We start from the raw sequence: 57671 nt of genomic DNA on the forward strand, positions 1-57671 counted from the left end.
CTGGCGCAGGAGACGGCGAAGGCCACCGAGGACATCGCCCGCCGGGTCAACGCGATCCAGGGCGACACCAGCGCCGCCGTCGCCGCGATCGGCGAGATCAGCTCGATCGTCGCGCAGATCTCCGACCGGCAGACCACCATCGCCAGCGCCGTCGAGGAGCAGACGGCCACCACGAACGAGATGTCGCGGTCGGTGCAGGAGGCGGCGTCGGGCTCGGGCCAGATCGCGGAGAACATCACCAGCGTCTCCACCGCCGCCGACTCGACGACGCAGGCCCTCAGCCAGACCCGGGTGGCCGTCGACGAGCTGTCCCGGATGGCGGCCGACCTGCGCACCACCGTGGGGCGATTCACCTACTGACGGCGTGGCCGCATTCCCGGGGTCGACACGACGATTCCGGGAATGCGGTCACCACCCTTTCTCGGCGCACTCCGGCGACACGCGTGGTGCGGATGTGAAACGGACGTACCCGTGTCACATCCTGGGGCGAACGCATTCCGCGTCCCACCGAACCAAGCGGCGCAACGCATTCCGCCGCTGATGCGCACCGAGGAACACAACACATGTCGAAGGCACGAAGCGGACGCTCCCAGGAGGACGCGCCGGCCCGCCACTGGTACCGGGACCGCGGCATCTCCACCCGGATCGCGGCCATCAGCGCCGCGCTGATGCTGGGCATCCTGGCGGCCACCGCGGCCGGGATCCACGGCACGCAGCGCGTGGGCGACCTGCACGAGGAGGCGACCGCCGCGGTGGACGCGCAGCGGACCGTGGAGGACGCCCGCTACGACCTGCTCTGGGCGGCGAACTGGCAGAACATCACCGCCTGGAACGCGCGGGTGGTCGGTGGTGCCACCGCGGCCGCGCCCACGGGCGACAACGTCGCGAACTACCGCGACGGGGCGGAGGGCTTCGAGCGGCTGTTCTCGATCGACCGGGACCAGCTCGACGCCGACGCCGAAGCGAGCCTGGCCGTCATCCAGGACAACTGGACGGCGATGAGCGGCTACAACGAGCAGATCTTCGCACTCTGGGCGCAGGACCGGCTCGACGAGGGCGACGCGCTGTCCACCGGGGACAAGTGGGACGTCTTCTACGTGCTGGACCAGGCCATGACCGAGCTGGTGGACTCGGTCGACGCCCGAGTGGCGCAGACCGAGGCCGAGGTCGCGGACGCCCAGCGGGAGACGGTCGTGCTGGCGGTCGTCGTCACGCTGGTCGCGTTCCTGCTGGGCGGGACGCTGTCCTTCGTCGTCTCGCGCGGGATCGTCCACGGCGTGCGCGGGGTGCAGGGGGGTCTGGAGCGCCTGGCCGCCCGCGACCTGACGGTGCGGATGCCGGTGCGCGGCCGGGACGAGGTCGGCCAGATGACGGCGGCTCTCAACGCCGCGAACGACGCGATGACCGACACCATCGGCCGGATCGTGTCCGCAGCCGGTGCCGTGGCGGCGTCCTCGGAGGAGCTGTCGGCGTCGGCGGCGCAGATCTCGGCGTCCGCCGAGGAGACCAGCGCCCAGTCCGGCGTGGTCGCCGGTGCCGCGGAGGAGGTGTCCCGCAGCGTCCAGACCGTCGCCGCGGGTGCGGAGCAGATGGGCGCCTCGATCCGGGAGATCGCCGCGAACGCGGCCGAGGCCAGCGAGGTGGCCGCACGGGCGGTGACCGCCGCCGGGACGACGACGGCCACCGTGGCCAAGCTGGGCGAGTCCTCGGCCGAGATCGGCAACGTCGTCAAGGTCATCACCTCGATCGCGGAGCAGACCAACCTGCTGGCGCTCAACGCCACGATCGAGGCCGCCCGGGCCGGTGAGGCCGGCAAGGGCTTCGCCGTGGTCGCCAACGAGGTCAAGGAGCTGGCCCAGGAGACCGCCAAGGCGACCGAGGACATCGCCCGCCGGGTGCAGTCCATCCAGGGCGACACCACCGCGGCGGTCGCGGCGATCGAGGAGATCTCGAACATCGTCGCGCAGATCTCCGACCGGCAGACCACCATCGCCAGCGCCGTCGAGGAGCAGACCGCCACGACCAGCGAGATGTCGCGGTCGGTGCAGGAGGCCGCCTCGGGGTCCGGTCAGATCGCCGAGAACATCACCGGTGTCTCCACGGCCGCGGACTCCACCACCCAGGCGCTGACCCAGACGCGCACGGCGGTCGACGAGCTGTCGCGGATGGCGTCGGACCTGCGCACCACGGTGGGCCGTTTCACCTACTGAGCGCACTCCGGAGCGGGGCGGGGACCGGGTGACCGGTCCTCGCCCCGTCCTGCATTTCCGCCGCCCGGACAGCATCGCCTTGTCGACACCGGAAATGCGGTCGCCGACCATTCTCGACGGAACCGTTCCGACACGTTTGGAATTCGCTACCGCGCATTCCGCATCCCTCTAGATTCACGTTCGTCACAGAGGCACCACCCGATGCGCAGGCATCGTGCTCGGTCCATCGCGGCGCGACGAAGCCCGCCCGCCTCGCACCGCCCCTTCCCTGGAGAACGACCATGACCGCTCCCACCCCCCTCGCTCCCCCGGCACGGAAGGCGTGGTTCGGCGACCGCCCCATCGCCGCGAAGATCGGATCGGCCGTGGCCGTCCTCGCCGTGGTCGCGGTCGCCATGACCGTCCTCGCCGTGACCCGGCTGGGTGCCGTCGAGGCCGCTTCGGCCCGCATCAACGACAACGTCGTGACCCTGGCCGACCTGTCGAACATCCAGCGGTCCTGGCAGGGCGACCGTTCGCGGTACAACTCCTACGCGCTGGTCGACGCGCCGACCCGCGCCGCGCTCGACGCCGACCTGGCGGAGCGCAAGGCGACGCTCGAGGGCCAGCTGGACGCCTATGCCGAGGTGACGGTGAACCGGGAGGCGTTCGAGGTCTTCCGCGGGTACCTGGACGAGTACTACGCGATCGCCGACGAGCAGCTGGTCCCCGCGGCCACCGTCGGTGACCTGGCCTCTGCCGGGCAGGTCATCACCGGGCCGCTGCAGGCCTCCTCCGACCAGATCATGGACGAGTACAACGCCATGCAGGAGCGGCGGGTGGCCGCCGGCCAGGCGGACACCGACGACGCGTCGTCGATCGTGGACTCCGCCGTGATCACGCTGTGGACGGCGCTCGCCCTGGGCGTGCTGGTGGCCGGCGGTCTCACCCTCTTCATCGTGCGGCGGATCGTCTCCACGGTCCGCTCCGTTCAGCGGTCGGTCGAGGCGCTGGCCGACGGCGACCTGACGGTGACCCCCGAGGTGCGGTCCCAGGACGAGCTCGGCCGCATGGCCGCCGCCCTCGGCGCGGCGCAGGCCAGCCTGCGGACGGTGCTCGGCCAGGTGGCCGGCTCCGCCGACGCGGTCGCCGCAAGCTCCGAGGAGCTGTCGGCCTCCTCGGCCCAGATCTCGGCGTCGGCCGAGGAGACCAGCGCCCAGTCCGGTGTCGTGTCCAGCGCCGCCGAGGAGGTCTCGCGCAGCGTGCAGACCGTCGCCGCGGGTGCGGAGCAGATGGGCGCCTCCATCCGGGAGATCGCGTCGAACGCCGCCGAGGCCAGCGACGTCGCGGCTCGCGCGGTGACCGCCGCCGAGCGCACGACCGCCACGGTCAGCAAGCTCGGGGAGTCCTCGGCCGAGATCGGCAACGTCGTCAAGGTGATCACGAGCATCGCGGAGCAGACCAACCTGCTGGCCCTCAACGCCACCATCGAGGCGGCCCGCGCCGGTGAGGCCGGCAAGGGCTTCGCCGTCGTCGCCAACGAGGTCAAGGAGCTCGCGCAGGAGACGGCCAAGGCGACCGAGGACATCGCCCGGCGGGTGCAGTCCATCCAGGGCGACACGTCGGCGGCGGTCTCGGCCATCGAGGAGATCTCCACGATCGTCGCGCAGATCTCCGACCGGCAGACCACGATCGCCAGCGCCGTCGAGGAGCAGACCGCGACGACGAACGAGATGAGCCGCTCGGTGCAGGAGGCGGCCCAGGGCAGCGGTCAGATCGCCGAGAACATCACGGGCGTCTCCACCGCGGCCGACTCGACCACCCAGGCGCTCACCCAGACGCGCACCGCGGTCGACGAGCTGTCGCGGATGGCCTCGGACCTGCGCGCCACGGTGAGCCGCTTCACCTACTGACGGGGTCACCCGTCCCCCTCGGGGCGGCGGGTGCCGATAAGGGACCAGACGGCCTCGGCCGGTGGCGGGTTCGGCTCGATCCCGCCACCGGCCGCGCCGAGAAACCACCGGGGACGCGCGTCCCCGTCGCGAAGCAGAGAGAGAAGGACACCCCGTGGACGGTCTGGACGACATCGTCGAGGAGTTCCTGGTCGAGAGCCACGAGAACCTCGACCAGCTCGACTCCGACCTGGTGGCGCTGGAGCAGGAGCCGAACTCGCGGGAGCGGCTGTCCAGCATCTTCCGGACGATCCACACCATCAAGGGCACCAGCGGCTTCCTGGCCTTCAACCGGCTGGAGGAGGTCACGCACGTCGGCGAGAACATGCTGTCGCGGCTGCGGGACGGCGAGCTGGCCCTGACCCCGCACCGCACCAACGTGCTGCTGCAGATGGTGGACACCGTGCGGGCGCTGCTGACCTCGATCGAGGCCACCGGTGGCGAGGGGTCGGTGGACGTCTCCACCGCCGTCGCCGCCGTCACCGCCGCGATGGAGGACACCGCCGTGGCGGAGGAGCCGGCTCCGGCCGAGCTGGTCGAGGTCGCTGCCGCGACGACGGCGACGGAGCAGGCAGCGCCGGAGCCAGCGCCGGCCAAGGCCAAGGCGCCCGCCAAGCGCGCCTCCCGCGCCAAGGCCGCCGTCCCGGCCCCCGCTCCCGTGCCCGTCGAGGAGACCATCGCCGACGAGGCCGTCGAGGTCGCCCCCGTCGCGGAGGCCGTCGAGGCCGTCACCGAGGAGCCGGCCGAGAGCGCCGCCGCGGAGAGCACGGGCGGGCAGCCGCGCCGCGCGGTCGCCGACAGCACCATCCGGGTCGACGTCGACCTGCTCGACGAGCTCATGCTGCTGGTGGGCGAGCTCGTGCTCACCCGCAACCAGATCGTGCAGAACGTCGCCCGCCAGACCGACACCGACCTGATCCGCGCCTCCCAGCGGCTCAACCTCATCGCCAGCGAGCTGCAGGAGGGCGTCATGAAGACGCGCATGCAGCCCATCGACCACATCTGGTCCAAGCTCCCCCGCGTCGTCCGCGACCTGGGCGCGAGCCTGCAGAAGTCGATCCGCCTGGAGATGGAGGGCCGGGAGACCGAGCTGGACAAGACGCTGCTCGAGGCGGTCAAGGACCCGCTGACCCACCTGGTCCGCAACTCCGTCGACCACGGCATCGAGGCGCCGGCCGCCCGCAAGGCCGCCGGCAAGCCGGCCGAGGGCGTGCTCATGCTGCGTGCGCGGCACGAGAGCGGCCAGGTCGTCGTCGAGGTCGCCGACGACGGCGCCGGGATCGACCCGGTCAAGGTCGGCGCCAAGGCGGTCGAGCGCGGGGTCGTCACCCCCGACGCGCTGGCCCGCATGAGCGCGCAGGACATCCTGCAGATGATCTTCCTGCCGGGCTTCTCCACCGCCGCGGCGGTCACCAACGTCTCCGGCCGCGGCGTCGGCATGGACGTGGTCAAGACCAACATCGAGTCCATCGGCGGCACCATCGAGGTCGAGTCCGACCCGGGCATGGGCACCGTCTGCCGGCTGCGCATCCCGCTGACGCTGGCGATCGTCCCGGCGCTCACCGTCGAGTGCGCCAGCGACCGCTACGCCATCCCGCAGATCAGCCTGCAGGAGCTGGTCAGCCTGGACGCCGAGAAGGCCGCCAACGCCGTCGAGGAGGTCGGCGGCGCGCAGGTCTACCGGCTGCGCGGCGAGCTGCTGCCCCTGGTCCGGCTCACCGACGTCCTGGGCCTGACCTCCGAGCGGCACGACGGCCACGTCGTCATCGCCGTCCTCCGCTCCGAGGGCCGCCGCTTCGGCCTGGTGGTCGACCGGGTGATCAACACCGAGGAGATCGTCGTCAAGGCCGTCGGTGGCCAGCTCAAGCAGATCGGGCTCTACTCCGGCGCGACCGTGCTGGGCGACGGCACGGTCGCCCTCATCCTCGACGTGCAGGCCCTCGCCCGGAGGGCGCTGCGCACCGAGACCGCCGAGCGCCAGGAGTCCCGCGCCTCGGTCAGCTCGGCCGCCGCGGCCGCCGAGACCGAGCGCCAGCGCATGCTGCTCGCCTCGATCGGCGGCGGACGGCGCGTGGCGATCCCGCTGGACACCGTCACCCGGCTCGAGCAGGTGCGCGCCGACGCCGTCGAGAAGGTGGGCAACCGCGAGGTGGTCCAGTACCGCGGCGCGATCCTGCCGATCGTCCGGCTCGACCGGCACCTGGGCGCCTACGGCGAGACCGAGCGGGAGGTGCTCGAGGTGATCGTCTACGCCGACCACGGCCGCAGCGTGGCCATCGTCGTGGAGGAGATCCTCGACATCGTCGACGGCGAGTCGGCGGTCCGCAGCGACATCGACGACCTGGGCCTGCTGGGTTCCGCCGTCCTCGGTGACCGCGTCACCGAGCTGCTCGACGTCCGCGCCGCCATCCTCGCCGCCGACCCGGCGTTCTACGCGGGCCAGCCCGCAGCCCACCCGACGCCCGCCGGCGTCCCCGGCTCCTACCTGGAGGTCTGACGTGACCGCGATCGACCACGCTCCCGGCAACGGCACGGTGGCCCCGGCCACCAGCGGTCAGCTGGCCACCTTCCGGCTCGACGGCGACCTGTACGGCGTCGAGGTCGAGCACGTGCAGGAGGTGCTGCGCAGCCAGCAGCTCACCCGCGTGCCGCTGGCCCCCAAGGCCGTGGCCGGCCTGATCAACCTGCGCGGCCAGGTGGTCACGGCCATCGAGCTGCGCGAGCGGCTCGGCCGTCCCGCCCGGCCCGAGGGCACCGACGCGGTCGTCATCGTCGTCCGGCTCGACGGCGAGGCGGTCAGCCTGCTGGTCGACTCGATCGCCGACGTCGTCGACGTGGACGCCGCCGACTTCGAGGCCCCGCCGGACACGCTCGAGGGCCAGGCCCGCGACCTGATCCGCGGCGCCTACAAGCTGGACGGCCAGCTCCTCCTGGCGCTGGACGTCCACAAGGCCGTCAGCGCATAACGCTGTGCGACCGCCCGGTGACGGAGATTCACCGGACACGCGGCCGTCATCCCGGCAGGGTCCTGCCATGGGGTGACGGCCGCGTGGCGTTCCGCGGTCGCCGGGGCCAGCATGGGAGGACCTGTCCCCCTGCTCCGGAGGCGCTGCCGTGCCGTACACGCTGGTCAGTGCCGCCACGCTCGGGTTCGACCTCGTCCGCATCCCGGCCGGCCGCGCCGTCGCCGACGTGCTCCTGACGGGCCTGCAGGCCGACGGCGTCGCGCTGGCCGCCCTCGGCGCCGCCCACCCCGCCCGCGGGCTGGAGCGCGACCAGCGGCTCACCCTCGCCGTCCGGTCCCGCCGGGCCCGCGAGATGGCCGTCGCCGTGCCGAGCGTGCGCAGCGCGGCCGCCGGCGCCCGTGCCGCGGGGGACCGCGCCGCCGTCCTGGTCGAGCAGCTCGAGCAGGGCACGATCGGCGACGCCCCCACCCTGGAGCGGCTGGTCCGCGAGGACGTGCTCGGGGTCGAGCACCCCGCGGCCGAGCTGCTCGACCCCGACCTGGTCGCCGAGGCCGCCGACGTCCTCGCCGACGCGGCCATCGGCTACTGGGCCGCGGGGGTGCTCCCGCCGCTGGTGCGCCGCGAGCTGACCGCCTCCTTCGACCGCGTCGCCGACACCACCCCGACCGCCGGGCCGGAGAGCCTGGCGCTCGGCACGGCCGGCGCCGAGCTGGTCGCCTTCCTCGACGGGCTGCGCGGACTGGACGACGCCGGCCGGGCGCGCTGGCGGGCCGCCGTCGACGAGGGCCGCACCGAGCGGCGCCCGTGGGCCACGGCCATGCACGAGGCCTCCTGGGCCGCCCACGTGTCGGGCCGCACCCGCGTGCTCGCCACCGCCCAGCTGCACGCCGTGCAGGCCTTCCTCGACGGCGGCTTCGACCGGCACGACGGCGCGGCCGGGGCGTGGAACGCGATCGCCGGCTGCGTGCAGGGCATCGCCATGGGCGATCTGCTCGACGAGGGCGCGCTGACCGTCCTCCGCGCGCCGCTCAGCCGCGCCGCCTGAGCGCTCCCTGACGCCCGCCGGCGGCGGGCGCTCGCCTTCCCGCGGCCGGAAAGCGCTGGTCGGGGCGGTGCGCCGGAATGGCCCACGCCCACCGTTCCGGCATTGTCGACATGGCACCGTGGTGCTATTTCTCCTGCCATTCGCGTGGTCACCGCGAATTGCGTAACGGTTGCGTCCGTCCCCTTTTCCCGAGGCCTGATGATGCCGATGCTGGTGGTGCGGATGAGGCGACGGCGACGAGCCCGGAACGGTTCGCACGTGCCCGACCGATCCCGCTCAAGGAGCCGGGAACCGGTGCCGAAAGAGCAGTGACCAACCTGTCGGCTGGACAGCGGCAGGAACCAGGAGGACGCACGTGAACCCGATCCGGGTGATGGTGGTCGACGACTCGGTCGTCGTCCGCAAGATCGTGACCGACGTGCTGTCCGAGGACCCCGACATCGAGGTCGTGGGCACCGCCGTCAACGGCAAGGTGGCGCTCTCCAAGCTGACCCAGCTGGAGCCCGACCTGATCACGATGGACATCGAGATGCCGGAGATGAACGGCATCGAGGCCGTGCGCGCGATCCGCGGCGGCCGCAACCGCGTCCCGATCATCATGTTCAGCACGCTCACCGAGCGCGGGGCGACCGCGACCCTCGACGCCCTGTCCGCCGGCGCCAACGACTACGTCACCAAGCCGGCCAACGTCGGCAGCGTGGCGCAGTCGATGGGCAGCGTCCGCGAGCAGCTCATCCCCAAGATCAAGGCGCTCACCGGGCGCGTGGTCGCGGCCGCCGCGCCGCGGCCTGCCCTCCCCGTGCCCCCGCCCCGCTCCCCCGCGCCGCGCAGCGCGCCGGCCGCGAAGCCCGCCGTGCTGGTCATCGGCTCCTCGACCGGCGGCCCCGAGGCCCTGGCCAAGCTCCTCCCCCAGCTGCCGGCGTCGCTGCCCGTGCCGATCCTGGTCGTCCAGCACATGCCCCCGGTCTTCACCCGGCAGTTCGCCCAGCGCCTCGACCGGCTCAGCGCGCTGCGCGTCGTCGAGGCCACCGACGGCGTCCCGCTCCTGCCCGGCACCGTGCACCTGGCCCCCGGCGACCACCACCTCGTCGTCCGCCCGGGGCGGGGCACGCACACCACGGGCCTGCACCAGGGCCCGCCGGAGAACTTCTGCCGCCCGGCCGTGGACCCGCTGTTCCGCTCGGCCGTCGCCGCCTACGCCGGGGCCGTCCTCGGGGTCGTCCTGACCGGGATGGGTTCCGACGGGCGCAACGGTGCCGGTGACATCCGCAGCGCGGGTGGCACCGTGCTCGCGCAGGACCAGGCCAGCTCCGTCGTCTGGGGCATGCCCGGCGCGGTGGCCCAGGCCGGCTTCGCCGACGAGGTCCTGCCCCTCGACCGCGTCGCGGAGTCCATCCAGCGGCACCTCACCGGGGTCGTCCCCACGCGCGCCTCCGCCGTCCTCACCGGGGTGAACCGATGACCCTCACCACGACCAGCTTCGACTGGGTGCGCCAGCTGGTGCACCGGGAGAGCGCGATCGTCCTGCAGCCCGGCAAGGAGTACCTGGTCGAGGCGCGGCTGCTGCCCATCGCGCGCCAGGCCGGCCTGACCGACGTGTCCTCGTTCGTGGAGACCGTCCGCAGCCGTCCCGACGCGGACAGCACCCGGCGGATCGTCGAGGCGCTCACCACCAACGAGACCTCGTGGTTCCGCGACGGTGACCCGTTCACCGCGCTCACCTCGACCGTGCTGCCCTCGCTGCTGGCGGCGCGCGGCCCCAACGAGCGGCTCCAGATCTGGTCGGCCGCCTGCTCCAGCGGGCAGGAGGCCTACACGATCGGCATGCTGCTCGAGGACGCGCTGCCCGGGGCGGCGTCCCGGGTCTCCATCACCGCGACCGACATCTCGCGGGAGATGGTGGAGCGCACGCGTGCCGGGCGGTTCACCCAGCTCGAGGTCAACCGCGGACTGCCCGCGCCCATGCTGGTCCGCCACTTCACGCGGGCCGGCAACGAGTGGGAGGTCGCTCCCGCGCTGCGGCGCATGGTGACCGCCAGCCAGTGCAACCTCGCGGCGCCGCTGCCGCGGATGGGGCCGTTCGACGTGGTCTACCTGCGCAACGTCCTCATCTACTTCGACCTGGCCACCAAACAGGCCATCCTCCGCCGGGTCCGCGAGCTCATGCGCCCCGACGGCTGGCTCTTCCTCGGCGCGGCGGAGACCACGCTCGGGGTGGACGACTCATGGGAGCGGGTCGTCGTCGGCCGCAGCTCCGCCTACCGCCCGCTGAAGGGGAAGTGATGCGTGCTCTGGTGATCGACGACTCCCGCGCGATGCGCCGGATCGTCTCGGGGATCCTGGAGGGTCTCGGCTACGAGACCCAGCAGGCCGGCCACGGCCGGGAGGGGCTCGACGTCCTCGAGGCGGCCGACCGCGACCAGCTGCCCGACCTCGTCTGCGTCGACTGGAACATGCCGGTCATGGACGGGCTGCAGTTCGTCTCCGCCGTCCGGTCCAACCCGGCCTGGCGCTCGATGACGATCATGATGGTGACCTCGGAGAGCGAGCACACGCAGATCGTGCGGGCCCTGGCCGCCGGCGCCCACGAGTACGTGATCAAGCCGTTCACCGCCGACGCCATCCGCGACAAGCTCGCGCTGCTCGGCCTGCTCCCCCAGGAGGTCGCGCTGTGACCATGGCCGACACCGGCGAGCGCCGGCGGGGTGCCGACACCCGGCCGGTCATCACCGACCTGATCGACGAGGCGACCGTGGAGTCCATCGCCCAGGAGGCGTGGATCTCCCTCGTGGGCGAGGACGAGGTGCTCGTCCCGCTGCCCGGCGGGTCCGTCGACGACCCCGTCTCCAGCTGGGTGGACGTCGTCGGCCCCTGGACCGGCAGCGTCGTCCTCACCACGGGGCGGCGCACCGCCGAGGAGCTCACCCGGGCGCTGCTCCGGGAGCACGCGCCCGACGTGCTCGAGGACGAGGACGTCGCCGACGCCTTCGGCGAGATCGCCAACGTCGTCGGCGGCAACGTCAAGGCCGCGCTGCCGGGCCCCTCCGGGCTGAGCCTGCCGGACGTCGGGCACGCCCCGGCGGTCCGCAACCCGGCTGACGCCTGCCGGATCGACGTGCTCTGGCGCGGGGAGCCCGTGTCCGTCTCCGTCCAGGGGGCGCTGCCCGCGCTCCCCACCCACCGCTGACCTGCACCTGCTGGCCGGAAGAACGAGGTACCGCTGTGAAGATCCTGATCGCCGACGACAGCCGCGTCATGCGGCAGATCGTCATCCGCACCCTGCGGCAGGCCGGGTTCGACGACCACGACATCGTCGAGGCCGAGGACGGCGCCGACGCGCTGGCCAAGGTCGGCGCCGAGAAGCCCGACCTGGTGCTGTCGGACTGGAACATGCCCAACATGACCGGCATCGAGTGCCTGCAGGCGTTGCGCTCGTCCGGCTCGAGCGTGCCCTTCGGGTTCGTCACCTCGGAGGGCTCCCCGGAGATGCGCGAGAAGGCCGCCGACGCCGGCGCCCTGTTCCTCATCGCCAAGCCGTTCAACGAGGAGACCTTCGCCGACGCGCTGACCGGGGTGATCAAGTGACCGCCGCCGGCACCATCCCGCTGCCGGCCGCCAAGGACGTCCGCGACATGCTCACCGGCCTGGTGGGCAAGCCGGTGACGGTCGAGCCCGGAGCGCCGGTCACCCCGACGCCCGAGAAGCCGGTCGCCGTGGCCGTCTACGTCGACCCGGGCATGGCCGTCAACGCGCTGTGCGTGATGGACCTGGGTGCGGCCGCCTACACCGGCGGTGCGCTGGCCCTGCTGCCCCCCGGCGGCTGCCAGGACGCCGTCGAGGAGGACGGCGAGCTGACCGGCATGCAGGCCGAGGCCCTGCACGAGGTCGTCAACGTGCTCGCGGCGCTGTTCAACGCCCAGGGCGCGCCGCACTCGAAGCTGCACAAGCTCTACGCCCCCGGCGACGAGCTGCCCGGCGACCTGGCCGGCATGCTCGCGGCCTTCAACCGGGTGGACCTCACCATCGAGGTCCCCACCTACGGCAAGGGAGCCCTCAGCCTGGTCCTGCCGTAACACCGTCGTCCTCCGGACGACACCGCGACCACGAGCGGCTCCTGCTGAGCGGAGCCCATCCGTCGCCCCTGCGCGGACCCCTCCGGGGCCCACTCGGGACGACAGCTCCTCCGTCGCGGCACAAGTCGCCCCGGGGCGGCGCAGGAACGCGAGTTCCCGCCGCCCCGGGCGCTGTGCTGCTCGGGCCGGGCGTCGCTCAGGCCGGGACCGGCGCCCAGCGGTCCTCGAGCGCGCTGCCCAGGCAGGCCCAGACGTGCTTCGCGCCGGCGTCGACGTACCAGCCGTGCGCCACCGCCAGCCGAGCCACCAGCTGCAGGCCCATCCCGCCCTGCGCGGGGTCGCGGTCCACCGCGGGGGTCGGCATCACGTGGGGGGCGCGGTCGCTGACGTCCAGCAGCCAGCCGCCCGACCCCGCGATCACCGTCGCGACCACCGGCGACGTGCCGTGGCGCAGCGCGTTGGAAGCCAGCTCGTCGAAGGCGAGGACCAGCTCCTCGGTCGTCCCCTCGCCCTCGTCCGCGGGGGCATCCGCGCTCTCCAGCCGGGTCCGCAGGCCGGCGCGCGCCGCGGGGAGCTCGCCGAGGGTGGCGAGGTCCCAGCGCCACACCTCACCGCGACCGTCCGGCAACGGCCGTCGCGGCCATGACAGACGACGAGACATCTCTCCCCCTCGGTTGCCCTCTGCTGGACGGCAGGGGGATGCCCCGGACGGGCCCGTGGTAACCGCCGTCCGCGGTGTTCCTCCCCGCGGAACTGGTCAGGAGGGGTGAATTCAGCGACCCCGTCCACGGCGGCGTGGCGGCGCGGGCGCGGGCATGGGGCACAGTGGGCACCGTGATCCCGGACGAGCCGCGCGCGCTGCCGGGCGACCTGCTCCTGCAGGCCGTCGAGGGCATGCACCGGCCGATGTTCGTCCTGGACGAGGACTGGCGGTTCCGCTACGTCAACCCGGCCGGCGCCGCGGTGCTCGACCGCACCGTCGAGGGCCTGGTCGGCCGCGGCATCTGGGAAGAGTTCCCCGAGGCCGTCGGCGGCCCCTTCGAGGAGCTCTACCGGACGGTCCGGCGCACCGGCGGGACCGGCGGGACCGAGGCCTGGTTCGGCCCGCTGGGCAAGTGGTTCCGGGCCGACGCCTTCCTCACCCCGGCCGGGCTGGTCGTCACCTACGACGACGTCACCGAGCAGCACCGGGTCGCCGACGAGCGGGCCGCCGCCGTCGAGGCCCGGGAGCAGGCCGCGGCCGCGGCGGCCGCCGCCGCGCACGAGGCGGAGCTCGCCGGCCGGCACCTGATGCTCCTGGGCGACATCAACCTGGCGATGACCTCGACGACCGACACCGACGAGGCCGTGCAGCGCTTCGCCGAGCTGGTCGTGCCGCAGCTGGCCGACTGGTGCATCGTCAGCGTCGTCGACCGGGACGGCACCCGCCGCGACGTCGGACGCGCCCACAGCGACCCGGCGATGGTGCCGCACATGCACCGCTACGCGGACCTGCGCGTGGCCACGAACGACCCCACCGCCCCGGTACCGGCGGTGCTGCGCGACCCGCGACCGGTGGTCCTCCCGCAGCTCACCGACGAGATCGTGCGTGCCATGGTGCCGGTCGAGGCGGCCCGGGAGGCCCTGGCCCCCCTCGCCCCGGCCTCTGCAGCCGGCTACCCGCTGATCGCCCGCGGGGAGGTCATCGGCGTCATCACCCTGGTGAACGGCCGCGAGCGCGGTCCGCACACCGCGGGCGAGCTCCGGACGGCGGAGATCGCCTGCCGCCGCGCGGCGCTGGCCCTCGACAACGCCCGGCTCGCCGCCGCGCAGCAGCAGGTGGCCGAGCGGCTCCAGCTGAGCCTGCTCTCACCGCCCGTGCAGCCGGACTCGCTGGAGCTGGCCGTCCGGTACCGCCCGGCCACGCAGGGGATTGCGATCGGCGGCGACTGGTACGACGCCTACCTGCAGCCCGACGGCGACACGGTGCTGGTCATCGGTGACGTGATGGGCCACGACATCGAGGCCGCGGCGGCCATGGGGCAGGTCAAGACGCTGGTGCGGGGCATCGGCTACGACCGGCTCGACGCCCCCGCCGGGCTGCTGCGCCGCGTGGACCACGCACTGGTGGGGCTCGAGGTGCCGGCGATGGCCACGGCGCTGGTCGCCCGCATCGAGCTCGGGGTGGATCCCGACGGCCGGCCCGCCCGGCGGCTCCGCTGGGCGACCGCCGGGCACCCGGATCCCCTGCTGCTGCTCGACGACGGCACGGTGCTCGACCTCTCCGCGCCCGTCGGACCGCCGGTCGGCATCGGCTGGCTGGGCCCCCGCTCCGACGAGGTGAGCCCGCTGCCCGACGGCAGCACCCTGCTGCTGTTCACCGACGGGCTCTTCGAGCGGCGCAGCATGCTGCTGGACGACGGTCGCGACCTGCTGCGCGACCTCGTGGCGCGCTCCGGCGGGCTGCCGCTGGACGCGCTGTGCGACCGGTTGCTGGTCGAGATGCTCGGACCCGACGTGGAGGACGACGTCGCCGTCCTGGCGGTGCGGATGCACCCGCTGGGCGCCGGGCGGCCGGCCGTGGCCGGCCCCGAGGTCGTGCCCGGCGTGCTGCCCCGTCCCTGATCCGCCCGTCCTGATCAGGCCGCGCTGATCGCGAACGCGGTGAGGAACCCGGCCGCGGTGATCAGCCCGGTCCACGCGTGGGTGTCCTCGAACGCCTCGGGGATCATCGTGTCGGCGATCATCGTGAGGATCGCCCCGGCGGCGACCGCCGTGATCACCGCCTCCACCTCCGGCGAGGTGTCGCCGAGCAGCGCGTAGCCCAGCAGCGCGGCCAGCCCGCTGGCCAGCGCGATGCCGCCCCACACCCCGAAGACGTAGCGGGCCGAGCGCCCGCCGCGCTTCATGCCCGCGGCGCTGGACAGACCCTCCGGGACGTTGGAGATGACGACGGCGGCCAGCACCGACAGGCTCACCGTGCCGCCGCCCACGAGGCCCAGGCCGAGCACCACCGACTCGGGGACGCCGTCCAGCAGCGCCCCGACCGCGATGGCCGCGCCGCTGCCCGACTGCTCCTCCTCCGAGGGCTGCTGGCCCCCGGACCGCTTGCGGTGCCGGGCGCCCCGGCGGCTCAGCGCGAGGTTCGCCGCCAGGTAGACGACGGCGCCGCCGACGAAGCCGGTCGCCGTCGCGGTCAGCCCGCCGGAGTCGAACGCCTCCTCCACCAGGTCGAAGGCGACGGCGGAGATGAGGACCCCGGAGCCGAAGGCCATGACCGACGCGACGACCTTCTGCGGCACGGGGGTGAGCCAGGCGATCAGCGCGCCGACGACCAGCGCGCCCCCGCCGAGCAGGCCCCACAACCCGGCTTCCACCCACGTCGGCACGGTCCCGGCGGTGCCCGGTAGGGCCGGGCGCCAACCCCGGTGCTACTCGGGGTGGCGGAGCAGGTAGCGGCCGAAGTGCGGGACGGTGAAGGCGATCTGGCCGCGCTCGGCCGAGTAGACCAGGCCCTTCTTGATCAGCGAGTCGCGGGCGGGGGAGAGGGACGCGGGCTTGCGGCCCAGCGAGACAGCGACCTCCGACGTCGCCACCGGGGCGCCGCCGGGTCCGCCGAGCTCGGCCATCGCGTGCATGTACTCGCGCTCGGCGGGCGTGGCGCGGTCGTACCGCGAGCCGAAGAAGCCGACGGCCAGCTCGGCCTCGGCGACCGGCGCAGCCATGGCGACGTCCTCGGGGGTGATGGGGGAGGCGGCGGCGACGTCCCAGGTGACCTTGCCGTAGGCCTGCACGAAGTAGGGGTAGCCGTCGGCGGCCTCGTACAGCGCGTCCAGCGCGCCGGCGGCGAACTCGACGCCCTCGCGTTCGGCCGGCGCGATCAGCGCGCGGTCGGCGGCGGCGCGCTCCAGCCGGTCGATGCGCAGGTAGCGGAAGAGCCGCTCGGAGTAGCTCTTGGACGCGCTGAGCACGGCCGGCAGGTGGGGGAGGCCCGCGCCGACGACGATCAGCGGCGCGCCCTGCTGGGACAGCTCGTGGCAGGCGGCGCAGATGGCCGAGACGTCGTCGGGCTGCACGTCCTGCATCTCGTCGATGAACAGCGCGATGCCGCTGCCGATGTCCGCGGCCACCCCGGCGGCGTCGCTGAGCAGCTCGACCAGGTCGATCTCCATGTCCCCGGAGTCGGCCCGCCCGGTGGCGGCGGGGACGTCGATGCCCGGCTGCCAGCGGTCCCGCACCTTGGCGTCGGCCGGCACCGCCCGCTGGGCGAAGGCCTTGACCACGCCGAGCACCTCGGCCACCGACTCCTGGTCGCCGTGCCGCGGGCCGAGCTCGCGCAGCGCCATGTGCAGGGCGGAGGAGACCGGCCTGCGCAGGGACTGGTCGGGGCGCGCCTCGATCTTGCCGGTGCCCCAGCCCCGGGAGATGGCCGCGGACCGCAGCTGGTTGAGCAGCACGGTCTTGCCGACGCCGCGCAGCCCGGTGAGCACCAACGACCGCTCGGGCCGCCCGTGCGCGATCCGTTCCAGCACCACGTCGAAGGCCGAGAGCTCGGTGTCCCGCCCGGCCAGCTCGGGCGGCCGCTGGCCGGCGCCAGGGGCGTAGGGGTTCCGGACGGGGTCCATGTCGAGCACGGTATGCCGTCGTCTAGCGGAGGGCCTAGACATCGGTAGAGCCGCCTAGCGCGTGTCGCGGAGCGATCGAGGTCCGTCTGGAGCTCTCTAGCGGCGACGCTAGAGAGAGCAAGAGGTCCTCAGATCCCCGACCGACCCGCTGCCGACCGCTAGCGTCGAGTCGTGATCAAGTTCCTGCTCAAGGTGGTCATCCTCGGGGCGGCCTTCTACGTGCTGACCTACTTCGACGTGCTGCCCGGGCTCGAGGTGTTCCCGAACGAGGACGGCCCGCTCGGCGAGTACGGCACGTACCTGTGGATCGGGCTGATCTTCGGCGTGGTCAACGCGATCGTCGGGCCGGTGCTGCGGCTGCTCTCGCTGCCGTTCGTCGTCCTGACGCTGGGCCTGTTCCTGCTGGTCGTCAACGCGGCGCTGCTCGGCCTGACCGCCGCGATCACCGACCGGCTCAGCGTCGACGGCTTCGGCACCGCGGTGCTGGGCGGCCTGATCCTCGCGCTCGTGGGCTGGGCCGCCGACCGGGTGCTGGACCGCTGATCCGGCAGTAGCGTCCGCAGCATGGCGAGCACTCCTGGCTCCCTGACCGAGCTGGCCGCCCTGGAGGCCGCCCGCGACGAGAAGCGACGGCTGCTCGAGCAGGCCGCGCGGACGGCGGTGGCGGAGCTCGGCCCGGACGCCGAGTACCCGGCCGGTTGCACCGCCGACGACGTCCCGGCGCTGCTGCGCCGCTACTACTGGAGCGAGCCGGCCGCCGCCGTCCTCGAGCGGGAACCCCGCGAGCTGGCGGCCCTCGCGCTCGGGCACGTGGCCGCGGCCCGCACCCGGCCGCCCGGCGCCGCGCTGGTCGACGTGCTCCGCACCCCCGGCGGCGAGGCGGTCCTGCGCCTGGCCATCGACGACATGCCCTTCCTCGTGGACTCCGTCACCGCCGAGGTCGTCCGGCAGGGCGTCGACATCGCGCACGTCGTGCACCCCGTCCTCGTCGTCCGCCGCGACCTGCGCGGGCGGCTGCTGGCCTTCTGCGACAGCGCGACGCCCGAGGGCTGCGGTGCCGACGCCGTCGCCGAGTCGTGGATGGCGGTCGTCCTCGACGGCCCGATCGACGACGAGGCCGCCACCGACCTGGTCACCGGCCTGCGCACCGTCCTGGACGACGTGCGCGCCGTGGACGAGGACGCCCCGCGGCTGCGCGCCCGGCTGCTCGAGCTGGCCGGGACGCTGGCGGCGACGGCGGGCCCCGCCGACGTCCCCGACCCCGCCGACGACCCGGCCGAGGCCGCCGCGCTGCTGCGCTGGCTGGCCGACGGGAACGTCGTGCTGCTCGGAGCCCGGGACGTCGACCTGGCGCCCGGCAGGGTCCGGCCGGTGCCCGGCAGCGGGCTGGGCGTGCTGCGCAGCGACACCGACCACAACGCCGCCGACGCCTCCCCGCCCACGCCCGAGGCGGCCCAGGTGCCCGGCCGGCACCTGGTGAGCGTCACCAAGGCCGACGTCCGCTCGTCGGTGCACCGCCGCGGCTGGCTGGACCTGATCGCGCTGACCGTCCCCTCGGGCGACGGCAGCGGCGCGCGGCAGCACCGCTTCGTCGGGCTGTTCCCGTCGTCGGCGTACACGGCGAGCGTGCTCGACGTCCCGTTGGTGCGCCGCCGGGTCGGCGAGGTCATCGCCCGCTCGGGCGTGCCGGCCGACAGCCACACCGGCAAGGAGCTGCTCGAGGTCCTGGAGACCTACCCGCGCGACGAGCTGCTGCAGCTGAGCGCCGACGAGCTGCTCCCGGTGGCCGACGCCGTCCTGCACCTGCAGGAGCGCCGGCAGACCCGGCTGTTCCTGCGCCAGGACCCGACCGGCCGGTTCTGGTCGGCGGTCGTCTACCTGCCCCGCGACCGGTACACGACCGAGGTCCGGCTGGCGATGCAGCAGCTGCTGCTGGAGCGGCTGGGCGGCACGAGCATCGAGTACACCGCCCGGTCCACCGAGTCGGTGCTGGCCCGGCTGCACTTCGTGGTCCGCCTGCCGGTGAGCCGGTCGGCGCGGTCGGCGCCCGTGCCGGTGGACGCCGAGGCCCTGCAGGCCGAGCTGGCCGCCGCGGCGCGGAGCTGGACCGACGACCTCGCCGACGCGCTCACCGCCCGGCACGGCGAGGACGGGGAGCGGCTGTTCGCCCGGGTCGCCGACGCCTTCCCGGCCGCCTACCAGGAGGACTTCCCGGCCGACCGCGCCGTCGAGGACCTCGCCGTCCTCGACGGGCTGGCCGACGGGGAGCTCTCGCTGCGCCTGTGGACGCCGCCGGGTGCCGGGCCGGGGGAGCGCCGGCTGACGGTGTTCCGCGTGGGGGAGCGGCTGCTGCTGTCCGACGTGCTGCCGCTCCTGCAGCACATGGGCGTCTCGGTCGTCGACGAGCGGCCCTACGAGATCGACCGGATCGGCAGCCGGCTGTCCTGGATCTACGACTTCGGCGTCGCCGTCCCTCCTGTCGACCTCCCGCTGCTCCGCTCCCTGCCCGAGCGCTTCACCGACGCCCTGGGCGCGGTCTGGCGCGGCGAGGCGGAGGACGACGGCCTGGGCGCGCTGGTGCTGCTCGCCGGGCTCAACTGGCGCCAGGTCACCGTCGTCCGGGCCTACGTGCAGTGGCTGCGGCAGGCGGGGCTGCCCTTCAGCCAGGCCTACGTCGAGTCGACGCTCGCCGCGCACCCCGACGTCGTCTCCCGGCTGGTGGCGCTGTTCGAGGCGCGGTTCTCGCCGCGGGTCGCCGGCGGGCGCGCGGAGCGGCAGGCGGTCCTCGCCGAGTCGCTGCGCCGCTCGATCGGCGAGGTCGCCTCCCTCGACGCCGACCGGGTGCTCTCCTCGCTGCTGGCGGCGATCACCGCCACCCAGCGGACGACGTACTACGCGATGCAGACCGCGCCGCACCCCGCGCTGGCGCTCAAGCTCGACCCCGCGACGGTGCCCGACCTGCCCGAGCCGCGGCCGGCCCGCGAGGTGTGGGTGAGCTCGCCCCGGGTGATGGGCGTGCACCTCCGCTTCGGCGCCGTCGCCCGCGGCGGGCTGCGCTGGTCGGACCGGCGGGAGGACCTGCGCACCGAGATCCTCGGGCTGGTCAAGGCGCAGATGGTGAAGAACACCGTCATCGTGCCGACCGGCGCCAAGGGCGGCTTCGTCGTCAAGCAGCCCCCGGCCGACGCCTCCCGCGAGGCGCAGCTGGCCGAGGGCCAGGCCTGCTACAAGATCTTCATCGGGGCGCTGCTCGCGCTGACCGACAACCTCTCCGACGGCGCCGTCGTGCCCGCCGAGCGGGTGGTCCGGCACGACGGCGACGACACCTACCTCGTCGTCGCCGCGGACAAGGGGACGGCGACGTTCTCCGACCTGGCCAACTCGATCGCCCTCGAGCGGGGCTACTGGCTGGGCGACGCCTTCGCCTCGGGCGGCTCGGTGGGCTACGACCACAAGGCCATGGGCATCACCGCCCGCGGCGCCTGGGAGTCGGTGACCCGCCACTTCCGCGAGCTCGACCTCGACGTGCAGGCGCAGGAGTTCACCGTCGTCGGCGTCGGGGACATGTCCGGCGACGTGTTCGGCAACGGGATGCTGCTGTCCGAGCACATCCGGCTGGTGGCTGCCTTCGACCACCGGCACGTCTTCGTCGATCCGTCGCCGGACGCGGCGTCGTCCTTCGCCGAGCGGAAGCGGCTGTTCGAGCTGCCGCGCTCGTCCTGGGCCGACTACGACGCCGACCTGATCAGCGCCGGCGGCGGGGTGTGGCCGCGGACGGCCAAGTCGGTGCCGGTCTCCCCGCAGATGCGGGCGGCGCTCGGGCTGGCCGACGGCGTCGCGGCGCTCAGCCCCGAGGAGCTGATCCGCGGGGTGCTGCTGGCGCCGGTCGACCTGCTGTTCAACGGCGGGATCGGCACCTACGTGAAGGCCGCTGCCGAGAGCGCCTCCGACGTGGGGGACAAGGCCAACGACGCCGTCCGCGTCGACGGCGGCCAGTTGCGGGTGCGGGTGGTCGGCGAGGGCGGCAACCTCGGGCTGACCCAGCGCGGCCGGATCGAGTACGCGCTGGCCGGCGGGCGGGTGAACACCGACGCCATCGACAACTCCGCCGGCGTCGACACCTCCGACCACGAGGTCAACATCAAGATCGCGCTCAACGCGGTGGTCGACGCCGGGCAGCTGGACGCCGACGGCCGGGCCGCGCTGCTGGGGGAGATGAGCGACGAGGTCGCCGCGGCGGTCCTCACCGACAACCACGCTCAGAACGCCACGCTGGCGGCGGAGGCGTCCTCGACGCGCTCGCTGCTCGACGCGCACGAGCGCTTCATGCGGGCGCTGGAGCGCTCCGGCCGCCTGCAGCGGGCGGTGGAGGCGCTGCCCGACGACCGGCTGCTGGCCGAGCGGCGGCGCGACGGCCACGGCCTGACCGGGCCCGAGCTCTCGGTGCTGCTGGCCTACGCCAAGCTCGACACCGACGCCGCCGTGCTCGGCTCGACGCTGCCCGACGACCCGGCCTTCGAGCCGCTGCTCTCCGGCTACTTCCCCCGGCCGCTGCGGGAGCGCTTCCCCGACGCCGTCGCCGGGCACCCCCTGCGCCGCGAGATCATCGCCACCGCGCTGACCAACCGGTCGGTCAACGTCGCCGGGGTGACCGGCCTCTACCGGCTGGCGGAGGAGACCGGCGTCCCGCTCGCGACGGTCGTGCGGGCGCACGCGGTGGCCCGCGCGGTCTTCGACGTCGACCGGCTCTGGGATGCGGTGCGCCCGCTGGACAACCGGGTGCCGGCGGCCGTGCAGGTGGAGCTGCGCGCGGAGGCCGGCCGGTTGGCCGAGCGGGGCGCCCGCTGGCTGCTCCGCCAGCGCGACGTCACCGCCGAGCCGCCACCGCCCCTCGGTGCCGTGACCGACCGGTTCGGCGCCTCCGTGGCGATCGTCCGGGCCGGGCTGCCGGGATGGCTGCTGGGCGCGGAGGCGGAGGCGTACGCCGCGCGCGCCGGGCGGCTGCAGGACGCCGGGGTGCCCGCGGAGCTGGCGGCGGAGGTCGCCGCCGCGCCCCTCATGCCGGCCGCGCTGGACCTGGCCGTGGTCGCCGAGCGGACCGGGGCGCCGGTCGAGCTCGCCGGCCGGGTGATGCAGTGCCTGGCCGAGCGGCTGGGCCTCGTGCCGCTGCGCGAGCTCGTCGTCGCGCTGCCCCGCGACCGGCGCTGGCCGTCCATGGCGCGCGCCTCGCTGCGCGACGACCTGGCGATGGAGCAGTCCTCGCTCACCGAGGACGTGCTGGCCCTGCGCAGCAGCGACGACGCCGACCCGGCCGCGCTGGTCGCCACGTGGGCCGACGGGTGGGACGCCGCGCAGGCCCGGGCCGCCGCGCAGCTCGCCGACATCGGCGGCGGCGAGCGGCAAGAGCTCGCCGAGCTGCTCGTGGCCGTCCGCACCCTCCGCGGGCTCCGCCGCCGCCGCGAGGCCCGCCGCCTGCCCCGCCCCGCGCCGGCCTGACGTGTCGCCGAGATCTGCACACTCGGGGGCTTCAGGGCCCGGAAGGCCCCGAGTGTGCAGATCTCGCGGACTCTGGGTGGGTCTGCCGCCGTCTAGCGATGCGGCTAGAGAGCGGTAGAAGGGGTCAGAGGGACACCGGGTCGGCCGGCGAGGACGATGGGTGGCGATGAACACCGATCAGGACGGCCCCACCTTCGCCGAGCTCGGCCTGCGCCCCGAGCTCCAGCAGGCGCTCGCCACCCTCGGCTACGAGGAGCCCACGCCCATCCAGCTCGAGGCGATCCCGCCGCTGGTGGCGGGCCGCGACCTGCTCGGCCAGGCCGCGACCGGCACCGGCAAGACCGCCGCCTTCTCGCTGCCGGTCCTGCAGCGGCTCGAGGCGGGGCGGACCGGCCGCTCGCCGGTCGCGCTGGTGCTCGTCCCCACCCGCGAGCTCGCCGTCCAGGTGTCCGAGGCGCTGCACCGCTACGGCAAGGACCTCCGCGCCCGCGTGCTACCTGTGTACGGGGGGGCGCCGATCGTCCGCCAGCTCCGCTCCCTGGAGGCCGGCGTGGACGTCGTCGTAGCGACCCCCGGCCGCGCGCTGGACCTGCTCAACCGCGGCAGCCTGCGCCTGGACGAGATCGGGACCGTGGTGCTCGACGAGGCCGACGAGATGCTGGACATGGGCTTCGCCGAGGACCTCGACGCCATCCTCGAGGAGACCCCCGAGCAGCGGCAGACCGTGCTCTTCTCCGCCACCATGCCGCGCCGGCTCGACTCGCTGGCCCGCCGGCACCTGCGCGACCCCGCCCGCATCACCGTCGCCCGCGAGAAGGCCCAGGCCGGCCAGGCGCCCCGCGTCCGCCAGACCGCCTACGTCGTGCCGCGGGCGGCGAAGCCGGCCGCGCTGGGCCGGATCCTCGACATCGAGGCGCCGACGGCGGCGATCGTGTTCTGCCGCACCCGCGAGGAGGTCGACGGCCTCACCGAGACCCTCAACGGCCGCGGGTACCGGGCCGAGCCGCTGCACGGCGGGATGAGCCAGGAGCAGCGGGACAAGGTCATGGGCCGGCTGCGCAGCGGGACGGCGGACCTGCTGGTCGCCACCGACGTCGCGGCGCGCGGCCTGGACATCGAGCAGCTCACCCACGTCGTCAACTACGACGTCCCCTCCGCACCCGAGTCCTACGTGCACCGCATCGGCCGGGTCGGCCGCGCCGGACGCGAGGGCGTGGCGATCACCCTCGCCGAGCCCCGCGAGCACCGGCAGCTCAAGACCATCGAGAAGGTCGCCGGCTCACTCATCGCGGTGCAGACCGTGCCGACGGTCGCCGACCTGCGCACCCGCCGGCTGGACCTCACCCGTGCCGCGCTCCGCGAGAGCCTGCTCGGGGACGACCTGGACCGGTTCCGCGTGGTCGTGGAGACCCTCACCGACGAGTTCGACCTCATGGAGGTGGCCCTGGCGGCGGTCAAGCTCGCCCACGAGGCCGCCGGTGGCACCGACGACGAGGAGGAGATCCCGCAGGTCGGGTTCCGGCCCGAGCGGGACGCCGGTCGCGGCCGGGAGGCCGGGCCGGGCGGGTCGCGCGGCGAGCGGCCGGCGCGCCGGGGGCCGGCCGGGCCCACAGCGAAGCTGTTCGTCGGGCTGGGCCGGGAGGCAGGCATCCGCCCCGGCGACCTGGTCGGCGCCATCACCGGCGAGACGGAGCTGCGCGGCAAGGACATCGGCTCGATCGAGATCCACCAGCGGTTCGCCCTGGTGGAGATCCCCGAGCCCACGGCCGACGAGGTCGTGCAGGCGCTGCGCGCGACGATGATCAAGGGGCGCAAGGCCACCGTGCGGCGCGACCGGGCCTAGCTCCTGTCGAGCTCCGGCTGGCGGTGCAGCCGGACGGCGACCAGCGCGACGTCGTCGTCCGGACGGCCCTGGACCAGCCGCTCGATGATCTCGTCGAGCAGCTCGTCGAGCGGGAGGCCGGCCAGCTCGGTGAGCGCGTCGCGCAGCCGCGCCACGCCGCTGTCGAGGTCGGAGTCGCGGCGCTCGACGAGGCCGTCGGTGTAGAGCAGCACCGTGGAGCCGTGGTCGAGGACGACGACCGACTCGCGGCGCACGGTGGCCGGGTCCACGCCCAGCATCAGGTCGCCGACCCAGGGGGCGAGCTCGGCCACGGTGCCGTCGGCGTTGGTGACCAGCGGCGGCAGGTGCCCGGCGTTGGCCCAGCGCATCCGGGTCAGCCCGCGCCGTCGCTCGTCGGGCGTCTGCTCGAAGCGGGCGACGGCGGCCGTCGCCAGGGTGCCCACCTGCAGGGTGCCCATCGAGGTGTCCAGTCCGCGCAGCACCTCGACCGGCCCGGCGTCGCTGTAGGTGGCGATGCCGCGCAGCAGGCTGCGGAGCTGCCCCATCGCGGCGGCGGCCTCCGTGTCGTGGCCGACGACGTCGCCGATGACCAGCATCGTCGTGCCGCTGGGCTGCAGGAAGGCGTCGTACCAGTCGCCTCCGACGCGGGCCGCCTCCGCGGCCGGCAGGTAGCGCACCGCGATCTCGGCGTGCTCGGGCTCCGGCGGCTCGGTGAGCATGCTGCGCTGCAGCCCCTCGGCCAGCTGCTGCTGGGCGCTGAACAGGCGGGCGTTGTCCCACGCCAGCCCGGCCCGGTCGGCGACGTCCTGGGCGATCGCGACGTCCTCGTCGGTGGGGCTGTGCCCCTGGCTGTAGAAGAGCGTCAGCAGACCGACCGTGCGGCCGCGGGCGCGCAGCGGCAGGGCGACCTCGCTGGCCGGGGCCAGCAGCGTGAGCAGGTCGCGGGCCGGGCCGTCCGGCAGCAGGTCGAGCACCTCGCTGCCGGAGAAGGTCGCCGCCTCGCCGGTGTGCAGCGCGCGGGCGACAGGGGCGGTCATCGGCATCGCGTCCAGGCGCACCTCGCGGTAGCGCTCCAGGAGCGGGCGGGCCGTGGGGTCGGCGTGCCAGCTGCCGACGTCGCGGGGCGCGCCGTCGGCACCGATGACGGTGACGACGCAGAAGTCGGCCAGGGCCGGGACGACCAGCCGCGGCAGCCGAGAGGTCGCCACCTGGGTGTCGAGGCTGCCGGCGAGCTCCGCGCTCACCTGGGCCAGCGTGGTCAGCTGGCGGGCCCAGCGGTCGGCCCGCTCCTGGGCCTGGCGCCGCTCGGTGACCTCGAGGAAGTAGACCGACAGCCCGTCGGGGGTGGGCCAGGCCCGGACCTCGAACCAGCCGTCCAGGGGCGCGGGGTAGTAGGCGTCGAAGGAGGCGGGCTCGCCGCTGGCGACGGCCTTGCGGTAGTTCTCCTCGAAGACCCCGCCCACCGTGGCGGGGAAGGCCTCCCAGATCACCTCGCCGAGCAGCTCGTCGCGGCTGTGCCCGAGCAGGCGCTCGGCCTCGGCGTTCACGTGGGTGAAGCGCCAGTCCGCGTCGAGGGAGTAGAAGCCGGCCGGCATGGCCTCGAGCACGCGCGTGACCCGCGTGGAGGCCTCGCGCTCGCCGGTCGTGTCGTAGGCGGCGCCGATGAGGTGGTCGGTGCGCCCGTCGGGCCCGGGCAGGTGCCGGCCGCGCGCGTGGATCCAGCGGGTCTCCCCGCCCGGGAGCACGATCCGGTACTCGACGTCGTACTCGCCGCAGGTCTCCACGCTGGCCTGCAGCGCGTCGGCGTGCCATCGGGCGTCGTCGGGGTGGACGCGGGCGTTGAAGGCGTCCAGCGACTGGTCGAAGGTGGCCGGGTCGTAGCCGAACATCCGCTGGAGCTGCTCGTCCCACAGCAGCAGGCCGGTGGCCGGCTCGTAGTCGAACGTGCCGACCTCGCCGGCCTCCTTGGCCAGCTCCCAGCGCGCCCGCTCGTTCTCGTACTGCTTCTGCAGGGCGGCGAGCTGCTCGGCGGGGGATCGGTCCACGGAGAGCCCTTCTGCCCGGGTGTGCCCCGGTGGTCAGGCTGTGGCCACCTTGTTCGGGCCCGCGCCGTTCTCCGAACGTTATGCCACGCCCGCCGCGCCCCGCGCAACCGCCGGGGCACGAGCCCGGCGGAGGGCCGCGTCACGCCGCGGGCACGACCAGGGTCAACGCCGTGCCGCCGTCGTGTTCCACGTGCAACCCCGCACGTCGCAGCAGTCGCCGCAGCCCCACGACGTCGTCCGGCTCGGCGGTGGTGCGCGCCAGCAGCTGCGCCAGCCGGCCCTTGTGCGCCTTGTTGAAGTGCGAGACGACCGCCCGGGTGCCGTCGGCCCGCTCGCTGAGCACCTGGACGGTGACCGCGCCGGGGACGGGCGCCAGCGCCGCGTATGCGCCGCTGCGCAGGTCGACGACGAGACCGGGCTCGGCAGCCAGCACCGGCGCCAGCGCGGGTCGCCACAGCGATCGCAGGCCCGGCAGCCCCGGGAGCGCCGAGCCGGCCGACAGCCGGTAGGCGGGGATGCGGTCGCCGGCCCGGACCACGCCGAACAGCGCCGAGCCGACGGCCAGCCGGGCGTCGGCACGCGCCCGCTGGGCCCGCGTCAGGGAGCGGACGTCCAGGGCGTCGTAGAGGACCCCCGTGTAGCGCTCGACGGCGGGCAGGGTGGGGCTGGTCCACAGCGCGGCGTTGCGCGCGATCTCGTCGTCCTGCGCCGCGGAGACGCCGAGCGCCGCGCGGGACGCGGGGACGTCGTCGGCCAGCTCCACCAGCGCCTCGGCCAGCTCGGTGCGGACGCCGGTGAGCTCCGGCGCGGTCAGCGCGGCGAGGTCGAGCGGGGCGCCCTCGCCGCCGGGGTGCTTGGTCTCGGAGGGCGGCAGGAGGACGAGCACGGGGGACGAGGTTACGTCCAGTAGAGCAGCCGGGCCGACGGCAGCCGCTCGGCGACGGCGTCCTCGAACCAGCCGCGCAGCTCACCCATGGTGTCCTTCGGGTAGACGTGCTTCACGGCGCCGAACCTGCCGCGCTTGGGGGTCCGCCGGCTCTCGTCCATCTCCAGCCGGGTGCGCGGGTACCACTCGGTGAGCGTCGTCTTGCTGCCCGGCGTGAAGCGGTGGGTGATGCACTCGACGGTCAGGTCGGTGCCCGCGGGCAGGACGGCGGCGACGGCGTCGAGCAGGTCGCCGTACTCCGCCTGCCAGCCCTCCACCGGCATGATCGGCGCGATCGTCAGGCCGACCGGGTAGCCGGCCGCGGCCACGGCGCCGAGCGCGGCGATCCGACCGGCCACGGGGCTGGTCGCGGCCTCGAAGCGGCGGGCCACCGAGGCGGCGTTGAGCGAGAAGCGCAGCCGGGTGCGGCCGGCGTGCGGGAGGCCGAGCAGCGAGCCGACGTCGTCGAACTTGGTGGTCGCCCGCAGCTGCACCGGGCCGGACCACCCGCGGGTGCCGAAGGCGGTGATCGCCCGCGCCAGGCCGCCGGTGAGGTGCTCCAGCGCCAGCGGGTCGGTGTAGCAGGACGCCTCGAACGTCGTCCGCTCGCCGCCGCGCGCGACGGTCCCGGAGGTGACCGAGCCCCGCCCGACGTAGGCGTCGAGGCCGGCCAGGGCCTCGTCGAGGTCGGCGTAGACCCGGGTGATGGGCGGGCCGCTCAGCGAGCCGGCGAGGTAGCAGTACTGGCAGTGGGCGGGGCAGCCCTGCGCCAGGTCGAACCGCCAGTCCGCCGACGGCGCGATGGGCTGCAGCCGGCGCAGCGACGCCGGGGGGACCACGAGCGCCATCGTGTTCTTCGCCTGCATGAACGCGGCCCGGTCGCCGTCGCCGCGCAGGTTGGGCAGCCGGTCGCCGCGCAGCAACTCGACGTCCTGCACGCCGGCCTGCTCGAGCCGCTGCAGCACGTGCTGCCCGTAGGGGCGCTCGGCGGCCGAGCGGGTGACGAGGACGCGGTCGGGGGTCCACAGGCGGGTCGGAGCGGGGACGGCGGGCGCGGCAGGAGCGGCGACGGGAGGCATCGCTCCGTACAACGCCCTGCGGTGGCGGCGGAGGCCTGCTCAGGGGGTGAGGTCGACCACCACGGGCGCGTGGTCGCTGGCGCCCTTGCCCTTGCGCTCCTCGCGGTCGATGAGCGCGCCGCTCACCCGGCCGGCGAACGCCGGCGAGCCCAGGACGAAGTCGATCCGCATGCCCTCGCGGCGCGGGAAGCGCAGCTGCGTGTAGTCCCAGTACGTGTAGACGCCCGGCCCGGGGGCGAGCGGGCGCACCACGTCGGTGTAGCCGGCGTCGACGACGGCCCGGAACGCCTCGCGCTCGGCGGGGGAGACGTGCGTGGAGTGCGCGAAGACCGACATGTCCCAGACGTCGTCGTCCTGCGGGGCGATGTTCCAGTCGCCGACGAGCGCGATCGGGGCCTCCGGGTCGGCGGCGAGCCACCCCTCGCCCGCGGCACGGAGCGCGGCCAGCCACTCGAGCTTGTACTGCAGGTGCGGGTCGGCCAGCGTCCGGCCGTTCGGGACGTACAGGCTCCACACCCGCACCCCGCCGCAGGTGGCCGCGAGGGCGCGCGCCTCGGGGGCCGGGTCCACGCCCTCCTTCGACGACCAGGACGGCATGCCCGGGAAGCCGATCTCCACGTCGTCCAGCCCGATCCGGGACAGCACCGCGACGCCGTTCCACTGCGAGTGGCCCACGTGCGCGACCTCGTAGCCCAGCGCGCTGAACACCATCTCCGGGAACTGGTCGTCCCGGCACTTGGTCTCCTGCAGCGCCAGGACGTCCACGTCGTGCCGCTGCAGGAACGCCGCCACGCGGTCGGCCCGGGTCCGGATGGAGTTCACGTTCCAGGTCGCCAACCGCATGGCGACCGACCCTACTTACACCGAGATCGGCGTCTCACCCTTGGCCGCCATGCGCGCCCGCATCCGCTCGCGGCTCTCGACGAACTTCGTGGCCTGGGCGTCGAGGCCGCTGAGGAACTCCGCCAGCTGCTCGCGGGCCTGCTCGCCCTCGGGGCCGAAGTCGCTCCGGTCGAAGACCTTCCAGGTCCGCAGGATCGGCGCGACCACCTCGTCGTGGTGCAGCCGCAGGTCGTAGATGCCGGCCTTGGCGATGATGGTCGAGTTCTTCCGGAAGTTCGCCATGTTCGCGCCGGGCATCTCGAAGTGCATGACCTCGTGCGCGACGGCCTTCATCATCTCGTCGGGGTCGATGTCGAACGCCGCGGTGACCAGGTTCCGGTAGAAGATCATGTGCAGGTTCTCGTCGGTCGCGATGCGGGCCAGCAGCTTGTCCGCGACCGGGTCGCCGGTGGCCTTGCCGGTGTTGCGGTGCGAGACGCGGGTGGCCAGCTCCTGGAAGGACACGTAGGCGACCGCCTCGAGCGGGGTCTTGTCACCGGAGTCGTAACCGGTGGTCATGTAGTCCATCCGGGCCCGCTCCAGTTCGACCGGGTCGACCCCGCGGGTGACGACGAGGTAGTCGCGCAGCGCGATGCCGTGCCGACCCTCCTCCGCCGTCCACCGGCCGACCCACTGCCCCCAGGCGCCGTCCCGGCCGAACCGGGTGGCGATCTCCCGGTGGTAGCTGGGCAGGTTGTCCTCGGTGAGCAGGTTGACGAACATCGCCGCCTTGGCCGTCTGGTCGAGGCGTGACTGCTCGGGCGACCAGTCCTCCCCGCCGAGGAAGGCGAAGTTCCGCCCCTCGTCCCACGGGACGTAGTCGTGCGGGTGCCACTCCTTGGCCATCCTGATGTGCCGGTCGAGGTTCTCGGCGACCACCGGCTCGAGCTCGGTCAGGACGGCTGCCTGCGGGGACGTGCGGGGCATCGGGACCTCCGGGTCGACTCGACCTACGCCGTCGTAACCTACGCGGCCGTAACCACGCCGTCACGCATGCCTGTGGGTGCCCCGGGAGGCCCCTCCGCACGCCTCCCGCTCGTCGCGGGCGTGTCGCCCGGTCGGGGGTACGCCAGGACCGGAGCAACCGCGGGGCGGCCCGGACCGCCCATCGGTGGGACGATGGCCCGGTGACCTGGGCAGCGGCGGACGGCCGGTGAGCGACGCGCCCGGGGCACCGGAGGGCGTCGCCGCGCCGCCGCGGGAGACCCCGCACCGGGCTCGCAGCTTCCGGGCCGCGCTCGGCTGGACGGCGCTGAACGCCTTCCTGCCGGGCACGGCCTTCCTCGCCGCCGGGCGCCGGGTCCTCGGAGGCGTCGTCCTGGGGCTGTTCCTGCTGCTCGCCGCCGGCGGCGCCTGGCTGGCCACCGCCGGTCAGCGCTCGGCCGTCCGCGCGGCCGTGGACACCGAGTCCCTGCTGTGGATCGTCGCGGCGGTCGGGGTCGTGGCGCTGCTGTGGGCGGCGGTCGTCGTCGCCGGCCACCTGGTCCTCGTCCCCCGCGGGACCACGCGCGGCCGGCGGGTCCTCGGCGGCGCCGTGGTGCTGCTGCTGGTCGCCGGCGTCGTCGCGCCCGCGGTCTTCGCCGGCCAGGTCGCCCTCGCCCAGCGCGACCTCATCGCCGAGGTGTTCACCGACGACGGGCGCTCGGCGACGGTCGAGGACGTCCCCGACCCCTTCGGCGACAAGGAGCGGGTGAACGTCCTGCTCCTGGGCGGGGACGGCGGCGAGGGGCGCGAGGGCGTGCGCACCGACACGGTCATCGTGGCGAGCATCGACACCGACGACGGCGCGACGACGCTGTTCAGCCTGCCGCGCAACCTCGAGGACCTGCCCTTCCCCGCGAGCAGCCCGCTGGCCGACCTGTACCCCGACGGGTTCGACGCCGGCAGCGAGAGCGAGAGCCTGCTCAACGCCGTGTACCGCAACGGCCCGGCCATGTACCCCGACGCCCTCGGCGCGACCGACAACCCGGGCGCGGACTTCCTCAAGCTCGGCGTCGGCGAGGCGCTGGGCCTGGACATCGACTACTTCGTGCTGATCAACCTCGAGGGGTTCAGCCGGCTGGTCGACGCGCTCGGCGGGATCACCGTGGACGTCAACTACTGGGTGCCGGTCGGCGGCGAGCCGTCGCTGGGCACGCTGCCCGACGACTACATCGCCCCGGGGCCGGACCAGCACATGGACGGCGCGACCGCGCTGGCCTTCGCGCGCGGCCGCTTCGGGCTCACCGACTACGACCGGATGGACCGGCAGCGCTGCACCATCGACGCGATCGTCGACGCCGCCGACCCCGTCACCCTGCTGCGCAAGTACCAGGACCTGGCCCGCACGACCAAGGACGTCGTCTTCACCGACATCCCGCGCTCGGCGCTGGGCGACTTCGTCGACCTGGCCTTCCTCGTCAAGGACGCCGAGATCGAGAGCGTCGTGTTCGACGACTCGGTGATCGACCCGGCCTACCCCGACTACGACCGCATCCGCGGGATCGTCTACCTGGCGCTCACGCCGGGCGCCCAGGAGGCGCCGGACGCCGAGGAGACCCCCGAGGCCCCGGTGACCGGTGCCGGCCCCACCACGACGGCGCCGCCGTCCGGCACCGCCGGCCCCACGGAGCTGCCGGTCGCACCGAGCGACGTGCAGGACGCCTGCGCCTACGACCGCCAGGCGGCCGAGCTGGCCCTCCTCGAGGGGATGCCCCCGACCCGGGACGGCTGACGCGCAGCCGTTCCGGGCGCGCTCACACGGCGGCGATCTGGAGCAGGTTGCCGCAGGTGTCGTCGAGCACCGCGGTGGTGACCGGCCCCATCTGCGTGGGCGGCTGCGTGAAGCGGACGCCGAGCGCGGTCAGCCGGTCGTACTCGGCCTGCACGTCGGCCACCGTGAAGGAGTTGTAGGGGATGCCGTCGGCCACCAGCCCCTGCTTGTACGCCTGGGCCGCGGGGTGCTCGTCGGGCTCGAGCACCAGCTCGACGCCGTCGGGCTGCTCGGCGGAGACGACGGTGAGCCAGCGGTGGCTGCCCATGGGCACGTCGTTCTTCGCCACGAAGCCGAGCACGTCGGTGTAGAACCGCAGCGCCTTCTCCTGGTCGTCGACGAACACGCTGGTCAGGGTGATGCGCACGGGTTCTCCTCGGGATCGGTGCGCCACCGGTCGGTGATGGCGCGCAGCGGTGCGGTGTCCAGGTCGTGGAACTTGTAGCGGCCCTCGCGCCGGGTCCGGACGAGCCCGGCGGCCTCCAGCACGTCGAGGTGCTGGGAGACGGCCTGCCGCGTCGAGGTGAGCCCGTGCCGGCTGATCAGCCGGTTGACCAGCTCGAACAGGGTCTGGCCCGACCGCTCCTGCAGCTCGTCGAGGATCGCCCTCCTCGTCGGGTCGGCGAGGGCCTTGAAGACGTCGCCCACGGGAGCACGATAGGCAAGCGGATGCTTGCATGACAAGCCCCCTCGGGGTGGTCGAGGTCAGCGCGGGAGGATGGGGGCGTGCCCGCCGTCGACGTCCGTCCCGTGACCGCCGTCGACGACACCCTCCGGGCCGAGCTGCTGGCCTGCTGGGTCGACGTCACCAACGCCGGCGGCGCGGTCGGCTTCGTCCCCCCGGTGCACGCCGCGGACGTGGAGCCGGTGCTCGACCGGCTGCTCGAGGGCGTCGCCTCGGGGCGGGACGTGCTCTGCGTGCTCACCGTCGACGGCACGACCGCGGGCTTCGCGGCGCTGGTCGGCTCGTCGTCACCGCTGCGCCGGCACTGGGCGACCGTCCTGCGCGTCCAGGTGCACCCGTCGCGCCAGGGCAGCGGCCTGGGGCGGTCGCTCATGGAGGGCGTGCACCGGGTGGCCGCGGACCGCGGCTGGGAGTTCGTCTCGCTCACCGCACGCGGCGGCACCGGCGTCGACGCGTTCTACCGCGGCCTGGGCTACACCGAGGTGGGCCGGCTGCCGGGCGCGGTGCGCGTGGCCCCGGGCGACGACCGCGACGAGATCCTGCTCGCCCGCCGGCTCTGAGCGACGGGCCGCTCTGGTAGACCCGGGGCATGACCTCCGGCTCCCCCGACCGCCCGCACCGCCGCTCGCCCGAGCAGGACCGGGCGCGGCTGGTCGGCCTGTTCATGCTCGGCGTGGCCGTCGTGCTGCTGCTGTCCTCGGTCACCTGGTTCGGCAGCGACCAGGCCCGCGTGGGCATCGCGCAGCTGGTCTGCGGCCTCCTGGTCGCAGGCGTGGGCGGCTTCCTGGTGCGGCGGGCCGGTACCCGACCCTGACGTGCGAGCGGGCCGGGCCCCGCCGTCCCTGGTGGGACGACGGGACCCGGCCCGGCCGGTACAGCTGGTGCGGATCAGACGGTGCGGCGGGTGCCCACGTGGTCGCGGACCGGGCCCAGCGCGATGACCAGACCGACGAGGGCGGTCAGGATGTGCAGCACGTTGTCAGCGGCGTTCAGGTTGAGGAAGTCCCAGTCCTCGCCCACGGCGATGAGGCCGTAGATGAACGCGGCGCCGTAGCCGACGGCCAGCAGCCAGCCGTAGGTGCGGGCACCGGCCAGCGTGCGGCCCAGGGCCAGACCGGCCGCACCGATGAGGATGTGCACGACGTTGTGCATCGGGTTGATCATGAACCCGAGCAGGTTCGCGTCCACGTGGTGGGCGTCGACACCGTTCTCGTTGCCGAAGAAGTTGTCGAAGCCGGTGATGAAGAAGCCGACGATGCCGATCAGCAGGTAGATGGCGCCGAAGGCCAGGGCCAGCAGCTCAGGCCAGGTCTTGCCGGCGCGTCCGGTACCGCTGCGGTCCGCGGATGCGGCCATGGGATCCTCCTGGGAGTCGTGTGCCGCCCAGTGGGGACGGCTCGCTTCCGATACCCCCACCCGACCAGCGATAACGCGCGTCACCCGGTCGTGTGGCCGGATCGTGACCCGCTCAGTCCGCGCCGCGCGCCGTCGGCTTCGCCCGGCGGACGACGAACGGCCCGATGGCCAGCAGGTCGACCGGAGCGGAGCCGAAGCACTCCAGCGCGTCACGCGGGTCGTCGACCATGGGCCGTCCCGCCGTGTTGAGGCTGGTGTTCACGACCACGGGGATGCCGGTGCGCCGCTCGAACGCCGAGATCATCCGGTGCACGAGGGGCTGCCGGTCGGGATCGATCGTCTGGATGCGCGCGGTCCCGTCGACGTGGGTGACCGTGGGGATGCGGTCGCGCCACTCCTCGGCGACGTCGTGCACGAAGAGCATGTACGGCGAGGGGATCGGGCCGCGGCTGAAGATCTCCGGGGCGCGCTCCAGCAGCACCATGGGCGCCACGGGCCGGAACTGCTCCCGGCCCTTCACGTCGTTCATCCGCTCGAGGTTGGCCTCGTGGCCCGGGTGCGCGAGCAGGGACCGGTGGCCCAGGGCGCGCGGGCCGTACTCGCTGCGGCCCTGGAACCAGGCGACGATGCCGTTGTCGGCGAGGACCTCGGCGACGGCCTCGGCGACGTCGTCGGGGCGCTCGTAGTCGATGGCGGCGGTCCGCAGGACCTTCTCGATCTCGTCGTCGCTCCAGCCGCGGCCGAGCGCGGCGCCGGGCATCGGCTCGGTGCGCTCGCCGAGCTCGCGCGCGACGTGCAGCGCGGCGCCCAGGGCGGTGCCGGCGTCGCCGGCCGCGGGCTGCACCCACACCTCCTCGAAGGGGCTCTCGGCGAGGATGCGGGTGTTGGCGACGCAGTTGAGCGCGGTGCCGCCGGCGAGGGTGAGGGTCTTCTCGCCGGTCTGCTCGTGCACCCAGCGGGCGAGGTCGACCAGCACCTCCTCGAGCCGTGTCTGGACGCTGGCGGCGAGGTCGGCGTGCGCCTCGGTCCACTGGTCACCTTTGCCCAGCCGGGGCGCGAACTCGGTGAAGTCGATCTTCTCGGTGCGGAAGCCGCCGTCGTCGGTGGCGCGGATGAGCTCGGCCAGGTCCCCGAGGAAGCGGGGCTTGCCGTAGGAGGCCATCGCCATGACCTTGAACTCGTCGGAGCTGCGCAGGAACCCGAGGTGGTCGGTGAGCTCCTCGTACATGAGGCCGAGGGAGTGGGGGAGCGCCTGCCCGGCGATGACCTCCAGCTGCCCGTCGACGTAGCGGCCGGCCAGGTGGCTGTGCGCCTCGCCCCGGCCGTCGAGCACGAGGACGGCGTTGTCCTGCCGGCCGCGGGAGGCCGGCGCGGCCAGCCCGGCGGAGGCGGCGTGCGCGACGTGGTGCTTGACGAAGCGGACCTTCGCCGGGTCGAGCCCCGGCAGCGCGTGCGCCAGGAAGTCCGGCGCCATCTCGGCGTACCGCTTGCGCATGGTGTCGCCGTCGTCGAACAGGCCGGTGTCCTCCGGCGTCGTCATCAGCCCGGGGTCGAAGGAGTAGGCGACGGCGTCGAGCTCCTCGGGGCGGACGCCGGCCTCGGCGAGGCACCAGGCGGCCGACAGCTCGGGCAGCTCCCAGGCGCTCCAGGGCAGCGGGCGCTTGCCGTGCTTGCGCCGGCTGAACCGCTCCTCCTCGGCGGCGGCGAGGACCTTCCCGTCGACGACGAGCGCCGCGGCGGGGTCGTGGTAGATCGCGTTGATGCCGAGGACCTTCACGGGCTCTCCTCCTCCTGGGGTCGCGGCCCGTCTGCTCCAGGCGCCGACCCCGTCGTCCTGCCGATGATCACGGCCGCGGGCCGGGCCCGCAGCTCGAAAGCGGGTCAGCCGCGGGTTCGCAGCAGTTCGTTGTCCACGACGGCGGCCAGGGCGAGGGTCTTGTAGCCGACCTCGTCGAACAGCACCGTGATCCGGTCGTCCTCGACGCGCATGACGATCCCGGCGCCCCACTCGCTGTGCTCGACCGGCGTCTCGACGGGGAACGGGGTGTCGGCCGGCGCGGCGTCGACGTGCTCCTGCGCGGTGCCGGCGGAGCAGTTGTCGCAGTTGCCGCACGGCCCGTCGAGCTGCTCGCCGAAGTAGCCGAGCAGGAACTGGCGGCGGCACTCGGTGGTCTCGGCGTAGCCGCGCATCATCTCGACGCGGCTCTGGTCGACCTTCTCGTGGTGCTCGGCCAGCTCGCGGGCGGCCGCGGCAGCTTCGCCGGGGCTGGGGGCGTCCTCGGCCGGGTGGGCGGCCCCCTCCTCGTCGATGACGACGGCCTCGACCTGCTCGAGGAGGTTGAGGTCGCGGACCAGCGGGCTGGCGGCGCGGCCGGTCTCCTCGCGGAGGGTCTTCACGTCGACGCCGTCCTCCAGGCCCGCGGCGGGGGCGGCGGCGACGAGCCCGGCGACCTGCTGCAGCTCCTCCTCGGCGGGGGTGCCGGCGGCGAAGAAGCGGCGCAGGCCGAGGTCTTCCTGGCGGTACACGAGGACGGCCAACGCGGGCTCGCCGTCTCTGCCCGCCCGGCCGATCTCCTGGTAGTAGCTGTCGACGGAGTCGGCGGGCTCGGCGTGGACCACGAAGCGCGTGCCGGGCTTGTCGATGCCCATGCCGAACGCGGTGGTGGCGACGACGACGTCGAGCTCGTCGTCCATCCAGGCGCGCTGGGTGTCCTCGCGGTCACCCTTGTTCAGGCCCGCGTGGTAGTGCCGGGCGCGCAGGCCGCGCTCGCGCAGCTCCTCGGCGACGGACTCGGTGCCCTTGCGGGTGGCGCTGTAGACGATGCCCGGGCCGCGGCCCTCGCCGATCTCGGTGAGCACCCGGTCGAGGACGCCCAGCTCCTTGCCGCGGGCGTCGGCGTGGTGGTCGACCTCCAGCCGTATCTCCGGGCGGTCGAAGCCGGCGACCACGATCGCGGGGTCGGTCATGCCGAGCCGCTCGACGATCTCGGCGCGGACCGGTGGGGCGGCGGTCGCGGTGAGCGCCAGGACGGTGGGGGAGCCGAGCTGCTCCACGGCATTGCCCAGCCGCAGGTAGTCGGGCCGGAAGTCGTGGCCCCAGGCGGAGACGCAGTGCGCCTCGTCGACGACGAACAGCGCCGGGTGTGCGGCGGCGAGGGCGTCGACGACCTCGGGCTTGCCGAGCTGCTCGGGGGCGAGGAACAGGAAGCGGACCGTTCCGTCACCGAGGTGCTCGAGGGCCTCGCGCTGGTCGCCGGCGGACATCGTGGAGTTGAGCTGGGCGGCCTTCCCGGCGTCGTCCTCGAGCTCGGTGAGCCGCTCGACCTGGTCGCGCTGCAGGGCGATGAGCGGTGAGACCACGACGACCGGCCCGTCGAGCAGCTGCCCGGCGACCTGGTAGATCGCGGTCTTGCCCGCGCCCGAGGGGAGGACGGCGAGGGTGTCCCGTCCGCCGACGACGGCCTGCATCGCCTCCTCCTGGCCGGGGCGGAAGGACTCGTAGCCCAGGACGTCGCGCGCGAACGCCCGGATCCGTCGGGTCCGGACACCAGCGGTGGCGCCTGCCGGGTTGTCGTCCTGGTCGTCGTCGGTGGAGGGGCTGGACTGCGTGGAGGCGCGCGGCACCGGCTCCCCCTCCCCGGGGCGCGAGATCGACAAACCGTGGGCGGTCTCACCGTGGACGAGCGCGGTCAGCACAGCGGCGCCCGGCGCGGGCCGACGTCGGCGCGCTCGGCGGCGCTCTGCCCGGCGTACCAGCCACCCGCGTCCACCGTCGCCCGGCTCCGGCTCGTGCGAACCCGGGGGAACAGCTCCGCCACCGCGGCGTCCACCGCCTCCTTCCGGGACCGCAGCACCGGCAGCAGGTCCACACCGTGTTCCTCCGCGGCGTCGGCGGTGGCCCGCCGGCGCGCGTCCTGGAGCCGCTCGCCGATCCGGTGGGCGTAGCCCAGCAGGAACGCCCGGCGGAACGTGCGCGGCGACCCACCGCGCCCGGCGGTGCGCTCGGCGGCCGCCAGCCCCTGTGCGACCTGCAGCAGCAGCGAGGTGAACAGCAGCTCCACCGCGTCCAGGTCGGCCCGGCCGCCGACGAGCGTGGCGATGCCGAGCCCCTGGTACCAGACCAGCCGCACGTCGTTGGCCTCGGCGACCGCCCCCAGCAGCTGCACCTTGGCGCGCACGTACGGGTCCGCGACGTGCACGCGGCGGGTCTGCACCTCGCCGGCCGGGACGTCGTCCGCGAGGAGCGCGGCGTCCACCGCGTGCCGCGTCATGAGCTCCTGTGCCTTGGCGGTCAGCGCTTCGGCCTCCTCGGCGAACTCCGTCGCCTCCGCCTTGGCCAGCAGCCCCCGGATCACCCGCAGCGCGCGGTCGTCGCCCGCGCCGGGACGGGGAGCCGTCGACCGCCGGGCCGCACCCCACCGGGAGGGCGGTGGCACCAGCACCTCGATCCGCGCCGCGCTGCGCAGCGTCCCGAGCAGCTGCAGCACGGCGCGCCAGGCGTCCGCCGGCGACCGGCGCTCGGCGCGCTGCCAGGCGGTCAGCGCTCCGTCCGGGCCGGGTAGCGCGCCGACCTCGCGCAGCTGGTCCACCCACGCCGCGGGGGCGCGCTCCACCGCGGACGTGCGGCGCGCGTGCGCACCGATCAGCGCCACCACCAGCGGAGCCGCGGCGGCCGGGGCCTGCCGGCGCACGGCGTGCACGACGTCGGCGGGCTGCCAGCCGCGCTCCCACGTCTCCTCCAGCGCGTCGTCCAGGGCGCGCGGCACCGGCCCTGCGGGGTCGAGGGCGGTGCCGTGCGCCACCAGCGTGGCGGCCAGCTCGCCGGCGAGCCGGGCATCGGTGAGCGCGGCCCCCCGGTGCCGCAGGAGGTCTGCCAGCCAGGCGTCGTCGATCACGCCCGGAATGCTGCCCCTCCCTGCCGACGACCGGCGCCGCCGCCTGTGGACGGGCGGGTTCCGTCCACAGGTGCGGCATAGGGTCGCCCCGTGCCAGCCACCTACCGGATCGCCGAGGCGGCGGCGCTGCTCGGCGTCAGCGACGACACGGTGCGCCGCTGGATCGACAGCGGCCGGCTGCCTGCGAGCCGCGACGGCGGCGGACCGGCCGTGGTGGACGGCACCGACCTCGCCCGCGTCGCCGCCGAGCTGCACGCACCGCCGGAGCCCGGCGTCACCCGCTCCTCCTCCGCGCGCAACCGGCTGACCGGCATCGTCACCCGCGTCGTCCGCGACACCGTCATGGCCCAGGTGGAGATCCAGGCCGGCCCGTTCCGCGTCGTCTCGCTCATGTCCCGCGAGGCGGCCGACGAGCTCGGCCTGGACGTCGGGGCCCGGGCGGTCGCCACGGTGAAGGCGACGCAGGTCAGCATCGACGTCCCCTGAACATCCGTGTCCGCGGACCACTGGAGCAGCTAGGGTTCCGCGCATGCGGATCGGCCGGTGTTCCAGCGCCCTCCTCGCCGCCGTGCTCCTCGCCGGCTGCGGTGGCGCGGAGGAGGAGGCGGCCGACGGCGGGCTCGCCGGCACGCTCACCGTCTTCGCCGCCGCCTCGCTGACCGACGTCTTCACCGGGCTCGGCGAGCAGCTCGAGGCCGACCACCCCGACCTCGACGTGCGGTTCACCTTCGCCGGCAGCTCGCAGCTGGCCACCCAGATCGGCCAGGGCGCCCCGGCCGACGTGTTCGCCAGCGCCGCCGAGCCGCAGATGGCGGTCGTCACCGACGCCGGGCTGGCCGACGGCGACCCGGAGGTCTTCACCGAGAACGTCCTGGAGATCGCCGTCCCGGAGGGCAACCCGGCCGAGGTCGGCGGCCTGGCCGACTTCGGGCGCGCCGAGCTCGCCCTCGCCGTCTGCGCGCCCGAGGTCCCCTGCGGTGCCGCGGCCGGGGACGTCTTCGCGGCCGCCGGCGTCACCGCGCGGCCGGACACGCTCGAGGAGGACGTCCGGGCGGCGCTCACCAAGGTCCAGCTCGGCGAGGTCGACGCCGCCCTGGTCTACGCGACCGACGTCCGCGCCGCCGGCGACCGGGTCGAGGGCATCGCCTTCCCCGAAGCCGAGCAGGCGGTCAACCGGTACCCGATCTGCGCGCTGGCCGCCGCACCCAACCCCGACGCGGCGCGCGCCTTCCTCGCCCTGGTGACCTCCGACGAGGGGCAGCAGGCGCTCGCCGACGCGGGGTTCCGCGCGCCGGCCCCGTGAGCCGCCCGCGGTCGGGCGGGGTCCCGCTGCCGCTGCTCGTCCCCGCGGCGCTCGGCACGGCCTTCCTCGTCCTGCCCCTGCTCGGGCTGCTGGTCCGGGCCCCGTGGTCGGACCTCGGTGCCCGGCTCTCCGAGCCCGCGGTCGGCGAGGCGCTGCGGCTGTCGCTGGTCAGCGCGACGCTGGCCACCGCCGTCTCCCTGGTGCTCGGCGTGCCCATGGCGTGGGTCCTCGCCCGGTCCCGCATCCGCGGCCGGTCCGTGCTCCGGGCGCTGGTCACGGTTCCGCTGGTGCTGCCGCCCGTCGTGGGCGGGGTGGCCCTGTTCCTCGTCCTCGGCCGGCAGGGCATCGTCGGCGGGTGGCTCTACGAGGCCACCGGCCTCAGCATCCCGTTCACCACGCCCGCCGTCGTCATCGCCGAGACGTTCGTCGCGATGCCGTTCCTCGTGATCAGCGTGGAGGGCGCGCTGCGGGCCGCGGACGCGCGCTTCGAGGACGCCGCCGCCACCCTGGGCGCCGACCGCTGGACCACCTTCCACCGCGTCACGCTGCCGCTCGTCGCGCCCGGGGTCGCCGCCGGGGCCGTGCTCTGCTGGGCCCGCGCGCTCGGCGAGTTCGGCGCCACGATCACCTTCGCCGGCAACTTCCCGGGCACGACGCAGACGATGCCGCTGTCGGTCTACCTGGCGCTGCAGAGCGACCCCGAGGCCGCGATCGTGCTCTCCCTGCTCCTGCTGCTGGTCTCGCTCGGCACGCTGCTGCTCCTGCGCGACCGCTGGCTGGGCCGGGCCGGGGTCGCGCCGTGACGCTCGCCGCCGAGCTGCGGGCGCGGCGCGGGATGTTGCACGTGGAACTCGACGTCCGGGTCGCCGACGGCGAGGTGCTCGCCGTCCTCGGGCCGAACGGGGCCGGGAAGTCCACGGTGCTGCGGGTGCTCGCCGGCCTGCTGCCCCCGGATTCCGGCCGGGTCGTGGTGGACGGCGAGGTGTGGGACGACGTCGCCGCGGGCGGGCACCTGCCCCCGCACCGGCGGCGCCTGGGCATGGTGTTCCAGGACCACCTGCTGTTCCCGCACCTGAGCGTGGCCGACAACGTCGCCTTCGGGCTGCGCACCCGCGGCGCGGGGCGGCGCGCGGCGCGGGCGGTCGCCACCGACTGGCTGGCCCGCGTCGAGCTGGCCGACCTGGGCGGCCGCCGGCCGGGGCAGCTGTCCGGGGGGCAGGCGCAGCGCGCCGCGCTGGCCCGCGCGCTGGCGCCCGACCCCGCGCTGCTGCTGCTCGACGAGCCGCTCTCCGCGCTCGACGCCCGCACCCGGCTCACCGTCCGCGCCGAGCTGCGCCGGCACCTGGCCGGGTTCGGCGGCAGCACGGTGCTGGTCACCCACGACCCGGTCGACGCGATGGCGCTGGCCGACCGGGTCGTCGTCCTCGAGGAGGGGCGGGTGGTGCAGACCGGCCCGCCCGCGGAGGTGGCCCGGCGTCCGCGCACCGACTACGTCGCCCGGCTGGTGGGCCTCTCGCTGCTCGCCGGGACGGGCTCCGGCACCACGGTCCGGCTGGACGGCGGGGGCGAGGTGGCCGTCGCCGAGGAGGTGTCCGGGCCCGTCTTCGCCGCCGTCCGGCCGGAGTCGGTGGCGCTCTTCCTGCGCCGTCCCGACGGCAGCCCGCGCAACGTCTGGCCGCTGCGGCTGGCCGGCGCGGTCCCGCACGGGACGACGGTGCGCTGCGAGCTCGAGGGGCCCGTGCCCCTGGTCGCCGACGTCACCGCGACCGCGTTCGCCGAGCTGGGGCTGGTGCCGGGCGCGGAGGTGTGGGCGGCGGTCAAGGCCTCCGAGGTGGCCGTCTACGAGCGCTGAGAGAGTGGACCGCATGACCTGCGCCGCCGTCGTCCTCGCCGCCGGGGGCGGCCGCCGCTACGGGATGCCGAAGGCGCTGGTCGAGTTCGAGGGCAGCCTGCTGGTCGAGCGGGCGGTGCGGACGGCGCGGGCGGCCTGCGACGTCGTCCTGGTGGTGCTCGGCGCGCAGGCGGTCGACGTCTGGCGCACCGCCGACCTGGCCGGCGCCACGGTCCTGGCGAACGAGGACTGGGAGACCGGCATGGCCTCCTCGCTGCGCACCGGGCTGGACGGCCTGCGCGGCTTCCCGGGAACCGTCGACGCGGCGCTGGTCACGCTGGTCGACATGCCCGGCATGACGCCGGAGGCGCTGCGGGCCGTCGCCGCGCACGCCGCCCCGGACGCGCTCGCCGTCGCCACCTACGACGGCGTCCGCGGCCACCCGGTGCTCCTCGGGCGCGACCACTGGGCAGGGGTGGCGGGGACGGCGACCGGGGACGAGGGCGCCCGCCGCTACCTGGCCGCCCGCGACGTGACCGAGGTCGACTGCACCGGCCTGGCCGATCCGGCCGACCTCGACGTCCCGCCCCCGGGGGTACCGTCGGCGCCGTGACCGCCGGTGGCCTGATCGCCCGAGTCGTCGACGAGCCGCTGTCCGTCGCCGAGCACGAGGACGCCGTCGCCGACAAGGCCGCGGGCGCCGTCGTCTCCTTCGCCGGTGTGGTCCGCGACCACGACGGCGGCCGGTCGGTGACCGAGCTGGAGTACGTCGGGCACCCGAGCGCGACCGAGGTGATCCGGGAGATCGCCGACGAGTTCGCCGCCCGCGAGGGCGTGCAGGCCGTCGCGGTCAGCCACCGCATCGGCCTGCTCGGCATCGGCGACGTGGCGCTGGCCTGCGCGGTCAGCGCCGCCCACCGCGGCGCGGCCTTCACCGCGTGCGCCGACCTCGTCGACGAGGTGAAGAAGCGGCTGCCGATCTGGAAGCGGCAGGTCTTCACCGACGGCGAGGAGGAGTGGGTCGCCTGCCCGTGACCGCCGCGGGTGGGATGCTCGCGGCGTGACCTCCCCCACGCCGGCGGCGCCCACCTCCCCCGAGGAGCTGGCGGCGGCGCTCGAGGCGACCGGGTACCTGCCCGACGAGGGCCTGGCCACGGCCGCCTACCTCGCCCTGGCGATGCACCGGCCGCTGTTCCTCGAGGGCGAGGCCGGCGTCGGCAAGACCGCGCTGGCGCACGCCCTCGCCGAGGTCACCGGCCGGCCGATCCACCGGCTCCAGTGCTACGAGGGCCTGGAGGCCAGCCAGGCGCTCTACGACTGGGACTTCGGCCGCCAGCTGCTGCACCTGCGCGCCGCCGAGGCCGCGCACGCCACCGGCGACCCGACCGCGCTGGAGGCCTCGCTCTACGACCGGCGATTCCTGCTGGCCCGCCCGCTGCTGCGGGCGCTGGAGGACTCGCCGTCGGTGCTGCTCATCGACGAGGTCGACCGCGCCGACGACGAGTTCGAGGCGTTCCTGCTCGAGGTGCTGTCGGACTTCACGATCTCCATCCCCGAGCTCGGCACGGTCCGGGCAGCGACGCCGCCGCTGGTGGTCCTCACGTCCAACCGCACCCGCGAGGTGCACGACGCCCTCAAGCGCCGCTGCCTGTACCACTGGCTGGAGCACCCGGGCTTCGACCGCGAGGTGGCGATCCTGCGCCGCCGGCTGCCCGAGGTGACCGAGCGGCTGGCCCGCGAGGTGGCGACGGCGACGGCGCGGCTGCGCACCCTGGACCTGCTCAAGCCGCCCGGGATCGCCGAGGCGGTCGACTGGGCGACCGCGCTGCACACCCTGGGCGCCCGCGAGCTCGACCCCGACACCGCCGCCCGCACGCTGGGTGCGGTCCTCAAGTACCGGGAGGACACCGAGCGGGTGCAGCTGCAGGGCCGGGGAGCGCTTCTCGGTGGCTGAGCGGGACGCGGTGGACGCCGTCCTCGGGTTCGCCCGCACGCTGCGGGCGGCCGGCGTCGCCGCGTCCCCGGACCGCGTCGAGGCGATGCTCGCCGCGCTGGACGCGCTCGACGTGCTGGACCCCGGCGACGTCTACTGGGCGGGCCGGCTGACCCTCTGCGCGGGCCCGGACGACCTGCTCCGCTACGACGCCGCCTTCTCCGCCTGGTTCGGCGGCGAGCGGCCGCGCGCCGCCCGCCCGGCACGGCCGGAGCGCCCGCTGGTCTCGGTCATGGCGCCGCTCGGCAGCGGGGACGGCGCTGCGGACGACGCGCCCGAACCCCAGCAGCTGGCCGTGCGGGCCAGCGCCGCGGAGGTGCTGCGGCACCGCGACGTCGCCGAGCTCTCCCCCGCCGAGCGCGACCACCTGCGCCGGCTGTTCACACTGCTGCGCCCGGCCGCGCCGATGCGCCCCTCGCGCCGGCGCCGGCCGAGCCGGGGCGGCGCCGTCCACCCCGCCCGCACGGTGCGCCGCGCGCTCCGGGACGGCGGCGAGGTCGCCCGGCTGATGCACCGGCGGGCGGCACCGCGCCCCCGCCGCGTGGTCCTGCTGGTCGACGTGTCCGGGTCGATGAGCCCCTACGCCGACGCCCTGCTGCGCTTCGCGCACGTCGCGGTGCGGGCCCGGCCGGCCTCCACCGAGGTGTTCACCGTGGGCACCCGGCTGACCCGCGTCACCCGCGAGCTGCGGCTGCGCGACCCCGACCGGGCCCTGGCCGCCAGCGGCTCGGCCATCCCGGACTGGTCCGGCGGCACCCGGCTCGGCGAGGTGCTCAAGGCGTTCCTCGACAGATGGGGCCAGCGCGGCACGGCCCGCGGCGCCGTCGTCGTCGTGTGCAGCGACGGCTGGGAGCGGGGCGGCACCGAGCTGCTCGGGGAGCAGATGGCGCGGCTGCGCCGGCTGGCGCACGCCGTGGTGTGGGTCAACCCGCACAAGGGCCGGACCGGGTACGAGCCGCTCGCCGGCGGCATGGTCGCCGCGCTGCCCTCGGTCGACGCCTTCGTCGCGGGACACAGCATGGCAGCCTTCGAGGAGCTGACGGAGGTGATCCAACGTGCGGGACGTCCTCGATGACCTGATCGGCTGGTGGCAGGCGGGCGAGACCGTCGGGATGGGCACCGTGGTGGCCACCTGGCGCTCCGCGCCGCGCCCGGCCGGCGCGTCCATGCTCGTCGGGCCGGACGGCACGGCGGTGGGCAGCGTCTCCGGCGGCTGCGTCGAGGGCGCGGTGTACGAGGAGGCGGTCGACGCCGCCGGCACCGGCGAGGTCGCGCTGCGGCGCTACGGCGTCAGCGACGACGACGCCTTCGCCGTCGGGCTGACCTGCGGCGGCATCCTCGACGTGTTCGTCGAGGCGGTGTCCCGCGAGTCCTTCCCCGAGCTCGGCGAGGTCAAGGAGTCCGTCGACCGGCACGAACCGGTCGCCGTCGTCACCTGCGTGACCGGAGGCGACGACCGGCTGGGCCGGCGGCTGGTGCTTTGGCCCGACCGGCTCTCCGGCAGCCTGGGCTCGCAGCGGCTGGACGATGCCGTCGCCGCCGACGCCCGCGGGATGCTCGCCGCCGGCCGCACCGGGATGCTCCACTTCGGCGCCGACGGGGAGCGCCGCGGCGACGAGCTGGAGCTCTTCGTCAACTCCTTCGCCCCCCGTGCCCGGATGATCGTTTTCGGGGCCATCGACTTCGCCGCCGCGGTCGCCCGGGTCGGCGCCTTCCTCGGCTACCGCGTCACCGTGTGCGACGCCCGGCCGGTCTTCGCCACCCCGAAGCGCTTCCCGGACGCCGACGAGGTGGTCGTCGAGTGGCCGCACCGGTACCTGCAGGCCGAGGTCGACGCCGAGCGGATCGACGGGCGCACGGTCCTGTGCGTGCTCACCCACGACCCGAAGTTCGACGTCCCGCTGCTGGAGGTCGCGCTGCGGCTGCCGGTCGCCTACGTGGGCGCCATGGGCTCGCGGCGCACCCACGCCGAGCGGCTCGAGCGGCTGGCCGAGGCCGGCCTCACCGCGGAGGAGACCGCCCGGCTGTCCTCCCCGATCGGGCTGGACCTGGGCGCCCGCACCCCGGAGGAGACCGCGGTGTCGATCGCCGCGGAGATCATCGCCGGCCGCTGGGGCGGCTCGGGCGAGCGGCTGTCCGGGACCGAGGGGCCGATCCACCGCACCGCGGACCGCTGACCTGCACCCTCCGCGAGGAAGGTGTGGCGTGAGTCACTCCTGATGCGCAAGACTCCGCTCAGCCGACCGAGCGGAGGACGAGTGACCCAGATTTCGGTGCGCGTCGACGGCGCCACCTACACGGACGAGGTCGAACCCCGGACCCTGCTGGTCCACTACCTGCGCGAACAGCTGGGGAAGGTCGGCACCGTCGTCGGGTGCGACACCAGCAACTGCGGGGCCTGCACCGTCCACCTGGACGGCGAGGCGGTGAAGAGCTGCACGGTGCTGGCGGTCCAGGCCGACGGCAGCGAGGTCACCACCATCGAGGGCATCGCGCAGGACGGCGCCCTGCACCCAATGCAGAAGGCGTTCCACGAGATGCACGGTCTCCAGTGCGGCTACTGCACGCCCGGGATGATCATGGCGTCGATCGACCTGGTGCGCGACAACCCCGACCCCAGCGAGGACGAGGTCCGGGAGGGCATCGAGGGCAACCTCTGCCGCTGCACCGGCTACCAGAACATCGTCCGCGCCGTGCAGCAGGCGGCCGGCGAGATGCGCGGGGCCCAGGCCCCCCACGCGCTGGGAGCGCAGTCGTGACCGCCCTCGAGGACCGGCCCTCGGTCGAGGCGCCGGCCAAGGAGGTCGGCCAGGCCCGCCGGCGCAAGGAGGACGCCCGGCTGATCACCGGCCGGACCACGTGGACCGACAACATGGTGCTGCCCGGGATGCTGCACCTGTCCGTCGTCCGCAGCCCGGTCGCGCACGCCAAGATCCTCTCCGTCGACATCGAGGCGGCGCGCTCGGCGCCGAACGTCGTCGCCGTCCTGACCGGCCGCGACCTCGCCGAGGAGCAGGGCTCGATCCCGTGCGCCTGGCCGGTCACCGCCGAGATGGTCAACCCCGGCCACCCGTCGGTCGCGGTCGACGAGGTCAACCACGTCGGCGAGGCCGTCGCGGTCATCGTCGCGCGCAGCAAGGCCGCCGCCCAGGACGCCGTCGAGCTGGTCGACGTCGACTACGACCCGCTGCCGGTCGTCCTCGACATGGAGCGGGCAGTCGGGCAGCAGCCCGACCTGTGCCACGACCACCTGGAGAGCAACGAGAGCTTCCGGTGGGTCTTCGACGCCGGCGAGGCCGGGACCGGCCAGGACACCGAGCGCGCCTTCGCGGACGCCGACGTCGTCGTCAGCCGGCGGTTCGTCCAGCAGCGGTTGATCCCCGCCTTCATGGAGCCCCGCGCCACCGTCGTGCAGCCCCAGGGCGACAACTTCACGATGTGGTCCTCCACGCAGGTGCCGCACATCCTGCGGGTCATGCTGGCGATGATCACCGGCATCCCCGAGCACAAGCTGCGCGTCATCGCCCCCGACGTCGGCGGCGGGTTCGGCGGGAAGCTGCAGGTCACGCCCGAGGAGGTGATCACGCTCCTGGTGGCGCGGCGGCTGGGCAAGCCGGTCAAGTGGACCGAGACCCGCAGCGAGTCGCTGATGAGCGCCCACCACGGCCGCGACCAGGTCCAGCACGTCGAGATCGCCGCCGACCGCGACGGCACCGTCCGGGGCCTGAAGGTGCACATCCTCTCGGACATGGGCGCCTACCTGCGCCTGGTCAGCCCGGGCGTGCCGATCCTCGGCGCGTTCATGTACCCGGGCATCTACAAGTTCCCGGCCTACCGGTTCGACTGCCAGGGCGTCTTCACCAACAAGACCCCCACCGACGCCTACCGCGGCGCGGGCCGCCCGGAGGCGACCTTCGCCATCGAGCGGATCATGGACGAGCTCGCCGTCGAGCTCGGCACGGACCCCCTCGAGCTGCGCCGGAAGAACTGGATCGGGGCCGACGAGTTCCCGTTCACCACGGTGGCCGGGCTCGAGTACGACAGCGGCGACTACGACACCGCCACGCAGCAGGCGCTGCAGCTGCTCGGCTACGACGAGCTGCGCGAGGAGCAGCGCCGGCGCCGCGAGGCGAACGACCCGGTGCAGCTGGGCATCGGCTTCTCCACGTTCACCGAGATGTGCGGCCTGGCGCCCTCCCGGGTCCTCGGCTCTCTCTCCTACGGCGCCGGCGGCTGGGAGCACGCCTCCATCCGGATGCTGCCCACCGGCAAGGTCGAGGTCGTCACCGGCTCGACGCCGCACGGCCAGGGCCACGAGACGGCCTGGAGCCAGCTGGTCGCCGACGAGCTCGGCGTCCCGTTCGAGGACGTCGAGGTGCTGCACGGCGACACCGCGATCGCCCCGCGCGGGCTGGACACCTACGGCTCCCGCTCGCTCGTGGTGGGCGGCGCCGCGGTGGTCAACGCGGCGCAGAAGGTCGTGGCCAAGGCGCGCACGGTCGCCGCGCACATGCTCGAGGCCAGCGAGGAGGACCTGCGGTTCGAGGGCGGCGCGTTCTCGGTGCGGGGCACCCCGGGCACGAGCGTCACCATCCAGGAGGTCGCGCTGGCCACCTTCGCGGCGCACGACTTCCCGGACGGCGTGGAGCCCTCGCTGGACGCCGACGCGACCTTCGACCCGGTCAACTTCTCCTTCCCCCACGGCACGCACGTCTGCGCCCTGGAGGTCGACACCGAGACCGGCATGGTGAAGATCCGGAAGTACGCCTGCGTCGACGACGTCGGGACGATCGTCAACCCGCTCATCGTCGAGGGCCAGGTGCACGGCGGGCTGGCCCAGGGCATCGCCCAGGCGCTGTACGAGGAGGCCGTCTACGACGAGGACGGCAACCTCACCACCGGCACCTTCGTGGACTACCTGGTCCCGTCGGCCGCCGACCTGCCGCACTTCGAGACCGGCAACACCGTGCACGTCGCACCCGGCAACCCGATCGGGGCGAAGGGCGTCGGCGAGGCGGGCTGCATCGCCTCGACGCCGGCGGTCGTCAACGCCGCGCTGGACGCCGTCCGGCACCTGGGGGTCTCCGACATCCTCATGCCGCTGACCCCCGAACGGGTCTGGCGGGCGCTCCACCAGGGCGGCGACGGCGGAGACCGCGCGACCGCGGGCACCAACGCCTACGGCGGGGCGCAGACCGAGACCACCGCCGGCGTCTCGACGCCCGAGTCGCGCCTGGGAGGCGACCGATGATCCCCGCAGCCTTCGCCTACGCCCGCCCGACCACGGTCGACGAGGCGCTGCAGGCGCTCGCCGACGGCGGGGAGGACGCGAAGATCCTCGCCGGGGGCCAGTCGCTGATCCCGGTCATGCGGCTGCGCCTGGCGGCGCCGTCCACGGTGGTGGACCTGAGCCGGGTCACCGAGCTGCGCGGCGTCCGGGACGACGGCGACGCGCTGGTCATCGGCTCGATGACCACGCACTCCGACGTCCTGGCCGACCCGCTGATCGCCCAGCACGCGCCGCTGATCGCCCAGGCGACCGAGACCGTCGCCGACCGGCAGGTGCGCCACCGCGGGACCTTCGGCGGCGCGCTGGCGCACGCCGACCCGGCCGGTGACCTGCCGGCGGTCGCCCTCGCCCTGGACGCCGAGTTCGTGCTCGCCGGCCCGGGCGGCCGGCGCACCGTCGCGGCGCGGGAGTTCTTCGTCGACTACCTGACCACCGCGCTGGCCGAGGACGAGCTGCTGGTCGAGGTCCGCGTCCCGAAGCTGGCCGGGCAGTGGGGCATGCACTACGAGAAGTTCAACCGGGTGGCCCAGGCCTGGTCGATCGTCGCCGTCGCCGCGGCGGTGCGCCGGGAGGACGGGCACATCGCCGAGGCGCGGATCGGGTTGACCAACATGGGCCCGACGCCGCTGCGGGCGACGGCCACGGAGGAGGCGCTGGCCGGGGTGGGCGCCGCCGCCGGGCCGATCGCCGACGCCGCCCGGGCGGCCGCCGAGGGCACCGAGCCCAGCGACGACCTCAACGCCAAGGCCGACTACCGCCGGCACCTGGCCCAGGTGCTCACCCGCCGCGCGGTCACGGCCGCGGCCGGGCTCCAGGCGTAGGGGCCCGGCGTGCAGCTCGAGAACTCGTTCACCGTGCCCGTGCCGATCGACGAGGCGTGGCGGGTGCTGCTCGACATCGAGCGGATCGCGCCCTGCATGCCCGGCGCGGCCCTCGACTCGGTGACCGGCGACGACTTCACCGGCCGGGTCAAGGTCAAGCTCGGCGTCATCACGCTGACCTACCAGGGCAAGGCGTCGTTCGTGGAGAAGGACGAGGCGGCGCACCGCGCGGTCATCGACGCCCGCGGCAAGGACCAGCGGGGCAACGGCACCGCCGCCGCCGTCGTCACCGCGACGCTGGCGGCCGAGGGGGGCAGCACCCGCGTCGACGTCCTCACCGACCTGAACATCACCGGCCGCCCGGCCCAGTTCGGTCGCGGCGTGATGACCGACGTCGGCAACAAGCTGATCGGCCAGTTCGCCGACCAGCTGGCGGCCCAGCTCGGGGCCGGCGACCAGGCGGACGCCGGCCCGGAGACCGTGCCGGCGCCCGAGGCCGTGCCGGATCCGGAGGTGGCGCCGGTCGCCGCGGCGGTCAGCTCGGTGCCCTCGATCCCGCGCCCGGTCCAGGAGCCCGGGGACGCCGCGCCCGGAGACGCCGCACGCGCGCCCGCCGAGCCCGAGCCGATCAACCTGCTGGAGGTCGCGGGAGGCGCGGCCGCGGCGCGCTACGCTCCGGCGGCCGGGCTCGCCCTCCTCGTGCTGCTCGTCGTCTGGCTGGTGCGCCGCCGCGGCGGCTGACGGCGGCGCGACCGGCGTGTTCTCGCAGGAGGACTTGAACGCGCACGACCGGACGTGGCATAACTGGGGGGCGGTGCGCCGTCGGCCGCGCTGCTCCGGGCGTCCCCGCTGGCGAGCGGACGACCGGAGGGGGAGGCGCATGGAGCGGCCGGACGGCGACCGCGTGCTCTCGTCCATGCCGATCGGCTTCATGGCCGTGGACGCGGACTGGACGATCACCCACGTCAACGCCGCCGCCGAGAAGTCGCTGCTCATCGACGCGTCCGGCCTGGTGGGCCGCAACTACTGGGACGCCTACCCGGCGAACGTCAGCGACGAGAGCGCCTTCGGGCGGACCTTCCGGCGCACGATGGCCGAGCGCGCGCTGAGCACCGTCGAGGCGTTCTACCCGGACCCGCTGAACCGCTGGTACCTGGTCGAGGCCGTGCCCGTCGACGACGGCGGCATCTACTTCTACTTCTCCGACGTCACCGAGCGCCGGGTGGCCCAGGAGCGGCTGGCCCTGCTGGCCCGGGTCGGCGCGGAGCTCGCCGGCACCCTGGACGTCGCCGCGGCGGTGGCCCGCATCCCGGAGATGCTCGTCCCCGGTCTCGCCCAGGGCTGCCTGGTCACGGTGCTCGACGAGGAGGGGCGACCCCGGGGCGTCGGGTCCTGGCACGCGGACCCGGACGCCCGGCCGCTGGTCGAGCGGTACGCCTCGGTCCGGCTGTCCGACCTGCCGCACACCGCGCCGCTCATGCAGGCCCTCCGGGACGGCGAGACCGTGGGCTTCTCCGGCACGCAGGCGCGGGCGAGCCTGCCCGAGGGCGAGGCCCGCGCCCTGCTGGACCGGGTCGGGGTCGGCTACGGGCTCACCATCCCGCTGCGCGGTCACGCCCGGACCGTGGGCGCCCTGACGCTGCTCCTGCGCGACAGCGAGCCGCCCAGCGAGCGGGCGCTGCTCACCGCCCGCCAGGTCGCCGACCGCATCGGGGTGGCGCTGGACAACGCCCGCATGTTCGACCAGCAGCGCCAGCTGGCCGAGGGCCTGCAGCGCAGCCTGCTCACCGCGCCGGTGCAACCGCCCGACGCGGAGATCGTCGTGCGCTACACCCCCGCCGCCGAGGCGGCGCGCGTCGGGGGTGACTGGTACGACGCGTTCGTGCAGCCCTCGGGGGCGACGATGCTGGTCATCGGCGACGTCGTCGGGCACGACACCGCGGCCGCCGCGTCGATGGGCCAGCTGCGCTCGCTGCTCCGGGGCGTGGCCACCTACAGCGACGCGGAGCCCGCCGAGGTCCTGCGCGGGCTCGACGGCGCGATGGCGCAGCTGCAGCTGGGCACGTACGCCACCGCGGCGGTCGCCCGCTTCGAGCAGACCGACGAGGAGCGCGCCCGCGGGGTGGTCCGGATGCGCTGGTCCAACGCCGGGCACCTGCCGCTGCTGGTGATCCACCCGGACGGCGCGCTGGCCGAGCTCGGCGAGTGGCAGGGGGACCTGCTGCTCGGCGTCGACCACGGCGCCCCGCGCCGCGAGTCCGTCGTCGCCCTCCAGCGCGGCACGACGGTCCTGATGTTCACCGACGGGCTCATCGAGCGCCGCGCCGGCGACCTGGACAGCGGGATGGCGTCGCTGCGCGACGCCGCCGAGGAGCTGGCCGACCGTCCGCTCGACGAGCTCTGCGACGAGATCATCGAGCGGCTGGTGCAGGGGCAGCCCGAGGACGACGTCGCCCTGGTGGCGATCCGGCTGCAGGCCCGGTCGGACCGGCGGGACTAGCGGACGCCGGCGAGCCCGTCGTCGTCCGGCTTCTCAGACCGGAGCGCCGCGTCCTCGGCCAGCGCCTCCTCCTCGGCCTGCGCCTCCATCACGTGCGCCTCGCCGGCGACGGTGGCGGCGGCGTCGCCGTGGGACTCGCCGTACACCTGCTCGGCCCGGCCCAGCAGTTCCTCGGCCTTCGCCTTGACCTTGTCGAAGATGCTCATGCGGTCATCCTCCCGCGAACGGCGGCAGCACATCCACCACCGCACCAGGTGACAGCTCCGACGAGCGGTCCCGGGTCTGCGTTCCGTCGACGAGGAACGAGCAGGCGGTCAGGACCCTGGCCAGCCGCTCCCCGTGCGCGTCGACCAGCTGGGCGACGAGCTGGTCGAGGGAGGCTGCCTCCCGGGTCTCGGTGTCGACGCCGGAGGCGGCCCGGGCGCCCGCGAAGTACCGCACGGTGACCGGCACGGGCGGGGTGGCGGGGTGGGTGGACAACTCAGCCGCCGATCGCCGACATCGGGCGGGCCGGCTGCAGGAAGCTGGGGTCGTCGATGCCGTGCCCCGGCAGCTTGCCCAGGGTGGCGATCCGCCAGCGGTCGGCGATCTCCTGGTCGGTGGCGCCCTCGCGCAGCGGCGTCCGCAGGTCGGACTCCTCGCGGGCGAACAGGCAGTTGCGGATCTGCCCGTCGGCGGTCAGCCGGGTGCGGTCGCAGCTGCCGCAGAACGAGCGGGTCACCGAGGCGATGACGCCGACGGTCGCCGGGCCGCCGTCGACCAGCCAGCGCTCGGCGGGCGCGGACCCGCGGGCCTCGGTGTCGGGCGTGAGGGTGTGCGCGGCCGACAGCCGCTCGAGGATGTCCTCGGCGGTGACCATCTCGCCGCGGGTCCAGGCGTGGTGGGCGTCCAGGGGCATCTGCTCGATGAACCGCAGCTGGTAGCCGTGCTCCAGGCAGAAGTCGAGCAGCGGGACCGCGTCCTCCTCGTTCATGCCGCGCAGCAGGACGGCGTTGACCTTGACCGGGCTGAGCCCGGCGCGCTGGGCGGCGGCCAGCCCGGCGAGGACGTCGTCGAAGCGGTCGCGGTGGGTCAGCGTCCTGAACCGGTCGCGGTCCACGGTGTCCAGGCTGACGTTGATCCGGTCCAGCCCCGCGGCGGCCAGCGCGGGCGCGACCCGGGCCAGCCCGATGGCGTTCGTGGTCAGGCTGACCTCGGGACGCGGGGTGAGCGCGGTGGCGCCGGCGACGATGCCGACCAGGCCGGGGCGCAGCAGCGGCTCGCCGCCGGTGAAGCGCACCTCCTCGATGCCGAGGTGCTCGACGCCGATGCGCACCAGCCGGACGATCTCCTCGTCGGTGAGCACCTCCACCTTGGGCAGCCAGTCCAGGCCCTCCGGCGGCATGCAGTAGGTGCAGCGCAGGTTGCAGCGGTCGGTCAGCGAGACCCGCAGGTCGGTGGCCACGCGGCCGTGCCGGTCGACCAGGCCGCCGGACCCGGGAGCGGGAGGTGCGACGGCGCGGCGGACCACCGGGTCGGGGAGCTCGGCGCCGGTCATGGGCCGAATGTAACCGCGGCGCTAGGCTCCCGTCGCCACCCGAGGGACCGGCGGAGCTCGAGACCGCACTCGCCCGTGGCCAGGAAGAGCGAGAGCCCGTGTCACCCCGCACCGTCTTCGATCCCTACCTGCGCCTGTTCGCCGTCCCCGGCTCGCGGGCCTTCTCCCTCGCCGGCTGGGTCGGCCGGCTGCCCGCCCCGATGCTGGGCCTGGGCGCCGTCCTGCTGGTGGAGGACGCCTCCGGGAGCTACGGCCTGGCCGGCGCCGTCTCCGGCACGCTGGCGCTCTGCTTCGCGCTCGCCGGGCCGCAGTGGGCCCGCGCCATGGACCGCCGCGGCCAGGGCGTCGTGCTCCGCGGGGCGATGCTCGCCCTGCTGGTCACCGGCGTGGCGTTCGCCGTCGCCGTGCAGGCCGGCGCGCCCCGCTGGAGCTGGTTCGTGCTCGCGGCGCTGACCGGGGCCTCGGCGCCGAACATCGGCTCGATGGTGCGGGCGCGGTGGTCCGCGGCGCTGGACTCCCACGGCCGGCAGACGGCGTTCGCGTTCGAGGCGGTCGCCGACGAGGTCGTGTTCGTGGTCGGCCCGCCGCTGGTCACGCTGCTGGCGACGCTGATCGCGCCGCCGGTCGGCTTCCTCACCGGCATCCTGCTCGGTGTCGGTGGCGGCCTCGCGCTGGCCGCGCAGCGCTCCAGCGAGCCGCCGCTGCACCCGCGGGACGCCTCCGCGCCGGGCGGGCGCCGCTCGGTGCTCACACCGGCGCTGCTGGTGGTCTCGCTCACCTACCTCGCGGTCGGCACGGTCTTCGGCGCGATCGACGTCGTCGTCATCGGGTTCGCCGACGCGGAGGGCGCCGAGGCCCTGTCCGGTGCCGCGCTGGCCGTCTTCGCCGGCGGCAGCCTGGTGGCCGGGCTGGTGTACGGCCTGGCCCGGCCGGCGCGCTCGCTGGCCGCGCGGTTCGTCGGGACGGCGGTGGCCTTCGGACTGGCCGCGCAGCTGCTGTGGACCGTGGGCTCGATGCCGGTGCTGGTGCTGTGCGGCTTCCTGGCCGGGCTGACCATCGCGCCGATCCTGGTCTCGGGCACCTCGCTGGTGGAGTCGCGGGTCGCCCCCGGGGTGCTCACCGAGTCGCTCGCCTGGACCATCACCGGGCTGACGCTCGGCGTGACGGTGGGATCGGCGCTGACCGGCGCCGCCGTCGACCACTGGGGCGCGCGGGAGGCGTTCGCCGTCCCGGCGCTGGCGGCGGCGCTGGCCGGCGTGCTCGCCCTGGCCGGGGCGCCGCTGCTGCGCTCGACCCGGGAGACCCAGATCGCACGGGTGGGCGAGCAGGCGCGGGGGTAGGTCGGGACGGGCCCGCTGCGCGCCATCGAGCTGCGCGCGGCCGACGTGGCCCCTCCCGACCGTCGAAAGGAAGCCCCTCCGTGGCCGTGCCCACCATCGCTCTGAACAACGGCGTCGAGATCCCCCAGCTGGGCTTCGGCGTCTACCAGGTCCCGCCGGAGGACACCGCCGACGTCGTGGGCCAGGCGCTCGAGGTCGGCTACCGGCACATCGACACCGCCGAGATGTACGGCAACGAGAAGGGCGTCGGCGAGGCCATCGCCCGGTCCGGCGTCCCGCGCGACGAGATCTTCGTGACCAGCAAGCTGAACAACGGCTTCCACCGCCGCGACGACGCGCTGCGCGCCTTCGACCAGACGCTGGCCGACCTCGGCACCGACACCATCGACCTGTTCCTCATCCACTGGCCGCTGCCCGGCATCGACGTCGACTTCGTCGAGACGTGGAAGGCCATGGAGGAGATCCACGCGAGCGGTCGCAGCCGCGCGATCGGCGTCTCCAACTTCCAGGCACACCACCTCCGGCGGCTGTTCGACGAGGCCGAGGTGCGGCCGGCGGTGAACCAGATCGAGGTCCACCCCTACCTCGCCCAGGACGACCTGCGGGCCTTCGACGCCGAGCACCAGATCGTCACCGAGGCGTGGTCGCCCATCGCCCAGGGCAAGGTGCTGGGCGACCCGGCCATCACCGCCATCGCCGAGCGGCTCGGCCGCACGCCGGCCCAGGTGGTGCTGCGCTGGCACGTGCAGCGCGGCGACGTGGTCTTCCCGAAGTCGGTGTCGCGCGAGCGGATGGAGCAGAACTTCGCGCTGTTCGACTTCGAGCTGTCGACGTCGGACATGGCGGCCCTGACCGGTCTGGACCGCGGCGAGCGCACCGGGCCCGACCCGGACACGTTCAACTACATCCCGGGCTGAGCGCCGCCCCGCCCCGCGCGTCCACCCGGGCGGGGCATGATCGGCGGTCGGTCCCCCCGGCGAGGCGGGGGACGGTCGACGGGAGGGGAGCATCCGTGCGCCAGCACCCCTTCCGCCGGCGGGGCCGGGTCCTGCGCCCGGTGCTGGCCCTCGCCGTGCTGCTGGCGGTGGGCGCCGCGGTGGCCGCGGCCACCCGGGTCTCCACGCCGTCGTTCGCCGGCACGCTGGGCGCGCAGGCCGCCGCCGCACCGCGGACACCTGCCGCGTCCACGCCCACCACCGGGGCGCCGACGCCGCCGCCGCCGCCGCCGCCGGAACCTGCGCCGGTCGTCCCGCCGCCCGTGGCGGAGCCCGTCCTGCCCTCGATCGACGACCCGGACAGCACCTGGGTCGTGGTCAACAAGCTGCGGCCGCTCGCGCCGGTCGGCTACGCGCCGACCGACCTCGTCGACCTCGGCGGCGGCCTCCTGCTGCGCGCGGAGGCAACGCAGGCCATCGTGGCGCTGCAGGCCGACGCCGCAGCGGCCGGCCTGGGCCTCACCGTGCAGAGCGCCTACCGCCCCTACGACCACCAGCAGCGGTTGTTCGCGAACGCGGTCGCCCGCTTCGGGGTGGCCGGCGCCGAGCTGCGCAGCGCGCGCCCCGGGTTCAGCGAGCACCAGACCGGGCTGGCCGTCGACGTCGGTGGCGGGGGCTGCGACATCGAGCGGTGCTTCGGGGACACGCCGGAGGGCCGGTGGGTGGTCACCAACGCGCACCGGTTCGGGTGGCTCGTCCGCTACCCGGCGGGCTCCGAGGGCGTCACCGGGTACCAGTACGAGCCGTGGCACCTGCGGTACGTCGGCCCGGACCTGGCGACCGAGCTGCACGTGGCCGGCGTCGCCACGCTGGAGGAGCACTTCGGGCTCCCGCCCGCGCCGGGGTACGCCCCCGGGTGAGGCGCCCGGGCACGGGTCAGTCGGTGGTCACGAAGTCGATGAGCTCCTCGACCCGACCGATGAGCTGCGGCTCCAGGTCGGTCCACGTGCGGACGCGGGCGAGGATGCGCTGCGCCCACACGTAGCCGGTGTCGTCCTCCCAGCCCAGCCGCCGGCAGACGCCGGTCTTCCAGTCCTCGCCCTTCGGCACCGTCGGCCAGGCCTCGATCCCGACGACGGAGGGCTTCACCGCCTGCCAGATGTCGATGAACGGGTGACCGACGACCAGGGCGTGCGCGCCGGTCACCTGCTCGGCGATCCTCGACTCCTTCGACCCGCGCACGAGGTGGTCGACGAGCACGCCGAGGCGGCGGCCCGAGGCGGGGCGGAAGTCGCGCACGATCGCCGGCAGGTCGTCGACGCCGTGCAGGGGCT

General features: G+C 74.6%; 54 protein-coding genes (2 of these 54 running past the window's edge). 36 read left to right on the forward strand and 18 right to left on the reverse strand.

What is annotated here, in order from left to right; translation table 11 throughout:
• The 12 genes from ACI79H_RS13010 to ACI79H_RS13065 form a co-directional block, all read left to right on the forward strand.
• Positions 1–360: the 3' portion of a methyl-accepting chemotaxis protein gene (locus ACI79H_RS13010; protein ID WP_456554816.1), read on the forward strand. 1248 nt of this gene lie to the left of the window's left edge; the window shows 360 of its 1608 coding nt (coding positions 1249–1608); its start codon lies beyond the left edge, outside the window; its stop codon occupies positions 358–360.
• A gap of 203 nt (positions 361–563) precedes the next feature.
• The gene (locus ACI79H_RS13015) at positions 564–2210 is read left to right on the forward strand and encodes a methyl-accepting chemotaxis protein (RefSeq protein ID WP_456554817.1); all 1647 of its coding nucleotides are present in this window, start codon (positions 564–566) and stop codon (positions 2208–2210) included.
• 281 nt (positions 2211–2491) lie between these two features.
• Complete coding sequence (locus tag ACI79H_RS13020) at positions 2492–4102, forward strand: methyl-accepting chemotaxis protein (protein WP_456554818.1); 1611 nt, start codon at positions 2492–2494, stop codon at positions 4100–4102.
• A 154-nt stretch (positions 4103–4256) separates the two neighbouring features.
• Positions 4257–6638 (forward strand): chemotaxis protein CheA, encoded by a 2382-nt coding sequence (locus ACI79H_RS13025; RefSeq protein WP_456554819.1) that lies wholly within the window; start codon positions 4257–4259, stop codon positions 6636–6638.
• Position 6639: 1 nt separating this feature from the next.
• On the forward strand, positions 6640–7107 hold the full coding sequence (locus tag ACI79H_RS13030; RefSeq protein ID WP_456554820.1) for a chemotaxis protein CheW: 468 nt from the start codon (positions 6640–6642) through the stop codon (positions 7105–7107).
• Between the two features lie 148 nt (positions 7108–7255).
• Positions 7256–8152 (forward strand): hypothetical protein, encoded by an 897-nt coding sequence (locus tag ACI79H_RS13035; RefSeq protein ID WP_456554821.1) that lies wholly within the window; start codon positions 7256–7258, stop codon positions 8150–8152.
• A 355-nt stretch (positions 8153–8507) separates the two neighbouring features.
• Complete coding sequence (locus ACI79H_RS13040) at positions 8508–9614, forward strand: protein-glutamate methylesterase/protein-glutamine glutaminase (protein ID WP_456554822.1); 1107 nt, start codon at positions 8508–8510, stop codon at positions 9612–9614.
• The gene (locus ACI79H_RS13045; RefSeq protein ID WP_456554823.1) at positions 9611–10435 is read left to right on the forward strand and encodes a CheR family methyltransferase; all 825 of its coding nucleotides are present in this window, start codon (positions 9611–9613) and stop codon (positions 10433–10435) included. Before ACI79H_RS13040 ends, ACI79H_RS13045 begins: the two co-directional genes overlap by 4 nt.
• Positions 10435–10827, forward strand: a complete 393-nt coding sequence (locus ACI79H_RS13050) for a response regulator (RefSeq protein ID WP_456554824.1) — start codon at positions 10435–10437, stop codon at positions 10825–10827. The genes ACI79H_RS13045 and ACI79H_RS13050 overlap by 1 nt, the downstream gene beginning before the upstream one ends.
• A 2-nt stretch (positions 10828–10829) precedes the next feature.
• On the forward strand, positions 10830–11339 hold the full coding sequence (locus tag ACI79H_RS13055) for a chemotaxis protein CheX (protein ID WP_456554930.1): 510 nt from the start codon (positions 10830–10832) through the stop codon (positions 11337–11339).
• Positions 11340–11374: 35 nt separating this feature from the next.
• Entirely contained in the window at positions 11375–11737 is a 363-nt protein-coding gene (locus ACI79H_RS13060) for a response regulator (RefSeq protein ID WP_456554825.1), read from the forward strand.
• Positions 11734–12225: a hypothetical protein gene (locus tag ACI79H_RS13065; RefSeq protein ID WP_456554826.1), complete on the forward strand. Its 492-nt coding sequence runs from the start codon at positions 11734–11736 to the stop codon at positions 12223–12225. The genes ACI79H_RS13060 and ACI79H_RS13065 overlap by 4 nt, the downstream gene beginning before the upstream one ends.
• A 196-nt stretch (positions 12226–12421) precedes the next feature.
• On the opposite strand, the gene ACI79H_RS13070 is transcribed toward ACI79H_RS13065, so the two are convergent.
• Complete coding sequence (locus tag ACI79H_RS13070; protein WP_456554827.1) at positions 12422–12832, reverse strand: ATP-binding protein; 411 nt, start codon at positions 12830–12832, stop codon at positions 12422–12424.
• A 227-nt stretch (positions 12833–13059) separates the two neighbouring features.
• Here ACI79H_RS13070 and ACI79H_RS13075 point away from each other — a divergent pair, with 227 nt between their 5' ends.
• Positions 13060–14829 (forward strand): SpoIIE family protein phosphatase, encoded by a 1770-nt coding sequence (locus ACI79H_RS13075; protein ID WP_456554828.1) that lies wholly within the window; start codon positions 13060–13062, stop codon positions 14827–14829.
• A gap of 14 nt (positions 14830–14843) precedes the next feature.
• Here ACI79H_RS13075 and ACI79H_RS13080 read toward each other — a convergent pair whose 3' ends face one another.
• Together ACI79H_RS13080 and ACI79H_RS13085 are read right to left on the reverse strand one after the other, a co-directional pair.
• Positions 14844–15593: a ZIP family metal transporter gene (locus tag ACI79H_RS13080; RefSeq protein WP_456554829.1), complete on the reverse strand. Its 750-nt coding sequence runs from the start codon at positions 15591–15593 to the stop codon at positions 14844–14846.
• A gap of 42 nt (positions 15594–15635) precedes the next feature.
• Complete coding sequence (locus tag ACI79H_RS13085; protein ID WP_456554830.1) at positions 15636–16829, reverse strand: AAA family ATPase; 1194 nt, start codon at positions 16827–16829, stop codon at positions 15636–15638.
• Positions 16830–17000: 171 nt separating this feature from the next.
• Between ACI79H_RS13085 and ACI79H_RS13090 the strand changes: the two genes are divergently transcribed.
• From ACI79H_RS13090 to ACI79H_RS13100, 3 genes are all read left to right on the forward strand, one after another.
• The gene (locus ACI79H_RS13090; RefSeq protein WP_456554831.1) at positions 17001–17372 is read left to right on the forward strand and encodes a phage holin family protein; all 372 of its coding nucleotides are present in this window, start codon (positions 17001–17003) and stop codon (positions 17370–17372) included.
• Between the two features lie 21 nt (positions 17373–17393).
• Positions 17394–22325 (forward strand): NAD-glutamate dehydrogenase, encoded by a 4932-nt coding sequence (locus ACI79H_RS13095; RefSeq protein ID WP_456554832.1) that lies wholly within the window; start codon positions 17394–17396, stop codon positions 22323–22325.
• A 166-nt stretch (positions 22326–22491) separates the two neighbouring features.
• Entirely contained in the window at positions 22492–24168 is a 1677-nt protein-coding gene (locus tag ACI79H_RS13100; RefSeq protein ID WP_456554833.1) for a DEAD/DEAH box helicase, read from the forward strand.
• Here the strand turns inward: ACI79H_RS13100 and ACI79H_RS13105 are convergent.
• The 5 genes from ACI79H_RS13105 to ACI79H_RS13125 form a co-directional block, all read right to left on the reverse strand.
• Positions 24165–26213 carry a SpoIIE family protein phosphatase gene (locus ACI79H_RS13105; RefSeq protein ID WP_456554834.1) on the reverse strand — a complete coding sequence of 683 codons (2049 nt, stop codon included), beginning with the start codon at positions 26211–26213 and terminating at the stop codon, positions 24165–24167. The two genes, ACI79H_RS13100 and ACI79H_RS13105, sit on opposite strands and share 4 nt — an antisense overlap.
• A 139-nt stretch (positions 26214–26352) precedes the next feature.
• Positions 26353–27099 (reverse strand): peroxide stress protein YaaA, encoded by a 747-nt coding sequence (gene yaaA, locus ACI79H_RS13110; protein ID WP_456554835.1) that lies wholly within the window; start codon positions 27097–27099, stop codon positions 26353–26355.
• An 11-nt stretch (positions 27100–27110) separates the two neighbouring features.
• On the reverse strand, positions 27111–28217 hold the full coding sequence (locus tag ACI79H_RS13115; protein ID WP_456554836.1) for a spore photoproduct lyase family protein: 1107 nt from the start codon (positions 28215–28217) through the stop codon (positions 27111–27113).
• A gap of 39 nt (positions 28218–28256) precedes the next feature.
• Positions 28257–29060, reverse strand: coding sequence for an exodeoxyribonuclease III (locus ACI79H_RS13120; protein WP_456554837.1), 804 nt, complete (start codon positions 29058–29060; stop codon positions 28257–28259).
• Between the two features lie 15 nt (positions 29061–29075).
• Positions 29076–30026 carry an acyl-ACP desaturase gene (locus ACI79H_RS13125; protein WP_456554838.1) on the reverse strand — a complete coding sequence of 317 codons (951 nt, stop codon included), beginning with the start codon at positions 30024–30026 and terminating at the stop codon, positions 29076–29078.
• A gap of 226 nt (positions 30027–30252) precedes the next feature.
• Here ACI79H_RS13125 and ACI79H_RS13130 point away from each other — a divergent pair, with 226 nt between their 5' ends.
• Positions 30253–31812, forward strand: a complete 1560-nt coding sequence (locus ACI79H_RS13130; RefSeq protein ID WP_456554839.1) for an LCP family protein — start codon at positions 30253–30255, stop codon at positions 31810–31812.
• A 22-nt stretch (positions 31813–31834) separates the two neighbouring features.
• Here the strand turns inward: ACI79H_RS13130 and ACI79H_RS13135 are convergent, their stop codons facing one another.
• Positions 31835–32218, reverse strand: coding sequence for a VOC family protein (locus ACI79H_RS13135; RefSeq protein WP_456554840.1), 384 nt, complete (start codon positions 32216–32218; stop codon positions 31835–31837).
• Entirely contained in the window at positions 32203–32499 is a 297-nt protein-coding gene (locus ACI79H_RS13140; RefSeq protein ID WP_456554841.1) for an ArsR/SmtB family transcription factor, read from the reverse strand. Before ACI79H_RS13140 ends, ACI79H_RS13135 begins: the two co-directional genes overlap by 16 nt.
• 78 nt (positions 32500–32577) lie before the next feature.
• On the opposite strand from ACI79H_RS13140, the gene ACI79H_RS13145 reads away from it, so the two are divergent.
• Entirely contained in the window at positions 32578–33096 is a 519-nt protein-coding gene (locus ACI79H_RS13145; protein ID WP_456554842.1) for an N-acetyltransferase family protein, read from the forward strand.
• 29 nt (positions 33097–33125) lie between these two features.
• A complete protein-coding gene (locus ACI79H_RS13150) occupies positions 33126–33350 on the forward strand; it encodes a hypothetical protein (RefSeq protein ID WP_456554843.1) in 225 nt (74 codons plus the stop codon).
• 74 nt (positions 33351–33424) lie between these two features.
• Here ACI79H_RS13150 and ACI79H_RS13155 read toward each other — a convergent pair whose 3' ends face one another.
• The 4 genes from ACI79H_RS13155 to ACI79H_RS13170 form a co-directional block, all read right to left on the reverse strand.
• Positions 33425–33892 carry a DUF4383 domain-containing protein gene (locus ACI79H_RS13155; RefSeq protein WP_456554844.1) on the reverse strand — a complete coding sequence of 156 codons (468 nt, stop codon included), beginning with the start codon at positions 33890–33892 and terminating at the stop codon, positions 33425–33427.
• 112 nt (positions 33893–34004) lie between these two features.
• Positions 34005–35669, reverse strand: a complete 1665-nt coding sequence (locus ACI79H_RS13160; protein ID WP_456554845.1) for a carbamoyltransferase family protein — start codon at positions 35667–35669, stop codon at positions 34005–34007.
• Between the two features lie 104 nt (positions 35670–35773).
• Entirely contained in the window at positions 35774–37516 is a 1743-nt protein-coding gene (locus ACI79H_RS13165) for a RecQ family ATP-dependent DNA helicase (protein WP_456554846.1), read from the reverse strand.
• Between the two features lie 65 nt (positions 37517–37581).
• Complete coding sequence (locus ACI79H_RS13170; protein WP_456554847.1) at positions 37582–38787, reverse strand: DUF2786 domain-containing protein; 1206 nt, start codon at positions 38785–38787, stop codon at positions 37582–37584.
• A gap of 90 nt (positions 38788–38877) precedes the next feature.
• Here ACI79H_RS13170 and ACI79H_RS13175 point away from each other — a divergent pair, with 90 nt between their 5' ends.
• From ACI79H_RS13175 to ACI79H_RS13240, 14 genes are all read left to right on the forward strand, one after another.
• Positions 38878–39273 (forward strand): TOBE domain-containing protein, encoded by a 396-nt coding sequence (locus ACI79H_RS13175; RefSeq protein ID WP_456554848.1) that lies wholly within the window; start codon positions 38878–38880, stop codon positions 39271–39273.
• Positions 39274–39316: 43 nt separating this feature from the next.
• Entirely contained in the window at positions 39317–40090 is a 774-nt protein-coding gene (modA, locus tag ACI79H_RS13180) for a molybdate ABC transporter substrate-binding protein (RefSeq protein ID WP_456554849.1), read from the forward strand.
• A complete protein-coding gene (locus tag ACI79H_RS13185) occupies positions 40087–40893 on the forward strand; it encodes an ABC transporter permease (protein WP_456554850.1) in 807 nt (268 codons plus the stop codon). The genes modA and ACI79H_RS13185 overlap by 4 nt, the downstream gene beginning before the upstream one ends.
• Entirely contained in the window at positions 40890–41942 is a 1053-nt protein-coding gene (locus ACI79H_RS13190; protein ID WP_456554851.1) for an ABC transporter ATP-binding protein, read from the forward strand. The genes ACI79H_RS13185 and ACI79H_RS13190 overlap by 4 nt, the downstream gene beginning before the upstream one ends.
• 13 nt (positions 41943–41955) lie before the next feature.
• On the forward strand, positions 41956–42534 hold the full coding sequence (locus tag ACI79H_RS13195; RefSeq protein ID WP_456554852.1) for a nucleotidyltransferase family protein: 579 nt from the start codon (positions 41956–41958) through the stop codon (positions 42532–42534).
• On the forward strand, positions 42531–42956 hold the full coding sequence (locus tag ACI79H_RS13200) for a molybdenum cofactor biosynthesis protein MoaE (protein ID WP_456554853.1): 426 nt from the start codon (positions 42531–42533) through the stop codon (positions 42954–42956). The genes ACI79H_RS13195 and ACI79H_RS13200 overlap by 4 nt, the downstream gene beginning before the upstream one ends.
• A 25-nt stretch (positions 42957–42981) precedes the next feature.
• Positions 42982–43875: an AAA family ATPase gene (locus ACI79H_RS13205; RefSeq protein WP_456554854.1), complete on the forward strand. Its 894-nt coding sequence runs from the start codon at positions 42982–42984 to the stop codon at positions 43873–43875.
• Positions 43868–44989 carry a vWA domain-containing protein gene (locus ACI79H_RS13210; RefSeq protein WP_456554855.1) on the forward strand — a complete coding sequence of 374 codons (1122 nt, stop codon included), beginning with the start codon at positions 43868–43870 and terminating at the stop codon, positions 44987–44989. Before ACI79H_RS13205 ends, ACI79H_RS13210 begins: the two co-directional genes overlap by 8 nt.
• Positions 44970–46091, forward strand: coding sequence for an XdhC family protein (locus ACI79H_RS13215; RefSeq protein WP_456554856.1), 1122 nt, complete (start codon positions 44970–44972; stop codon positions 46089–46091). Before ACI79H_RS13210 ends, ACI79H_RS13215 begins: the two co-directional genes overlap by 20 nt.
• A gap of 81 nt (positions 46092–46172) precedes the next feature.
• Positions 46173–46673: a (2Fe-2S)-binding protein gene (locus ACI79H_RS13220; protein ID WP_456554857.1), complete on the forward strand. Its 501-nt coding sequence runs from the start codon at positions 46173–46175 to the stop codon at positions 46671–46673.
• Positions 46670–49165, forward strand: a complete 2496-nt coding sequence (locus ACI79H_RS13225; RefSeq protein ID WP_456554858.1) for a xanthine dehydrogenase family protein molybdopterin-binding subunit — start codon at positions 46670–46672, stop codon at positions 49163–49165. Before ACI79H_RS13220 ends, ACI79H_RS13225 begins: the two co-directional genes overlap by 4 nt.
• Complete coding sequence (locus ACI79H_RS13230) at positions 49162–50025, forward strand: FAD binding domain-containing protein (RefSeq protein ID WP_456554859.1); 864 nt, start codon at positions 49162–49164, stop codon at positions 50023–50025. The genes ACI79H_RS13225 and ACI79H_RS13230 overlap by 4 nt, the downstream gene beginning before the upstream one ends.
• A gap of 9 nt (positions 50026–50034) precedes the next feature.
• Positions 50035–50766 carry an SRPBCC domain-containing protein gene (locus ACI79H_RS13235; protein ID WP_456554860.1) on the forward strand — a complete coding sequence of 244 codons (732 nt, stop codon included), beginning with the start codon at positions 50035–50037 and terminating at the stop codon, positions 50764–50766.
• A 139-nt stretch (positions 50767–50905) separates the two neighbouring features.
• Positions 50906–52525 carry a SpoIIE family protein phosphatase gene (locus tag ACI79H_RS13240; RefSeq protein ID WP_456554861.1) on the forward strand — a complete coding sequence of 540 codons (1620 nt, stop codon included), beginning with the start codon at positions 50906–50908 and terminating at the stop codon, positions 52523–52525.
• Here the strand turns inward: ACI79H_RS13240 and ACI79H_RS13245 are convergent.
• Genes ACI79H_RS13245 through moaA form a run of 3 tightly spaced genes read right to left on the reverse strand, consistent with a single transcriptional unit; the run spans position 52522 to position 54062 of the window.
• The gene (locus ACI79H_RS13245) at positions 52522–52731 is read right to left on the reverse strand and encodes a hypothetical protein (RefSeq protein WP_456554862.1); all 210 of its coding nucleotides are present in this window, start codon (positions 52729–52731) and stop codon (positions 52522–52524) included. The genes ACI79H_RS13240 and ACI79H_RS13245 overlap by 4 nt on opposite strands.
• Before the next feature lie 4 nt (positions 52732–52735).
• Positions 52736–53005 carry a MoaD/ThiS family protein gene (locus ACI79H_RS13250; RefSeq protein WP_456554863.1) on the reverse strand — a complete coding sequence of 90 codons (270 nt, stop codon included), beginning with the start codon at positions 53003–53005 and terminating at the stop codon, positions 52736–52738.
• Between the two features lies 1 nt (position 53006).
• Positions 53007–54062 carry a GTP 3',8-cyclase MoaA gene (moaA, locus tag ACI79H_RS13255; protein ID WP_456554864.1) on the reverse strand — a complete coding sequence of 352 codons (1056 nt, stop codon included), beginning with the start codon at positions 54060–54062 and terminating at the stop codon, positions 53007–53009.
• A 98-nt stretch (positions 54063–54160) separates the two neighbouring features.
• Between moaA and ACI79H_RS13260 the strand changes: the two genes are divergently transcribed.
• The 3 genes from ACI79H_RS13260 (at position 54161) to ACI79H_RS13270 (ending at position 57257) form a co-directional block, all read left to right on the forward strand.
• On the forward strand, positions 54161–55402 hold the full coding sequence (locus ACI79H_RS13260; RefSeq protein ID WP_456554865.1) for an MFS transporter: 1242 nt from the start codon (positions 54161–54163) through the stop codon (positions 55400–55402).
• Between the two features lie 80 nt (positions 55403–55482).
• A complete protein-coding gene (locus ACI79H_RS13265) occupies positions 55483–56319 on the forward strand; it encodes an aldo/keto reductase (RefSeq protein ID WP_456554866.1) in 837 nt (278 codons plus the stop codon).
• A gap of 95 nt (positions 56320–56414) precedes the next feature.
• Positions 56415–57257, forward strand: coding sequence for a M15 family metallopeptidase (locus ACI79H_RS13270; protein WP_456554867.1), 843 nt, complete (start codon positions 56415–56417; stop codon positions 57255–57257).
• A gap of 16 nt (positions 57258–57273) precedes the next feature.
• On the opposite strand, the gene ACI79H_RS13275 is transcribed toward ACI79H_RS13270, so the two are convergent.
• Positions 57274–57671: the 3' end of a DUF3097 domain-containing protein gene (locus tag ACI79H_RS13275; protein ID WP_456554868.1), read on the reverse strand. The gene runs 412 nt beyond the window's last position; 398 of the gene's 810 nt are visible here — the last part of the coding sequence; the start codon falls outside the window, past its right edge; the stop codon is at positions 57274–57276.

The organism is Blastococcus sp. SYSU D01042, assembly GCF_054050515.1.

Bases quoted from the DNA above. Each gene is read 5' to 3' on its own strand.
- ACI79H_RS13015 (WP_456554817.1), top strand. From the start codon at position 564: ATGTCGAAGGCACGAAGCGGACGCTCCCAGGAGGACGCGCCGGCCCGC.
- ACI79H_RS13020 (WP_456554818.1), top strand. From the start codon at position 2,492: ATGACCGCTCCCACCCCCCTCGCTCCCCCGGCACGGAAGGCGTGGTTC.
- ACI79H_RS13045 (WP_456554823.1), top strand. From the start codon at position 9,611: ATGACCCTCACCACGACCAGCTTCGACTGGGTGCGCCAGCTGGTGCAC.
- ACI79H_RS13050 (WP_456554824.1), top strand. From the start codon at position 10,435: ATGCGTGCTCTGGTGATCGACGACTCCCGCGCGATGCGCCGGATCGTC.
- ACI79H_RS13055 (WP_456554930.1), top strand. From the start codon at position 10,830: ATGGCCGACACCGGCGAGCGCCGGCGGGGTGCCGACACCCGGCCGGTC.
- ACI79H_RS13085 (WP_456554830.1), bottom strand. From the start codon at position 16,829: ATGGACCCCGTCCGGAACCCCTACGCCCCTGGCGCCGGCCAGCGGCCG.
- ACI79H_RS13095 (WP_456554832.1), top strand. From the start codon at position 17,394: ATGGCGAGCACTCCTGGCTCCCTGACCGAGCTGGCCGCCCTGGAGGCC.
- ACI79H_RS13100 (WP_456554833.1), top strand. From the start codon at position 22,492: ATGAACACCGATCAGGACGGCCCCACCTTCGCCGAGCTCGGCCTGCGC.
- ACI79H_RS13115 (WP_456554836.1), bottom strand. From the start codon at position 28,217: ATGCCTCCCGTCGCCGCTCCTGCCGCGCCCGCCGTCCCCGCTCCGACC.
- ACI79H_RS13120 (WP_456554837.1), bottom strand. From the start codon at position 29,060: ATGCGGTTGGCGACCTGGAACGTGAACTCCATCCGGACCCGGGCCGAC.
- ACI79H_RS13125 (WP_456554838.1), bottom strand. From the start codon at position 30,026: ATGCCCCGCACGTCCCCGCAGGCAGCCGTCCTGACCGAGCTCGAGCCG.
- ACI79H_RS13150 (WP_456554843.1), top strand. From the start codon at position 33,126: ATGACCTCCGGCTCCCCCGACCGCCCGCACCGCCGCTCGCCCGAGCAG.
- ACI79H_RS13155 (WP_456554844.1), bottom strand. From the start codon at position 33,892: ATGGCCGCATCCGCGGACCGCAGCGGTACCGGACGCGCCGGCAAGACC.
- modA (WP_456554849.1), top strand. From the start codon at position 39,317: ATGCGGATCGGCCGGTGTTCCAGCGCCCTCCTCGCCGCCGTGCTCCTC.
- ACI79H_RS13195 (WP_456554852.1), top strand. From the start codon at position 41,956: ATGACCTGCGCCGCCGTCGTCCTCGCCGCCGGGGGCGGCCGCCGCTAC.
- ACI79H_RS13230 (WP_456554859.1), top strand. From the start codon at position 49,162: ATGATCCCCGCAGCCTTCGCCTACGCCCGCCCGACCACGGTCGACGAG.
- ACI79H_RS13240 (WP_456554861.1), top strand. From the start codon at position 50,906: ATGGAGCGGCCGGACGGCGACCGCGTGCTCTCGTCCATGCCGATCGGC.
- ACI79H_RS13245 (WP_456554862.1), bottom strand. From the start codon at position 52,731: ATGAGCATCTTCGACAAGGTCAAGGCGAAGGCCGAGGAACTGCTGGGC.
- moaA (WP_456554864.1), bottom strand. From the start codon at position 54,062: ATGACCGGCGCCGAGCTCCCCGACCCGGTGGTCCGCCGCGCCGTCGCA.